Raw genomic sequence first — 57,671 nt, 5'->3', positions numbered from 1 at the left:
CCTCCTTGAAGAAATTTTCCAGTCCCGCAGGTACGACGGTGCAGAGCAGACGTGCCACCTTGTCCGTCTGGTTTTTGAATCCATGTACGATCCCTCCTTTCGGGATGGCTGCATAGGAACCGGCAGTGGCTGTATAGCGCCCGTCTTCGGTCCGGATTTCCACCTCTCCTTCCAGTACGTAAAAGGTCTCGTGAAAACCTGCATGTGCATGCGGTCCGGGCCCGCCACCCGGCGGTACCGTCATCTCAATGGTTGCATATTCTCCGTTTGTCTCGCTTCCCGAAACGATGATGCGGTAACTGCCTCCGGCCATGGAGAAGGTCTCGCCTCTGCCCGCTTCTACCAGCACTGCGCTTTGTTTCTGCTGTTCCATAACTTTCAATTTTTGTTGATTTAAACGTGGTGTTCACGAAAATGCATCACTTGGCCGGCGACCGCTCCCGCCACCATTTGTCAATGCTGATATTTACCAAAACTGCTTTCCAGAGAAAATCAGCCGGCAGCTCCTCGTATTTGGAGAAGAGTTCGTCATAGATATCCATCTAAAACGCAATTTGCTATATTTGCTGGTATGAGCAATACCGGAACCACATCCATGTCAAAGTCAGGCTTTTATCGTCTGATGCTTGCCATTTGCTCACTTTCATTCTTTCTTGTTCTTGGGACCGGCTCCGGGCGGGTCAGTTACCCTCAGCACGCGCAACGGACCGGGGTACGATGGTCGGCCAGGAGGCAGCGCGTACCCGGCTTGTTCCAATCCATTACCACCGCCCCTCAGCGAAAAATTTTCTCTGTTTTCAAGCATTTGCAATTTCTGATGCTCAATGCCATCAGCAACATGCTCGACCAAAATACGCTCGTCAGCATTTTCCAGTACCTGCGCTTTTTACCTGAAATTAATTACAACCTACCGCTACACTTTCCAGGCAGATTCCTGCCTGTAGACGAATCCAGGCCTTCATTTTCCTGATCATTTACAAAAATAATGGTATGCCCCGCCCCTGCCTGATAACTGATTCGGCTACGTCGGGCTATGCTTCTTTCTGCTGTCCCCTCCTACCAAACTGGTATGGGGCGGCACTTTTATTCATGTCTGATCAGAAAGAAAATGATGGTGATGCAATTTTTAAAATACATGGGAAAATGGCTCCGCCGCCTTGCTGTTTCCTATATGCTGGGCTTTGCCAGCGCCATGGATCATGATACCAGATCCATAGACGACAGTTTCATTAAAATTGAACAAAAAACGCCTGACGTAAAATAGTAAAGGACTTCGGTTGATCCCGAATTTTATAAAACAATATTGCAACGCAGCAGAAAGATCGTGTGTCCCGCTTTATGTCCTATTAAACATCATGATGATGAAAACGTCGTTACTCCGATTTCCGCCGGTCTTTTTGTTCCTCCTGCTCAGCTTATGGATGGCCGGCTGCGAGCGAAATGTGGATTGCCAGGCACCGCCCCCTTCTTTCGCCTTCCGGATTGTAAGCAGCGGCGACACCTATCCGGCACCTGCTGATACATCAGGCGCTGTCAGGATCTCCTACCAGGACGGTGGCAAGCAGAAGTATATCCACGATGTACGGGTCATGAACGGATCATTTGAGACGGCGGAAATGATCTGGCAGTCGAGGGCGCTCAATGACCCCGAATTCACCTTCGAGTTTGAAGATCAGCCTTTTACAAAAATCAGGTTACAAACATACATCAATCATGCCAGGTGCCAGGGATGGGCTACCATTTCCGCGGTTTATCAGAATGGCAGTACCATTGACCGGGGAAACGACTGGTTTTACTTACTTTCGGAAAAGTAGCAGGGCGCTGATCCCATTGAACTTACCATTTGAAATGCAGGAGCGACACACCCTGGCGCGGCAACTGCATGGCGATGGTTGCTTTTCCGCTTTTCGGCTCGATCCACTGAGGGGAGGTCAGAAGTGCAAGCTGACCAGCTTTTTCGAGCTGCCGGATCTGCGTTTCGGTAGGCTGCTTGGGTGAACCCATCGCTTTCCAGACCTCGTAGGAATTGCTGTTTTCCTGATCAATGCGGTAGTGGCAGAGCATTACTTTTTGCGCGGGTAAACCCTGCACGGTCACCTGCACCGCTGCATCCGGTGCGGGCACGTTGTCGTCGTGATAGTTCCATACCATCACGGCGGCAGCATGCGCGCTTTTGGATGCAATACCATTGATATCAGCCTCTTTGCGTACACTTTCATCCCTCACCCTCCGGAAGTCATAGGCCAGGTTCTGCTTCACCTCCACACGGTTTCCCTCCATCATGCCAAACATCCTGAAGACATTCAGCACCGGCTTATCAACCCCGTTTGTTGCCAGGTCGCGGAAGCCCCGGAACCATTCCTGGTCCTCAAACTCAAACGACCAGCTTACTGCGCCCAGCAGGTTGACACCTCGTGCCGCTGCCAGGTCGTATTTGCGGGCAAAAGATGCAGCGGTATAGCTGGAATACATGGTACCATTGCGGTAGGCATTCTGAGGACTGACATCTTCGGAGCAGGCGGCGCATCCTTCCGGGTCAGACTCCCCGATGATGATCGGCAGCTTTTTCAGTGCCGGGTAAGAGGCGACGATCTCGAACCCCTTGTCCAGATCACGGAGCTGGGTACCCATGTTCATCTGCACGTGCCCGTCTACCACTTTCGGCGCACCTTTCGCGTGATAGGTAATGAAATCGATGGGCGTACCGGTTTTGCCGGTCACGTAATTTTTGCCGGTGGTAATGTGGTCAAGGAACTTACGCATGAAAGCCTCCGACTTGTCCCAGGCAGGCCCGGTCACTTCCGGACCTCCGATCCTGGCGGAGGGCAATGCGCGTTTGACGGCGTCGGCCGTGTAATCGTACAATTTAATGTATTCGTCGACGGTGCCTTTCCAGTAACTGATATTGGGTTCATTCCAGAGCTCCCAGTACCAGCTTTCCACTTCCTTGCGTCCGTATTTGTCAACCGAATGCCGGACCCACTGGTACACGAGCTCGCCCCATTTCTGGTAGTCCTTCGGCGGGTAAGCCCAGCCGAGGTAAATGTCGTCGTAATTGTCGCCCGGCTTCCAGTGATGCCGGTACGGCTCGGGCTTTGTGGAAAGTGCCTGCGGCATAAAGCCGATTTGTGCGATAGGCTTCATGCCTCTTTCCAGGTAAGTATCAAAGATCTTATCGACAATCGTCCAGTCATAAACCGCCTTTCCCTGCGCATCTTCTGTATAGGCATTCGTTGAACCCCATTTGAGTGCAGCCTCACCGTCCCCCGTCACCAGCAGGCTGTGTGCCCGCACGTACACGGGAACTTTGCTCAGCCGGGAGATTTCCGTGAGCAGCTTTTTCCCGTCTTTCATGTACGTGTAATTCGGCTCGTCGTAACCAAAGAACGCCCATATAGGCTGCATGGGCCCTTTGACTTTTGCGAGATCCACTTCAATCTGAACCGCCTGCTGCGGAGCCTGGCTGAATGCAGGTGTAAAAAGTGCCGTGCAACATACTGCCCGGATGATTGCAAGCCTGGATTTTCTGAAAAGCATGAAGAAGTTTTTGAGCAAAGGAAATGTCGCGTTTACATGATTTAAAGCAGGCATTTCAAGATTCATACTAGCTATACACGGGTTTTACCAGGTTATGCAGTCAGGTAAAAACCGCCTGTAACCCTCTTCAAATTCGAGAGAATTTCCCGCGAAGAAACGCTTTTCAGCATAGGAGAACCCTTTTTCCGGCTCGACAATCATCAGCTACACCAGCACGGCCGGCTTCAACAATAAGAAGGTTCCTGCAATGGTCATTGATCTCAGGATTGGAGCGCTTTCTGAAACTCCGTGGGCGATGAGCCGGTCTTTTGTTTGAAAAACTTATTGAATGACTGCGGATGCTCAAATCCCAGCATGAAGGCAACTTCGGCGGTAGTGGAAAGATCCCCCGCCAGCATCTCTTTCGCCTGTCCGATCAGCCGCAGATGAATGTGCTCCCGGGTTGTTTTGCCTGTCAGCGATTTGAGCATATCCGACAAATAACGCCCGGATACGTTCAGATGGTCGGCTAGTTCCTGGGTGGTTGGCAGGCCTTTCACCAATGCCTGCCGGTTGCTGATACGCTCCGTCAGGTAGGTGTTCATCCGGTCGATCAGCTCATGATTTACCGGTTTCCGCGTAAGAAATTGGCGATGGTAAAAACGATTGCAATGATTGAGCAGGAGTTCAAGCTGCGATACAAGCACAGTGTCGCTAAATGCATCTATGCTCGTTTTGAGCTCCGTCCCGATCGCCTCGAAGATGCCCGCCACGATCTGCTTCTCGCCCGCCGACAGGTACAAGGCCTCGGACAAAGCATAGGAGAAAAAACCATAGCGATGAATGCCCGCAGCAAGTGGATGCCTGTACAGCAGGTCGGGGTGAAAAAACAGGGCATAACCCTCATGCTCAGCAACATCATCCGACAAGCCGACCAGCTGGTTTGGCCCTACAAATGCAAGTCCGCCGTCGCGGAAATCGTATGAGCCCGGCCCGTATTTCGCCTGTCCGTGAAAACGGGATTTGAATACAATTTTGTAAAAATGAAGCAGGTACTGGCTTCCCGCATCAGAAAGATCGGGTTTATCCTGATCATAATTCACCAGCGTAATCAATGGGTGAAGCGGTCCCGGCAAATGCAGCCGCTTCATCAATGTGGCTATATTTTCAAAAACTGTAGGCTGACCTGACATCTCTTTTTTTCAAGTTGTTACATTCCGGATTTTACCATGCGCGGTCAATCCTGAACAGCAGGACGAATGACGATATCACCTACGTCCACATTATCCGGCTGACTGATGGCATAGGCGACCGCCTCGGCGATGGCCGCAGCAGGAATTGCAATTTCCTGTGCCTTTTGCTCGATCGCATTCCTAATCGCGTCATTTTTGATGTTGCTGGCAAATGGCGTAGCTACAAATCCCGGCGAAATGCCCGTCACGCGCCAGCGGCCCTGCGACTCCTGCCGTAATGCCTCGGTGATCGTCCGCACTGCGTTTTTGGTCGCTGCATACACGCCCATGGTGGGCACAATGCTGATGCCAGCGGTAGAAATAATGTTAATGATGTGGCCCGATCCCTGTGCCTGGAAGACGGGCAGCGCGGCGGCAATGCCGTACAGCACACCCTTCAGGTTAACATCGATCATCTGCTCCCAGCCTTCCACGTCCAGCTCTTCCATGCGCTGAAGCTGGCTCACGCCTGCATTGTTGATCATCACATCCAGTCTGCCAAAGCGGCTCACTGCCAGTGCGGCAAGACTTGCCACATCTTCCTTTTTGGTCACATCGGCCTGCTGCCAGACCGCCTCTCCTCCTGCCGCCAGGATGCGTCCGCCCACTTCCCTGATCAGATCAAGCCTGCGGGCTCCCAGTACGACTTTGGCTCCCCGGCTGGCGAGTAGTTCGGCCATGGCTTCACCCATTCCGCTGCTGGCGCCGGTGATGACGACTACTTTTCCTTCAATCCCGTTTTTCATTGTTTTTCAGATTTTACGGGAGCAAAGTTCGGCTGCCGGATCGTGCTTTATGTAGCCGAAACTGCCGGATGTGTAGTCACCAGTAACCAGCCTATCTGAAATTCACCACCTGCTCAAATGCAGCTTTGGGCTTGTAATTTTCGTCGAACAGCAGCGGGTAATCCTTGCGGCCCGGCACCGGAAAGTTGTCCAGCCAGGTCGATTTATCGGACACATTCCAGAATGTTACGCTGGTAATAGTCTCTTTGTGTTTCCTGAAAACGTCAAAAAGCATCTTGTAATGCGCGGTTTGCTTCGCAGTCATTTCCGGGGTCAGCACGCCGTCGTCGGTCGATTTCCTGGCACGCCGCTCGTGTTCTTTAGGGTATACCGACACGTCGAGTTCCGTTATTTGCACTTCCAGACCGAGGCTGGCGAATTGTGTGATCGATTTTTCAAGATCCGCCTGCGTGGGTTCGTAAATCGACCAGTGACCCTGTAAACCTACGCCGTGTATAGGGACATTTTTTGCTTTCAGTTTTTTCAATAGCTGATAGATCTTCTCTCTTTTTGCAGCGCTCTCGGTATTGTAATCATTGTAAAACAATTTGGCATCCGGGTCGGCAGCGTGGGCGTATTCGAAGGCTTTTTCAATGTAATCTTCGCCAATGATCTCGTAAAATTTCGATTTCCGGTAAATGCTCTCGCTGGTATCCGGCACCGCCTCATTCACCACATCCCATACATACACCTTACCTTTGTACCGGCCCGCAACTGCATTGATATGCTCCTTCAAACGATCAAGCAGCACCTCGCGTGAAACCTGTTTTCCTTCCTGATTCGTAAAAAACCAGCCGGGCGCCTGGCTGTGCCAGCACAGGTTGTGGCCGCGCACTTTCAAGCCATTTTTTTGCGCAAATGCCACGATCGCATCTGCCTGCTCCCAGGCATAGCGATTTGGCTCAGGATGGATCGGCCCCATTTTCATCGCATTCTCCGGGGTAATACTGCTGAATTGCGTGGTAATCAGTTCCGCCTCCGGCCCGCTCAGGTTGCGAGGCGCTACTGCTACCCCGATAGGAAAGTAGTTTTTGTAGGCTTCTTTTAAGGTCTTTTGTGCAACGGCGTTGTTCGGATTCGAGAGCAAAAAAGCCAAACCCATTCCGCAAAGCAGGCTGCTGGTGATTGTTGATGTTTTCATAGTTTTTTGAAGATCTTAGTTATTCGTTGTTATCTGGTTTTTGTTTGTTGAGCAACATTTTTGTCATGCTGAGCGGCCGGGGCCGCCCGGCGGTCGCCGGTAAGTACTTTATGAGCTGTCGCCTCTGCCCTTCGACATGAAGTACTTTTGAGCTGCCGCACCTACCCTTCGACTGCGCTCAGGGTGACAAAGGAGGTGTTGTCAATTGATGAACCAAACTTCTGCTTTTTATTTGTTGGTCAACATCTTTGTCATGCTGAGCGCAGTCGAAGCCGGAGGTCGCCGGTAAGTACTTTATTGGATGCCGCGTCTGCCCTTCGACTCCGCTCAGGGTGACAAAGGAGGTGTTTATTTTGTTGGTCAACATTTTTGTCATGCTGAGCGGACGGGGCCGCCCGGCGGTCGAAGCACTTTTCGCCAGTAAGTACTTTATGAGCTACCGCGCCGGCCCTTCGACCGCCCGTTGACCCCGTCCGCTCAGGGTGACAAAAAAGGACGTTCACACCTACTTAAAAACCAACTGTGCGAACCCATGCAAGTCATGCCGCCAGACTGGCCAGGTATGTCCGCCGCGGTATTCGCTGTACTGATACTTCACTCCGAGTTCATCGTACTTAGAGAGCATGATCTTGCAATTTTTGTAAGCAATATCTTCCTCCCCACCCATGGAAATCCAGAAGTTTCTCAGGTTTTTGTTAATGGTTGCTGCATTCTCTTTGGCAAAATCATAATGTGGTTTTGACAGCGCATCATTATTCGCAAACCAGCCCGAGCTGAAAACACCCAGCGAAGAGAACATATCCGTGTTTTTGACACCTGCATATAGTGTTTGAATCCCTCCCATCGACAAGCCTGCCAGCGCGCGGTGCGCCGCGTCGGCTTGCACGTGGAAGTTGGTTTCCACAAAAGGTATCGCGCCCATTTTCAGCTCACTTTCAAATGCTTTTAGAAAACCGTCGCCCGCAGTGGCCATGCTTCCGGGCCCCATCGGACTGCCTGGGTTTCCGTCCATCATCGCGATGATCATCGGTTTTGCCTTTCCGTCGGCGATCAGGTTATCAAGGATCAGGTTTGTTTTTCCCTGCGTGGCCCAGCCGCGCTGGTCTTCGCCTCCGCCGTGCAGCAGGTAGAGTACGGGATATTTTTCAGTAGACTTGTCGTAGCCTGGCGGCGTGTACACATACATTTCACGCCACGCATTGCTAGCTTTTGAAAAGAATTTTTGAATGCGGATATCTCCATGCGGCACGTCGCGCATCGCATAGTAGCCGCCTCCGCGGAATGGAATTTCAATGCCGCTCGCCATTCTGCCCATACCATAAAAAGTCTCGCTCGCCGGATCAGCCAAAGCCACACCGTCGATCAGCAGGGAATAGTAATGGAAACCCTCACCAATGGAATCCGTAGTGACAGACCAGAAACCAGCGGTATCTTTCACCATTTCATATTTTTTACCCAGATCGACCTGCACTTTTTGCGCCTGCGGGGCTTTGGTGCGGAACACGACGCGGTTATCAGGCAAAATCTGCGGGTACTGCGTATTGCGGATGTTAGTAGCCGCCGGCGTGCCCAGAATGGTATATTTTGGTAAAGAAGCTACGTCAACAGGTTTGAACAAAAACTGCGAAAACATGTAAAGCCCGTTTTTCCAAACCTTGAAATCATGCACGCCCGGCTCCAGATAATACACGTGAGGCACATCGTGCTCAAACATGTAATCGTGCGTGCGCTTGCTGAATGTAATCAGGCGATCGTTATCGCCGCAGGAAATAAAGAGCAGTTTTAGTTTTTTCTTCGCCTCTTCGGGATTGGGCATCAGCTCCTCAGGTTTCTTGGTATTGGGTGCCGACGAAAACCCTCCTACCCAGGCGAACTTATCCAGGTTACCCAGCCCGAAGTTCAGCGACTGTCCGCTGCCCATCGACAAGCCGGCGATCGCACGGTGCTCGCGATCAGTCAGTACCGGATATTTTTTTTCGACAAATGGGATCAGATCATTCAGCAGATCTTTTTCGAATGTCGCAAAAGCTTCCACCTTATCCGGCGCCATAATGTTACCCACGGCCCGGTCGTCTTTCATGGCGCGGCCATTAGGCATTACCACAATCATCGGCTCGATTTTCTTTTCGGCCAGCAGATTATCCAGGATCAGCTGCGGGTTACCGCCTTTGAGCCACTCTTTTTCATCCCCGCCGATACCATGCAGCAGATACAGCACCGGGTATTTTTTCTTTTTATTAAAACCTGGCGGCGTGTACACCAGCGCTTTCCGCGCATTGCCGACGGTCTTAGACTGATAACTTACCGAATCCAGCTTCCCGGCAGGCACCTCTTTCCGCAGCACATCATAACCTTTCGACATTTCCATCTGCATATCCTGGGCAGAAGCTACGGAGTTGACCAGCAGGATAGTTAGAAGAACAATCATCCCGCAAAATCTACGGGCCACTGCCAGGCTGGATTTCGAAATACCAGGCCTTGCGCCGTTCTTTTCATTTTGGTAAATAAAATGTGTCATAAGTCAACGGGTTTAATGATCCTCTACATGGAAATAATCAAAATCTGCAAAACCTCCGGCCGTCCGTGTGGCGTAATTGAACAAAGCGAACCGGTACCCCATAAAATGCGGCAGGGTGTACGACATTTTCAGCGGCGAGCCGATGGATTTCCAGGTCGCGCCGTCAGTGCTGTAATAAAATTGGGCAATGTCTTTCTTATCGGTAAAGTCGCAGTGCACTTTGAAATAGGCCTTTTTACCTTGTAGCGGAATACTTTGTACTTCGACCGCCGCGCCAGATTCCGCATTTATCATCACCACACTGGCCGTACCCCGTCCCATTTTCACGCCCACCAATCCGTATTTTTTCTGCAAAAGTCCTAGCCCAGCAAAGTCGCCTTCTTTCATGTTGGCGATGTCCACCGCAACCGAACCCGATGATTGCGGACCGAATGTGCGCTGCGTCAGCGTATTGCGGGCCGATACGAAAGAGGTATCTACCCGGCCGGTTTTGAGCCGCAAATACCCGGCACGTTCGGTTACCGACCATAGTGCATTGTCGGGATTATGGTTCCATTGCCATACCAGCGGCAATGCGGCCGCGCCTTTTTTGCGGGTAAATTCATCCGAAGCCACAATCCCCGGCATCAAACCTTTACTTTTTGGCAGGTCGAGGTTTTCGGGCACCTTGCCATCAACGCCGAGCACCGGCCAGCCGTCCTCCCACTTCACCGGAACCAGATAAGGAATACGCCCCACCGATCCATAATCGCGGAACAGGTACGAAAACCATTTGCCCTCAGGCGTTTCGATCAGCCCGCCCTGCGCCACGCCCATATCTGCAAGCCCGACGCGTCCCTCGTAAGGTCCGGTAATTTTGTCGGCGCGGTGAATGATCACGGTGCGCATACCGCCACGGGGCCAGGTAATGTTGAAGAGATAATATTTACCATTCACCTTGAAAAGCTGCGAACCTTCCGCCGGAAGCCCAGGCCCCGAACTTGCCGGGAAACTCGCATTCTCAATGATCACCTGCTCGGCGCTACCCGGCTTCACACCAGAAACCGCATCACGGAGCTCCACAAGTTTGATTTTCCCTGCTCCGTAAATCAGGTACACCCGACCGTCATCGTCAAAAAACAGGGAATGATCATGGTAGGATGGCTTGAAAGAAATAGATTTCCAGGGGCCTTTTTCAATATTCCTGGTGGTGAAAATGTAGGTCTTGCCCGTCGTCTGAGCGAATGTGGTCACATAGTAAGTGCCTTTGTGATAGCGTAGACTGCTCGCCCAGGAACCCCGCCCGTACGTATTTTTACCATTGAACAGGTTAAGCTCATCCACATTCGCCAGCGTATCATAGGCATAGCTAACCAGCTCCCAGTTTACCAGATCTTTCGACTTCATGATCGGGACGCCGGGGTTCATGTGCATGGTGGTGCTGCTCATGTAGTAGGTATCCCCGACCGGGATCATGGCGGCGTCGGGGACGTCGGCGAAGATGATCGGATTCCGCGCGGTTTGGCCAGCTGACATAAGCGATGTCAGAGCGAACATAAAAACCAGTAAACCGGATCGGAAAAACTGCGGGTTCATTTCAAATCAGCCAAATCTTAACTTACTCCATCGCCCCAATCAGCTCCACAAATGTTCCGTCAGGATCCTGCACCAGCACGAAGTGGGAATCTTTCGTCAATGGCGTCGGCGTGCTTCCCAGGAAAGTGACATTTTGTTCTTTCAGTCTGTCGATAATGGGTTTCAGCGACTTTACCTGAATGGTGATGTATTGCGGACCGGTATCATCCTGAATGAACTTCGACTTGGGATGATTTACTTTTTTGCCAAAACTCATCAGCTTCCAATCAGTGCCTTCCGAACCGTTTTCGAGTTTGAGAATGTTGACTTCCACGGCTTCACCGCCAGTTAAACCGCCGCGTTTGCCAAATTCAGCATTGATGGTAAAGTTCCCGGTTTTGACCATGCCGATTCCTTTGACATAAAAGTTCAGAGAACGTTCCATGTCTTCCACCACGACGCCTACTCCGATAGACTTACTTTTAAAATTGGATTGTGCGTAACTAACGCTGCCGGTTAGCAGGGTGAAAAACAACAGGCAGACTGCGGATACTAACTTTTTCATAGGTTAATTAAATGGTAAAAAAATGGAATAAACTGTTATTAAACTCGCTGGATATTATTTGGAAACTTTTTCAAACATCGGATCATTTCCGCTGTATTTCAGATATTTAAAGGAAGCAGAACTGGTGGTTTTCTCGCCGGATGAAGTCGCGTACATGCCGAGCAGACAGCCTATAAAACCACCTGCTTCTTTTGTACTCAAAAACTTGGCATCGAGCTTATCTTTCAGCAACTGCCATGAATTTCCTTTTGAAAAATAAAAACTATAAGTACCTCCCTCCGCTTCAATGCGCAGTTTGACCGGCGAGGCAGCATCTGTGAGCGGCATTTGCGTCACCAACTCCATTTCTTTGTCTTTCGGATTGGATTTGTAAAGCTGTATCACCGGTTTGTTCTGATCCAATGATTTGCTGATCAGATAAAAATGGCCCTCGTCCTGGAAGATCGTCAGGCCAGCTTTTTCTTTTTCCGATTTGGGAGAAAAGTTGAGCTCGGTTTCGGTGGTGCAGTACAAATGCTGCTGGCGCTTGCCGATAAAAGAGGGGTTACCGAGTTCCATGATGGTTTCGGGTTTCAACTTTAATGTCAGGCCATTTTTTGCAGAAAGAGAAAAAGAACTGCTGTCGATCGTCCGCATGAAAAGCATCGCCGGGTCGAGGGATTTTTCGAAAGTAAGTGTATAACTGAAATTCCCTGCCTGCGGAAGTGCACCGGGCTGCTTTACCTCGGGGAATGAGGCTTTGTACTGGTACTGGATTTCTTTGGTGTCGGGATTAATGACCGGCCACTCGTCTTTCCACGTGACCGGCGCGATGAATGTTTCCCGGCCCGTATTGTAGTAGTCGCCCTCGTAAGGTCTTACCGCCAGAAAAATCGCGTACGTTTTGCCATCGGGTCCATCCACAAACTGCGCATGCCCGGCTGATGTTACCGGGTCTTTGCGATCCTCCGGCAATCCTCTTTGGGTTAAAATAGGGTTATTTTCGTAAGGAACATAAGGTCCCCAGACGGATTTACTTCGGAAAACCACTTCGGTATGGTTTACAGACGTACCTCCCTCCGCTGCATACAGATAGTACCAGCCAAACCGTTTCATAATATGCGGCGCCTCAATCCAGACCGGCTTTTTACTCAGATCCACCCCACCATTGACCAGCTGCTTCTCCTCCCCGATCACCTTCAATGTGACCGGATCCATTTCATAAATGCGGATCGTGCGGTGACCGGAATACAGCGGCTTATGATCCGGCGCGTCGCTGTTGTAAATGATATATGCTTTGTTATCCTCATCAAAAAACAGCGAAGGATCAATGCCGCGGACCTGCGGAATGCGTACCGGATCGCTCCAAGGACCTGCCGGGTTTTTAGCCGTAGCAACAAAATTCCCATCATGGTCAATGTCCGTGCAGGTGACGTAGAATGTCCCTTTATGGTAGCTGATTGCCGGCGCAAAAAGTCCACGGGTCAGTTTTTCACCCATGAAATCCATCTGCGACGGCCGGTCGATCACATTGCCGATCTGCTTCCAGTTTTTAAGGTCTTTGCTATGAAAAACGGGGATGCCGGGAAAATAGGAGAATGTGGAATTGACCAGGTAATAATCCTTTCCCACCTGCACTACGCTGGGGTCGGGGTAGAAGCCTGTCAGTATCGGATTGACCAAAGTAATTGACTGCGCCGACGCATTATTTGTCGCCACAAGGCACAAAAAGGCGAAAACAGTCCTGAGAAAAAGCCTGTGCATTTCAATATTGAATAACTGTTAAAAAAATTATTGGGCTGAAAACGAATACACTTTACCCGCCTGCGTCGGCAGGTCGTAGAGCATTGTTTCTTTTAATGTTGCCTTTTCCTGATTTGCTTTGGGTGAAATAACCGGCGTCGCGATCTGGTCGGTGGAATAGAATGCATTCGGATTTTCGCCGAAACCATCTTTCAATGTTCCGGTGGCCAGTTTCAATGCATTCGGCACGCGCAGCCGCAGGTTACCTCCTAGTTTCGAGCGGATTTCCACCTTGGTCAGCTTAGAGCCCCTCCACTGCATATTGACAATTTCAAAACCGCCGCGCGCCACAAGACCAGTAATGCTGCCCTCTTTCCAGACATCGGGCAAGGCAGGCAGCAAGTGAATCGCACCATCCGCACTTTGCATCAGCATTTCCGTAATGCCTGAGGTGCAGCCAAAGTTACCATCGATCTGAAAGGGCGGGTGCGCGTCAAACAGGTTGTTGTAAGTACCGCCGCCGCGATTGCTCGGGGGACTTAACTGGTCCTGAATCAATTTGTAAGCGTGATTTCCATCCTGCAGCCGCGCCCACCAGTTCACTTTCCAGCCCATACTCCAACCGGTCGAAACATCGCCGCGGTGGTTCAGGGTAGTCCTTGCTGCGGAGAAAAGTTCGGGATTCCGGTAGGCTGAAATCTGGGAAGCCGGGAACAATCCGTACAAATGCGACACGTGGCGGTGATCGTCTTTAGGATCATCCACATCGTCGAGCCACTCCTGCAACTGACCGTACTGGCCCACATGCATCGGCGGCAGCTGCTTGCGTTTTTGGCGCAATGTGTCGATGAATGCATCTTCCTTTTTCAAAATCTCTGCTGCCCGGATCGCCGAAGTAAACACGTCGAAGGCGATCTGATTATCCATGGTAGTACCCGCGTCGAGCGAAGACCCTTCGTGCGCGGCCGGAGCATTTTCGGGCGAGCTGCCCGGATTGGTTACCAGCCAGTGGTATTTGGGATGTTCAATCAGGTAGTCGGTATAAAAAGTGGCGGAGCCTTTGAGTATCGGATAAATTTTCGCCAGAAACGCTTTGTCGCCGGTGTACAGATAATGCTCCCACAAATGCTGGCTCGTCCAGCCGCCGCCCGCAATCCACATGCCCCAGAAAGCGCCGTCGATCGCGCCTGTAGCACGCCAAATATCCGTATTATGATGCGCCATCCAGCCGCGCGCGCCGTACATGACCTTCGCAGTTTCCCGCCCGGTTTCTGACAATTCACTCACCATTCTCAGAAAAGGCTCATGCAGTTCGGAAAGGTTTGTCTTCTCCGCCGGCCAGTAATTCATCTGCGCATTGATGTTGATCGTATACTTGCTATCCCAGGGCGGCCGCATTTTGTTGTTCCAGATTCCCTGCAGATTGGCAGGCTGCCCGCCCGGCTGTGAGCTGGAAATCAGCAGGTAGCGCCCATATTGGTAGTACAATGTCACCAGCGCCGGATCATTCGCAGTTTTAAAGTTTTTAAGCCGCTCGTCAATCGGCAAATTGGCCGCATCGGAAGTGCCCAGATCTAACTTCACCCGATTAAAGTACTTCTGAAAAGCCGCCACATGCGACTTCAAAATCGTATCAAAAGATTTAGAATACGCTTTGCTCAAATACCCGCTCGCCAGCTTATTTTCATCCCCACTCAATTCGTGGTAATTCGTGAAATTTGTGGCAACAGAAACATAAATAGTTGCCGCATTCGCATCCTTGACCATCAATGTACTATCCCCCGCAGATACACTCCCGCCCTCCGTCTTAATTTTAGTAATCGCCTTAAACCGGATTGCTCCTTTCACACCCTCATGGTCCGCACCCGTCGCTGCAAGCGTCAGTTCTTTCGCAGGTGTTACCTGAAATTTCGCCCCTGGATTCAATGTTGCGTAAGAAGCTGCGAAGGACAATTTGCCCGGCTTATCAGCCGTGAGCCGCACCGCAATTACCTGATCAGGAAGAGAAGAAATTACTTCCCGGGTAAATGTCACGCCATCCACCTGGTAGCTGGTTTTGGCGACCGCCCGCTCAATGTCCAGTTCGCGGTAATAGTTTTGAAAACTTTCGTGACCAGGAAATGTCAAATGCAGCTCGCCCACCGGCAAATACATTTGTCCGTGCGACTTCTTGGTGATAATCGCCTGGTTGGCAAGCTTCTCCGCCTCTTTTTGTTTTCCGTCAAAAATCAGTTTGCGAATTTCCGGCAAGGCGGCCAGCGCCGCCGGGTTATCGTTCCGGTTTGGGCTTCCCGACCAGAATGTACTCTCGTTCAGCTGGATCGTTTCGTCGGCGACATTTCCATACACCATGCCACCGAGTCTGCCGTTTCCGACCGGCAAAGCATTTTCCCAGGTTTTGCCGGAAGGGGTATTATACCAGAGTTTAAGTGATTGCTGATTTTGAGAAAAAACACAATGGGCCTGTACCAGCAAAAGCAAGCAAAAAAGATATACGGGTTTCATGAATGTTGATACGTAACTGATTAAATCCTGACACTTTTACCCGAAGCGGCAGACTTGTAAATCGCCTCCACCACCCGGATGTCGCGCAATCCTTCCTCACCCGGCGCAATCAGGTCGGTATTGTTCATGATCGCCATGCAGTCCTCGTCCATTTGCTTAGCCTGCTGACTTTTGATTGGAAAATTGATGATGGTACCGTCCGACATACTGCCTTTATTTCCATTGTAGCCCGACTGCGGTTCCAGTTTCAGCCAGCCTTTTTCATAATTGACTTGCAGGTAATTCATATTGATACCAAAGCTCGTCTGGCAGGCAGCCTTTGCGCCGCTTGGGAAATCGAGCATAAACATCATCGTCTCTTCCACTTCTTTATAAATCTCCGGACGCGTGGTAGAAGCCTGCGCGATCACACTGACCGGCTCCTCACCCGTGGCCAGCCTGGCGCCCTGCAATGCATACACACCCATATCGCCCATTACGCCGCCGCCCAATGCTTTTTTCTGCTTCCAGTGATCGGTGCGTGCATCGAAATAGCCGGCGGCACTGTTCACCATTTTCACTTTTCCGAATTTCTGGTCTTTGGCCACCTTCATATAAGCCTGAATATTCGGGTCGTGCTGGCAGCGGTAGCCGATCGCCAGCTTCACTTTATTGGCTTTGCAGGCGGCGATCATCGCTTCACAATCCGCCACCGAAGGCGCCATCGGTTTTTCACAAAACACATGTTTGCCCGCTTTGGCGGCACGTACCACAAACTCACGGTGCATGGAAGGCGGCAGTACCACGTACACAATATCGATATCCGGGTTGTCGGCGATCTTGTCGAAGTTCTGGTAGGTGTAAATGTTCTTTTCCGGGATGTTGTACTTGGTTTTCCAGGTTTCTGCTTTGGATGGCGTGCCCGTCACAATGCCTGCCAGATAGCATTTCTCCGTCATCTGCAGCGCGGGAGCCAGCAGGTCGGTACTGTAATAGCCCAGTCCTACCAGTGCAATACCCAGCTTTTCCTTCCTTGGTCCGGTTGCAGCCACCAGCGGGTGACCGGAGAATAATGTTGCTGCACCGGCTATTGTTAATGTTGACAAAAAGTCTCGTCTTTCCAGATTCATGTTTTCTGTTGATAATGGTAATATTGATAAAAAAGGCACTTTCCAGGCCTTTCAGACAGATCTGCTGAAAATAAGCTCAGGGCTCGATGGTCTGAATACTCCCGTCCTTTTCGCGCACAAGCTCACGAACTTTGATGTTGCGCAGGTGCGTCTTGCCCGAAAGCTCCACGTCGTGGTAGAAGATGTACCATTTGCCCTTAAACTCAATGATCGAATGGTGGGTAGTCCAGCCGGAAACAGGTTTCATGATGACACCTTTGTACGTAAACGGCCCATATGGCGAGTCACCCACTGCATAGGCCAGCAAGTGCGTATCGCCCGTAGAGTATGAGAAATAATATTTATCACCCAGACGGTGCATCCAGGCTCCTTCAAAAAAACGCCTGTCCGCGTCTTTGGCGAGCAATGGTGTTCCGTTTTCATCCAGAAGCTGCACATCCTTCGGGGCTTCGTCAAATGCCTGCATATTGTCCTTCATCCGGGCTACCTTCGCGCTCAGGGCCGGCTCGTTTTCATGTCCTTTTCCAAGATCCGTTTTCAGACTTGCATCGTATTTACCCGTATGCCAGCGCTGCAGCTGTCCGCCCCAGATACCACCAAAGTACATGTATGCTTTTCCGTCTTTATCCGTAAAAACCGCCGGATCAATGCTGTAACTGCCCGCGATCGGGTTTGCAGCGGGCTTGAAGGGACCTGTCGGAGACTTGCTTGTAGCGACTCCGATGCGGAACACATCTTTTTTATCCTTTACCGGAAAATAGAGGTAATAAGTACCATTCTTATAAGCGGCATCGGGCGCCCAGAGCTGGCGGCCTGCCCAGGGAATATCCTTTACATCCAGTGCTACGCCGTGGTCCTTCGCAGGTGCATTGATATCATCCATTGAAAAAACATGGTAGTCGCGCATGTTAAAATGCCCGCCCTCATCATCTTCCGCCACATTGGCTTCAATGTCGTGGGAAGGATAAATGTAGATTTTCCCATTGAAAACATGCGCTGACGGATCGGCCGTATAAATTTCCTTCACGAGTGGCTGCGGCTTGGATTGCGCAAAACCGTTTTGAAGGGAAGCACAGCAAAATGCCACTGCAAGGGGTAAGATACTTTTGTAGACCATAGGAGTTGTATGCGTTTATTTTAAAGATGCTTTCGTAACCTGTTCACCCTGATCGGCCCGGAGTTGATAGCAGTCAGCAGCCACTTCTCGTGCGCGTTTCTTTTGATTAAAAGACTTCTCCGTGCATCGCCGGGGATCATCAACCCGCTTTCTGCACAGCCCACAGACCTGAACTTTCCTTTTCCATTGCCCAGGAGCAGCAGTCCCGTAGAAGCGTCCTGTCTGCCCATATTTACTTCATTCGGATAAAAATTACCAGTCAGGATGGCATCCGGATGCCCGTCCTCATTCACATCATCCACCACAATCCCGAATACAGGTGCTTTCTGCGCCTCAACCGGGAGCTCGTGCATGGCGAACCTCCCGTTCCCGAGATTTTCGATGTAGGCGCTCGTCAGGCAGGTAACTTCAGCCGTGTAGGCGCCCCTGGTTTCCTCCCCGGTCAGCAGGTCCTCAAAGGTTACGCTGGCATAGTCGGCGTAATGCGGAAACCTGCGGCGGAACTGGATCACCTGCTGGTTCAGCGCGTCCCTGGGCACGGCCGGGTGGCGCTTGCCCTGTATAAAGTAGCCCATCAAAGGGTCAAAAATGCCATCATTGTTAAAGTCTTTGGCCACCATCCGCATGGGTTCTTTTTCCGATGCACGATAAAATGTATTCAGCCCTTCATTGCCGGCGATGAAATCCACATCGCCGTCGTGATCAAAATCACCCGCTGCAAGTGCATTCCACCAGCCCGTAAACCGGCCCAGATCATTCGCCTGGGTACGCAGTGATTTTCCCTTCTGATTTTCAAAAATCCGCACGGGCATCCACTCACCTGCAATTACCAGGTCATCAAACCCATCGCGATTGGTATCGGTCCAGAGGGCGGCGCAAACCATGCCGGCATGCAGCAGGTCGGGGCAAAAACGGGCGGTCACATCGGTGAAATGCCCGCGGCCATCGTTTTGCAGGAGGTAACTGCTTGCAGGCAGCGGATACTTACCCGGAATACTTCGCCCGCCGATAAAAACATCCTGGTCGCCATCCTTATCAAAATCATTGGTAACAATGCATGACCCGCTCACAGTCAGGTCGGGAAAGGCTCCGCGGGGTGCCGGATTGAAGTTGCCGGTTCCGTCATTCAGATACATTTGCACTTTATAACCTGACTTTTCCGAAGCCGGAAGCTCGATTCCTCCATTCACAATGATGAGATCCTGGTCGCGATCACCGTCCACATCCACGAATGCAGCAGCGCAGTTTTCATGCAGGGAATCTTTGGAAAAAACGCGTTTCTCAAATCCGCCATCGCTTTTCTGCATAAAAATAGCGGGCTTGCTTCCCTGGTAACTGCCCCCGGCAAATACGTCTTCGAGCCCATCCCCGTTTACATCCGCAGCCGCCATCGGAAAGCCGGTTCTCGACAGCATCTTGTGCATTGTAGCAGTTTGCTTGAAGTCGACAAAGTTGGATTCCCTGTGCTGAAAGTTGAATGGATGCTGATCCGTAATATCGGTAAAGTAAGTGCCCGCCGTGGTGACTTCAGTTTTACTGTTTGGAGCCCTGGCTTCTTTCTGGTTCAGGACAAGCATCTTTTGGCCGGCAGTGAGCTTGTATAATTTTTGCGATTTTCCACCCGGCCAGACTACTTCCAGACTATCTACCAGTTCCCTCGCCCCCAGGCCAAAGTGCAGCACCGGCTCTACCGAAGACTGAAAACCCCGCACGACACCCAGCTCTGCGTACTGTGGCTTGCTGTCGTTCCAGATGGTGACTTTGCTACCAATCCCGTCCAGGTTTCCTTTTTCACCTTTAAAATTGATATTTAAAAAACGGCAAGCCGGCCTTCCTGCACTCTTGTTTTCGTAGATAAAGGCTACTGCATCTATGTTATTGACGATCAGGTCCAGATCTCCGTCCCCATCAAGATCTGCATAGGCAGCTCCATTGGAATACGAAAGCTCGTCCAGCCCCCATTCTCTGGAAACATTGGCAAAATTAAGGTCGCCCCGGTTTTTGTAAGCGTAGTTGGCAATCTGGACTTCCGGTACTTTTCCGATCAGCTCCAATGCATTCTGCTGCTTGAAGTTGTTGGTACCAAACTCCCCGAAATCTTCCTTAAACTGGATAAAATCACGGTCTGTCACGTCGCGGCGGTAGCCGTTTGTGATAAATACATCCTTCTGTCCGTCATTGTCAAAATCGGCGATGAGCGGTGCCCAGCTCCAATCCGTTTTGGCGATTCCTGCCAGCAGGCCCACTTCGCTGAACATGGGCGTCCCGCTTTTTTCCTGGCCGGGAAATGCGCCCTGATTTACCTGAAGCATATTTCGCATGTACTGCAGCTGGTAGCCATACTGCTCCGAAATACTCATTTCTTTGCGGTCGTAATCCTGTCCGGCCAGCATTTTCTTTTGCCTGAAATTATCCTCGGGCAGCATATCCAGCTGGAAAATATCGGGATAAGTATCATTATTAAGGTCGGCAACATCCACGCCCATGCCGTAGAGGCTCGTGTGGGCAGTCGCCTCCCGGATCACGTTCCTGAATGCCGGGCTGTGACCTGCCAAGCCTTCATTGAGATAGAGTATATCGCTGCTGATGAAGTCATTGGAACAATAAATGTCCGGCAAACCGTCTTTGTTGAGGTCGCTCACGGCAAGTCCCAGGCCCAGTCCTTCGAAGCGGATGCCGGCGTCTTTAGAAATGTTTTGAAAAACCGGCACGCCATCCGGCCCGCTGCCTTCATTGCGGTAAAGCTTGCCGGTACTGGGGAAAGAGCCGTCATGGTACGTCCTGCGCAGGTAATTAGGATTCTGCACATCCGGAGCCGAATTAAGCAGAAATGCATCCAGGTCGCCGTCCAGGTCTGCGTCGAAAAAGGCAGTCTGAACCGTAAATGCAGGATCATTGAGTCCGTATTCTTTTGCCATCTCACGAAATGCCGGAATGCGATCCTTATTGTTACCCTGGTTAACAAACAGCAGGTTTTCGCCCGAAGGCATTTTGAGGTGCCGTGCTACGCTGACGTAAATATCCAGCAAGCCGTCCTGGTTGATGTCCACCATTGAAATGCCCGTGCACCAGCGGTTCGTCTGCACACCTGCCTGGGCCGTAATATCTTCAAACCCCCAGGCTCCCGATAATGTATCGATTTTGCTCAGGTACAACCGGCAGCTCACCTGGTTGCCTCCGAAGAAAATGTCCGGTTTGCCATCATTGTTCACATCCCCCACGCCTACCCCGCCTCCATTGTAGAAATTGGTAAAAGTGAAAGGATTCACCGAATCGTTCGGCGTTAATGTGTTCGAAAATGCAATGCTGGTTTCTCCGGAGTCATGCAGGACAAAAAGGGTCTCCTGCTTCTTGCCACAGCGGGCAAAAAGCAGGAGCGAAGCGATAACACACCCAAAGACACGCGTGATGTACATGTAAATCAATACTTCATGATTACTTACTTCCCTCCATCAATACCCCGGGTTCTGATCACCGGGTTCGATCTTGGCATTATTGTCTACCTCCTGCTGCGGAATCGGCAGCAGCTCTTGCTTGTTGGCCTGGAAGTAGGCGATCGGCTCCGCTTTGAGCTTGTTCAGTTTTCGCCAGCGCAGGATATCCCGGTTACGGATCTGCTCCCCGCTCAGCTCTACCCTTCTTTCGTGAACGATTGCCGCCATGACCTGGTCCTTGCTGGATACAGGAAACCTGGCAGTCGGATAGGCAGGCATGCTCACGCTCTTGCGGGCACGGACCATGTTGAGGTATTTGACAGCCTCGGTAATGTTCCCTGCTTCATTTTCAACTTCCGCCAGGGACAGTATCGTTTCTGCAAAGCGCATGATCCGCTGGTTGATCGCACCGGTCAGGAAGGATTCGTTCATCTTGTACATCAGCGAGTACTTCTGCCAGCTCACCTTCTTGGTCACACCGTCCACCACCGAAGCATTGCCATTTTGCTGTGCGTCGGTCAGTGTACTGGCTCCATTGTTGTATTTCTCGCCGGAAAAGTAGAAAGAGTCGTCATAGCGCGGATCCGTTTTCGCATCCCCTTTCGTGGTTTTTTCAAACTCCGATAAGAGGCTGTTGGAAGGAATCACATTGCGCCAGCCGATGGCCGAATATTCCTGGGTACGCACGGTTTCGGTACCGGCAGTAGCGCCATTGCCGTCACCGTCCCAGTTATACACGCCGCCTGACGGATAAAAGTTAACCTCGAAAATCGATTCTTTGTTAAACTCTGTTTCTTCCAGGAAGTTGTCATTATAGTTGTCCACGAGCCCGTACACCCTTGCATTGTAGACTTTCAGCAGCTCCGTTTTGGCACTGGCATAATCCCCTTTCTGCAGATAAGTCCTGGCAAGCAGCATTTGGGCAGCACCCTTGGTCGCCCGGCCCTGGTTACCTGCATCGTATGTGGCAGGCAGGTCGGCCTGGATCGCAGCGAGCTCGGAGATCACATAGGCGTACACTTCGTCCGGCGAGGATCTCGGCAAGCTGCCATCCACGGTCGTCACATAGTTTTTGTAAAGCGGCACCCCACCCCACAAGCTCACCAGTTCATAATAGGCATAAGCCCTCAGAAACCGGGCTTCACCCAGCAGCCGCTTCTTGTCGGCATCGGCCAGGTCGGTCACTTTATCCGAATTGTCCACCACCGCATTAGCCCGGTGAATGAGACGGTAGTAAGCCAGCCAGACCGTACCCAGCACCGAGTTGCCGGTATCGTGGGTACCGAGCAGCAACTGGTTGCGCGGCGTTTCCAGCTGTCCGCCGCCTGCGGCCACATCGTCGCTGCGGAGATCGTGCAGGAAAAACCATTCACGTGCGACCAGGTTGTTGGACTTCAGCATGGAATATACACTCGTCACCGCACTGCTCAGTTCGGACCCGTTCTTGTAGTATCCTTCTACGGTCACCCCGTTCGGATTGGTTTTATCGAGCGTATCATCGTTACAGCCAAACACAATCCCGAACAGCAGGGCATAAATGATAATCAGTTTCTTTTTCATGTCAGATGATGATTAATGTTTGAAGATCAGAAGCCTACGCTCAATCCTACCTGCAAAGTCCGCGGCTGTGGGTACATGCCATAATCGATGCCGTTGATCAGCTGGGTAGCCGTATCATTGGACGATCCGTTAACCCCGATTTCAGGATCAAGGCCCGAGTACTTGGTGAAAGTCAGCAGATTGGTTGCGGACACGTAAATGCGTGCACGCGTAATGGCCTCCCTGGTCAGCGTGCTCAATGCTTTGGACGGGATCGTGTAGCCGATACTCAGGTTTTTGACACGCATATAGGATCCGTTTTCGACAAAGCGGTCGCTGGACCGGCTGTTGTTGTTCGGATCACCACTGATGGCACGGGGCACGTCAGTGTTGGTGTTGGTAGGTGTCCAGGCATTCAGCACGTCTGTTCCTGCATTGAAAAGTCGCAGCATTCCCTGCTCAATCACCTTCGTACCATTGTAAATCTTATTTCCCTGTACTCCCTGCAGGTACACTGTAAAATCAAAATTCTTGTAACTGCCGCCGAGGTTGGCACCGTAGCTGAACTTTGGAATAAAGCTGCCAATGTACGTACGGTCCGATGCATCAATTTTTCCATCACCGTTCAGGTCTTTAAACCGGATGTCTCCCGGCGCAGCCTGGTCCTGGTATTTTGTTTTATCATCCCCATCGAGTGAATTCGCAGCATTGATCTCCGCCGCATTCTGGAAAATACCATCCACCTGCCAGCCATAAAACGATTGTATCGGGTGCCCTGTTTCGGTTTTTGTAATGTCAAAACCGCCGAAGTCAGAGTTGGCACCGGCAAAAAGCGTTGCGCTTGGTGTGGCCAGGCTCAGTACTTTATTCCTTGTGACGTCCAGGTTCACCGAGGCATTCCACTTGAAGTTACCGTCGTTTTTGTTGTAGCCCAGCTGGAATTCATAACCCCAGTTTTTCATGCTGCCGATGTTGGACAGCGGTGAAGAGGAGTAGCCGATCGAGTTGGGGATGGGTACCTGCAGCAGGAGCCCGTCGGTGTTGCGCTGGTAGGTTTCCGCGGTAAAGGTTACGCTGTTATTGAACAGGGCAAGATCAATCCCGAGATTGGTCATGGTAGTGCTTTCCCATTTCAGCTGTGTATTCGCCAGTGAGCTGAAGTACGAGCCCAGTACCTTGTTGCCCCCAAACACATAATTGCTGTTGTCGGCGGAAACGAGTGCCTGCCAGGCATAGCTGCCAATGCCGTTAAAGCCGGTTTGCCCGTAGCTAGCGCGCACTTTGAGCTCGGATATGGTCGGAATTGATTTCAGGAATTCCTCCTCGCTGATACGCCAGCCGAGAGACAGCGACGGAAACGTTCCCCACTTGTTGCCAGGCGCAAACCGCGACGAGCCGTCCCGGCGGATCGAGCCGCTCAAAAGGTACTTGCCTGCATATTCGTAGTTCAGACGTCCGACGTATGATATGAGCGTGCTTTCATCCAGGGAGCTGGAAGCGGAAGGGTTGGATACCCCCTGCAGCTCGTCAATATCATTATTGGGGCGATAGCCCGCACCATTCAGGGTATTGGTCCGGAACGTTTGCTTGTCGATGATCGCCGTCACGTTCAGCTGGTGCTTCCCGAATGACTTGTCGAAAGTCAGCTGATTGGTAATGACCGGTGAAAAGTAGCTGGTACGACTATCCCGGATCTCATACTGGATTCTCGATTTGAATCCGTCATTATAGATCGGAAACCGGTTGGTGGTAGTAGCCGAAACCACATCCGCACCAAAGCTGAACCGGTACTGCAGAAAGCTTGCGAGCTTTACCTCCGCGAATATCGAGCCAAGCATTTTCAGGCGCTGGTTACGGGTGACGTCCATCAATGCAATCCGCACCGGGTTGTCGGGATCACTGCCGTCTGCCGCGGTCGGCGAGCTGTACCCTCCTACTTTGGTCGGGTCGGTGACCGGCCAGTACGGAAGGTTGCGGATCATTTGCATTACAGCTGTACGGCCTCCGCCAAAACCCTGTTCCCCGCGCGAATTATCGTATGAAATCGTCAGTGTCTGGCCAATGGTCAGAAATTTGGCAACCTGGTGATCAGAGTTGAGACGCACATTCGCCCGCTTATACTCCGTGCCGATGAGGATCCCCTTCTGATTGAAAAAACCGGCTGAGGTAAAAAACCGCGACACATTGTTTCCACCGGAAACCGACAACTGGTGCTGCTGGATCGGTGCGCTCCGGAACATCACGTCTTGCCAGTTTGTGTTTGTTTGCGCAAAGGTCTGGTTGGAACCCTGGTAGGTAGGTTGGTCCAGGTCCGTCAACCGGCCTGGCAGTGCAATGCCTGCATTGCCCAGCAGTGCCGTGGCATACTGCACGTACTGGTCGGTATTCAGTACATCCAGCTTTTTCCAGGCCGACTGGGTACCATAATAAGTGTCCAGGTTCACATGCAGCTTGCCGTCTTTTGAGCCTTTTTTTGTAGTAATGATGATAACACCATTCGAAGCGCGAGAACCATAAATAGCCGCTGAGCTGGCATCTTTCAAAACTTCGAGGGATTCTATGTCTTTGGGATCGAGGTTGTTCAGATCGCCCGAAGGTATTCCATCAATCACATACAGCGGCCCGGATGCATAATTAATGGAACCGATCCCCCTTATACGTACGATGGGCGTTTGGCCGGGGCTGCCATTATTCACCACCCGCACGCCGGGTACCCGTCCCTGCAATGCCTGCTCGGCGCTGACGACCGGAAGTGCGGTGAGCTCCTTGGGCGACACAGACGAAACTGCGCCAGTCAGCGAGGATTTCTTTTGTGAACCATACCCAATAACCACCATCTCTTCCAAAGCCTGGTTTTCGGCCAGCAGCCTGATCTCAATCCTCGTTTTGGTCCCCACTTCTACTTCCTGCCGTGCATAACCAATAAAGCTGAATACCAGCACACTGTTTTCAGACGGCACCGTGAGGCTGAAATCTCCCTTCGTATCAGTGCTCGTGCCAATACTGCTTCCTTTTACGGTAACATTCACGCCCGGCAAGGCTTCCCCGTTTTCTGCGACGACCCTTCCGGCAACTGGCCGGTCGGCGGCAATCGCTGCTGACACTGGCTGAAAAGGTTGACTCAGCAGCATAATGACCAGCAAGCGCACACAATTTTCCGTTGAGCGGAAAAGTACTCGTAAACGACTCTCCATAAATAAAGCTGTTAAATGTTAAGCAGACACTTATTGAAAAACGTAAATTTCCTCCTGTTACAGAAGGTACGACGCAGACGGACTATAAAAGGATTGTCCAACTTATCAAAAGATCAATCCTATTGAGCGAAAGTAGGCAGATTTATAATATTTGTCAACCCTACACTTAAAAAGATATCATTTTTTTTTGAAAAAGTTTTTTCTGAAAATGTTCTGGTTTAATTATTTAACGGAAAAAGATAATCAATGGAATAGATTAAGGGTTATAGGGTATTTACCTATTTTCCGATCGCCGGCTGCGCTGCCTGAAAGGATCAACGAGGCATGATTATTTGTGAAGAGCTGAAAACCTGTTTAATGCGGCATTGTATCCCGTGATGGCAGTCAGAAAATGCCGCATCATTCCAAGGTTTTTACCATTTTTCATCAACCTCAGAACCACATAAATATTTCTGCTCATGGTTAATCGACACTTTTGGTTCTTCAATGAGGTTCCGGAGTTCCAGCTGAGAAACTACCGGCATGTACTGGAATTTACCAGGAACGGCACCCGCTTCGGTGTTTACGGAAATGAAAATAAATACTATTACTACCTGCACGATGGTCACTGCGACAGGCTGTTCACTTTCCGGGCGAAAGATGATTTACAAGCCATTCAGCGAGAGGATTTTGACAGCATTTTGATTGACTACTATCTTTGCTATCCCAAAAATCAGTCATCCTTCGCGGACTACCCCACGGATGCTGAGTTCCAACTGCTTCATACCAATTTTTAACCGGTATTGACCGCGCTAAGCTGCCCTGATTGCTGTACAGGGCTTATGCTGAAAAAGGCATACTGCAACAGCCAGTATGTAACCGTTTTTGGCTTTAAAGTTATTTTTCAGGGAGGAGCAAATTTGCTACCTTACTGCCTACGCAAAATGTTAACCCATTGATCACGATAGAAATTGCCGGTTTGACCCAGGCAAGAGCAAACCATGCAGCGTTTCTTCAAGCGCTGGAAGCACAAATACACAGTCCGGATTTTACGTTTTCTCCTGATTTTTCAACATCCAAATACGCCTGCGGACTGGGTCCCTGGCTGTATGCATATGCCCTGGCGACTTACCCTGATAAGCCGGAGCTGATCCGCCTGGAAGAGGTACATTCCAATATGTATGCTCTTGCGGGAGCTATTGTTCAGAGTCTTGCACGAAAAGACACGCCCGAAGCCAAGCGGCTTTTTGCAGAAATAACCGACCTGGACCAGCAATTTACCTGGACACTGGATATGCTGACTTTGGGTGAGCGTGATGATCTGCGAGCGGGTACCGGCGTACGGGATTGGAACAAACCCGACTTTTCTGATGGTAAAGTTGCTGCCGGCAATGAACTCCTGGACAGCATTGCTGCACTCGAAAAAGAAGTGGACTTTCGGGCATTGACAGAAAGCACGGACGTACTGATCATCTTCAGTGATTCCCTGGGGAGTCCGTTTTATGTCAACAATGCCTGGACCGCTGCGACGGGCAGGACGTTCACCGGGGTTATAGCCCACGGGTGGATGGATCTGATAAATCCCGCCGATCTATCCATGGTAGAAGAAGCTGTGGCTCAATCGCTGGCTGGTCTGCCGACATCACCCTGCGAAATCAGGATGCAGACAGGCCCGGCCGGCAAATGGTTTCAGCTGCACGTAGTTCCCTGGTCGCGCCGAGACGGAAATTCCGGAGGCTGCATTATCACGCTGACGGACATTGACCAACTCAAGCACAGCCAGTTCGAAAATCTGATGAAGACCGCGGTACTGGACCGATGCGAACTGATCATCGGGATCAGTATGGTGGAGCCGATGCCGGAACCCATGTATAACAATCCGTATACGCTCAGGAGACTGGGCTGGCAGACCGGCAAAGGCCGTACCTTAATTGACGCTATTTATCCTGACGACCGTGCGCGCGTAACAAAAATGATTCCTGAACTGATTGCCCAAAAAGGTGGTACAGCGGAAATCAGGCTGTATAATGAAATCACCGGTGAGCCTTTCTGGGTGGAGTGGAACGTGATGGTCATTGATGAACCCTACCCCGGCTTTCCATCCATCCTGGCCACGATCAGTCCGGATATTACGGACAGGAAACAGTACCAGCATTTGCTTGAACAACGCGAGCATACGTTGCTGGACGCGCTCGAAATTGCACAGCTGGGCACCTGGACGATGGATATTGCTTCTTTTCAAACCACATTTTCCCGCCGCCACCTGGATATGTTCGGCGTCACAGCCGAGAATATGACGCTCGAAGAGTCCATCAGCCACGTTGTTGACGGAGATAAGGTACAACTATCAAAAGCTTTTTTTGAAGCGCAGAAGGCGGGCAGCAGCGGAAAATTCGATGCCGAATACACCATTGTGAATGCCAGTACCGGCAAGGAACAGATCATCCATTCGCTTGGACAAACCTACTACGATGCCGATGGAAAGGCCCAAAGCATTGCGGGCATTGCGCAGGATATTACCATTTACCGGGACTTGCAACGGTCGCTGGAAGTTCAGGTACAGGACCGGACGCACCAGCTCGACGAAAGTAACCGGAAACTTGCGGCAGGCAGTGAGCGCATGCAGCAGGCAAATCTTCAGTTAAAAAGATCAAATGAAGATCTTCACCGCTTCGCCTACGTAGCTTCCCACGATCTGCAGGAACCGTTGAGAAAAATACAGCAGTTTGCCAGTCGACTGGAAATTGAAAATGAAAATGCATCGGCGAAGGCCCGGGATTACCTGAAAAGAATGACCACCGCCGCCGGGCGGATGTCGACCCTGATCAGCGACCTGCTGGCATTTTCGCGGGTGTCGAACAGTAACCAGCCCATGCAGCCGGTCGCATTGACCAAGCTGGTGGACCAGGTAGTTTCAGATCTCGAAATACAGGTTACCGAAACGGCGGCGGTTGTTGATGTTGGTGAGCTGCCCTCCATAAAGGGTGACGCATCACAGCTCAGGCAGCTCTTTCAGAACGTTATCAGCAATGCAATCAAATTTCACAAGGTTCAGGACGATGGTCTGGCGCTTTCTCCGAGGGTGATCATCAGCTCCATGCAGGTTACAGGTGAGGATGTTCCTGCAAATCTGAGGCTTGTCAACCCCGGCCGTGCTTACCACCGCATCAGCATTGCGGATAATGGAATCGGGTTTGATGAGATATACCTGGACCGGATTTTCCAGGTTTTCCAGCGGCTCCACGGCAGAAGCGAGTACCACGGTACGGGCATCGGGCTGGCCATTTGCGAACGGGTTGTTGCCAATCATCACGGACTCATCAGCGCCACCAGCCAAATCGGGCATGGATCGACCTTTCATGTATACTTCCCGGCTGAGGACATGGATGTGCACGAATAAAGCAGGCAGGTAAAACCTCCTTTCATTTGATGTCCATTTGCCGTAACTCCGGATCAGGCTCAGGCACATTGCCAGCTGGTTTCGGGCTCGTGCTGTACCGCATGGCAATTTTCGGCGCGTAATGTCAGCGTCACCGTGTCGCGAAGTCAGGCCGCCCGAATACCTCGGCAGCCGGGCGGGTTTCCACCCACCAGATGGTATCCTGAGCACGATCATAGTATCTGGCCAGCTTGCCTTTCATTAAAACCACGCTCCGGATCTCGTCTTTCTGCGGCATCAGGTTACTCCCTACCCCGGCTACCTGGCGGAATCCATCCAGCATATAGGCTGCATTCTTTAGTTTTGCCGGATCAAAATGGTCAACATTGATGATCTCCACATTGCCCTTCACCAGCGCGGGCGGAGGAGTATCTCTGTAAAGCGGAAAAGTAAGATAGGCAATTTTCGTGTTCAGGTCGGCGGAGTTCTGCCTGTGTTCGTGACCCACACCGAGCTGGTAGGGATAGCCGCGGAATGCCTCATTGACTTCCTGATAGCTCGCCTTTTTACCATTGAGATAAAACTGCAGCTTTCCGACATACCCCATCAGCTCCCGGTTCCGGTCGAAATACCCGTCGCGAAATCGGGTAATGACGTTCTTTGGAAATTTATAGCGGAGCTTAAATTCGGTACGAAGCTTGTTTTCTGCCAGAAGCGGCGGAAGCTCCGCGTACAGGTAGCTTTTAAGCGCTGCCGCGAGATCCTGACTGCGACTTTGTACCTGAAAATGTTGCAGGTTTGCCCAGTACAAGCTTCTTTTATTGGCAGGCGTATCTTTCTTCTGTGCAAAAACGACAGGGAACGCCATGTAGGCCTGATCCATTAACTGGTGACCTGCATCAAAGCTAAATTCCTTGTACAGAGTACCTTTATGACCGAAGGCATAGCTGTACAGGTCTTTGTCCAGGCTGTCTCTCTGTATAGATTTGAAGAAAAACCCGTCTTTATCGGTATAAATGGTACCGATGGTTTCAGCTACTCCGTCCGCGAAAATGATGTTGCCGGTGGAAGTTGGTGCGATTTTCTGCCGCTCCATGGTCAATGCCATATTGGTAATGGGCTTGCCGGTTAGGTTGTCCAGGATCAGTCCCGAAATGAGCACGGCATCCCCCGCATGCCAGCCCTGCCTGCTACCGGTTATCGGGTAGGATGCCTGCTGGCGGGGAGACGTGGGCAGCTCCGGCCTGAATGCCGCGAGCAACAAGGCGGTCAGCGGCAGCAGGAGCAGGAAACTTACCAGCGCCAAACGCGGGCTTCGTTTACGGTTCATCATGGCAATGCGTTTTTTAAGCGAAGGATAGCCAAACTGATTGGCAAGGCTCAGGTCGGCGCGCAGGGTGGTTTTGAGCAGCAGGTATTGGTAGGCTTTGGAGTCCGGATGGCTTTCGAGCACTTCCCGGTCAGCGATATATTCCAGGTTCTGCCGCATCCCATACGAAAGCAGCCATACAAGCGGGTTAAACCAGTTGATCATACAAAGCAGTTCCCCCCAGATGACATCAAAAGTATGGTGCTGGCGAACATGCACGAGCTCATGCAGCATGATGTCCGGCAGGTCATCGTCCCGGTGCAATGCAGGATTATAAAACACAGCTTTACCAAATGAAAACGGGCTGATGTCCTGATCCAGGTGATAAATGCGTACGCCATCGTGGTACGCCAGCTGTGCACGGCGCATGATGCGCGCCATGGATAAGATACGTACCATCAGCCTGACGAGCATAGCCGCCACTCCGACCCCCCACACGATCAGCAACCAGTCTACAGGGTGCTGCTCAGGCGCTACCCGGAGCTGCGCATGCGGCGTTTCGCTCATGGTCATAGCCGGTGTTACCGGATTGGGCAAAACGCGGCTTACGCTGGGAACCTGCTGCACAATCTCCTGCCCGGAGTAGCTGTCCAGGCGGTTGAGCATGGGACTGACATCAAAAAAAGGGATGAAAAAGCACAATGCAGAGGCAGCCAGCAGGTAAAAGCGGTTCCAGCTATAAAAGGTTAACCTTCTCAGTACAAGCACATACAGCAGGCTCACGACAACGAAGCCCAGCGAAACTTTAACAAGGTACTCGGTGAATGGCATCATGGCGGCAGGTGGTTGAAGGCGTTACTTTTTATCTTCGATCATACGGATGATCTCTTTCAGCTCGTCGGCAGAAATCTTGTTTTTCTCCACGAAAAAACTCACCAGATCCTTGTAGGAGTTTGCAAAATAGTCTTTCACTACATTGCCCATAAACTTCTGTTTATAAGCCTCTTCGGTTACCACAGGTGCGTAGAGGTAGGTATTCCCGATAAGCCTGCTTTGGAGGTAGCCTTTCTTTTCGAGGTTCTTGACGGTCGAGGCCACCGTGGTATAAGCAGGTACCGGCGGCTCCATGGCAGCCATGAATGTTTTTACATGCCCCTCGCCGGATTTCCATACCGCCAGCATGGCTTCTTCTTCTTGTGCAGTCAACTTTTCCATGATCTATTACGAATTTCACATAATACTACGAATCTTTCGTAGATAATGCAACAAGTACCTGATTTTATTTTAACTATCTGATTTTAACTGCAAATACCTTACTGAGAAAAGGAATGAAAAGTGAATGGGCAACACCCGCCTGAACTGATCAATGTTTTCTCTGACATATTCAGGGATGGAAAAATCAAAGCGCATGTCCGGGAAAAATTTTCAAGCTAAGATAATAAGCACACTTGCTTTTTTGTAAAGCTAACTTTACATTTGAGGAGACATTTAATAACATCTCAGATGCGAAAACAGGATTGGTTATTTCCGTATGCTTACAGAAAGGTGGGCTTTGTTCTTCTGGTAATTCTGTCGCTTTGCTTTGTCACTCTGCAGCTAAAACCTGTTCAGGCGTATATGGACGAGGGCCGATACCTGCATGCTTACGACGATGTACTTGTCAATATTTTCATCATCGGAACCATCGCAGGTCTCATCTTTGTCGCTTTTTCAAGGGAGAGGCAGGAAGACGAAATGATCCAGAAGCTCAGGCTGCAGGCCTTGCAGTGGAGCATCTATGTAAACTACTTCCTGCTCGCCGTCTGCTCGCTCCTGTTTTACTTTCTCGACTTTGTAAATGTGCTGATTGTAAATATGTTCACCATTCTCCTGGTTTTCATTATCGTTTTCAGGTGGACGGTCTACCGGATAGGAAAGGATCCGGTGGCATGAAAAACAGGCTTAAAGTGGCCCGGGCAGAGCATAATCTGTCCCAAGCTGAATTGGCGGAAAAAGTCGGGGTAAGCAGGCAAACGATCAATTCCATAGAGACCGGCCGGTATATTCCTTCCACGACGCTGGCTTTGAAGCTGGCACGTGCATTCGCGATGGCCACGGAAGATATTTTCCAGTTGGAGGATACGGATTAAGAGAATGCATCTTGTGAAAAGCTGTTGGCAAAGCTGCTAGGCTTCACCTTTCAAAGATTCCATGGTCCTGCTCCTGAAATACCTTTTGGAAATGATGACGGATATAATCACAATTCCGCATGCAAAACCGATGGTGGATGCATCGATGAATGTCATGGCCCACCCCGAAAAATAGGAGCCGATCACATCACAAAAATTAACCAGTGCCATATAGGTGGTAAACTGGGAGCCCTCTATTTTCTTCCGGCAAAGCAGCATCAGCACGGGCATGGCCGCTACACTGAACATAGGGTCTGCAAAATTGAAGAGCAGCAACCCCGTGATACTCACGGCTTTCAATACCCAAAACTGACTCAGTATGGAAAATACAAGCAGGAATATGGCGATCACCGCCATCACTTTGTGCTGTAACCTGGCAGCGCCTAATTTGTCCGCAAGATAGCCGCCTGAGAGGGTGACGATCAGCGTAGCCGCCACGCCCCATCCACCCTGCAAAACCGAAACCGACCGATCGTTCCAGTGCAGGTGATGTATGAGATGGTAGGAAAATGCGCGGACAAAGATGCTGATACAGCCATATACCAATGCAATCTGAAGAAAAATTCGGATGCTGCTTCTTTCAAAAATCGCTTTGTACAGCTCGGTAAATAACCATTTCAGATCAGGATTATCCGTGTTTTTTTCAACCCTCTTTTTTCTGATAGTATCCCGTGAAGGCAGGTATTGGTCGGATCTGTCCAGTTTGATCAGGAAAGTCAATGCGGTAAAAAAAAGGAGCAAGGCGGACTGGGTTGCAGCCGCATAGAAAAAGTTGTAGCTGTATAATATTGTTGACAACCCTGCCGAACCCGCAGCGATACCCAGCAGGTACCCTCCGCGCATGAATGCATTGACCCGGCCCCTCTCCTGCACAGGTACGATGGAAATGGCGATCGCATCCACACTGGCATCCTGAACACTTGCGAAGATGCTGTGCACAAAGAATAAAACAGACAGCAGCGATACCTGCCTGACCGGATCAGAAATCAGGAGAAGTCCGAGTGAAGCCAGGAATGCAACCACCTGCGTCAGCAGTACCCAGTGTTTACGGTGACCGATCACTGAAAACTGAAAGCGGTCGATCACCGGTCCCCAGACAAACTGAAGCACCCACGGAAGCCCGACAATGGCAACAAATGACCCGACCGAATAAGACGACAGTCCCTTGGCGGTCAGATGATTGGCAACAGCGGTGAGGGCAAATCCCGAAGGAATGCCCTGCATGATATACAAGTAAAAGAAGGTGAAGTAGCGCAGGGACCTGCTCTCCTTTAATACGGGAAGTACTATTAACGATCTGATGGAACGAGCCTGTTTTGATTACCCTGAATTCTCCGTCAGAAGTGGGGCCTGAGCACATTTCTACTCAGGCCTGCCGCACCTTTACCTGGGAACGTTTACCAAAAGCTGATGCACCCGGCGCCCCTGCAAATAACAGCCTTGCTGCGCATAGCAGCCGTACTGACTTAACAATTCCTTAACTTATGATTGCGTTTTCGCGAGCCGTGAAGCACTAGATTTGACCCGCACAATTTCTTACAGGCTGGCCCGCAAACCTGTTCCCCGGCTACCAACTGGACCTTAACTGCCTTTTACCATGAAACAAAAACTACAAACCGGATTATGGCTGCTGCTTGCAGGTGTTTTTATGCTCGGATGTAAAAAGCATGCGGGTACCGGCGGACCATCGGAAGAAGCGTCGGTTTACCAGGCGCTTTCAGCGAAGCGCATCGGCCTGCCCAATGGATGGTCGCTGACACCCGTAGGAAGCAGTCTTGAGCTGGACGACCTACCCCTGAACCTGGTGGTATCTCCCTCAAAAAAATACCTGGCTGTGACCAACAATGGGCAAAGTACCCAGAGCATTACTTTGATAGACGCTGCTACCGAAAAAATTCTTGATACGGCCCGCGTCGCTAAGTCGTACCTGGGACTGGCCTTCAGCCAGGATGAGCAGAGGCTGTATGCATCGGGCGGCAACGACAATAAGATTCTTGTATTCGAGATTGGAAACCGGCAGCTTGTCGCGGCTGAGCCCATTGTGCTGGGCAAACCCTGGCCGGTCAAAATATCACCCACAGGCATTGCGGTTGACGATGCACAGGGGCGGATTTACGTGGTGACCAAGGAAGACAGCTCGCTGTACATTTGTGATACCCGTACCAGAAAAACCATCAGCAAGCTCAACCTGGGCGCTGCGGCATACACATGCGTGCTGTCCGGCAATAAACAAGAACTGTACGTGTCGCTGTGGGGCGGCTCCCGGGTGGCGATTGTAAATACGGAAACACAGAAAATTGCGGCAGAGATTGCTACCGACAAAAACCCGAATGACCTGCTGCTTACCAGCGATAGTAAATTTCTGTACGTGGCCAATGGAAATGACAATACGGTGGCGGTGATCGACCTGTCCAAACGCCAGGTTTCCGAAACATTGACGACCTCCCTGTTCCCTGATGCGCCGGTAGGCACAACACCCAACGGTCTGGCACTCAGTGAGGACGAAAAGACGCTCTACATTGCGAATGCGGACAACAACTGCCTGGCAGTGTTTGACGTAGAAACTAAAGGGCGCAGCCGCTCGGCAGGATTTATCCCGACCGGCTGGTATCCGACGGCCGTAAAACTGGTGGGTTCCAGGATTTTTGTTACCAATGGAAAAGGTTTTTCGTCGAGGTCCAATCCGAAAGGACCTAACCCTAATTTGTCGAAAGTGCCGCAGCAGGTAGGCCCCAATCCACAGGCCTACACAGGCAGGGAACAATATATCGGCGGCTTGTTCAAAGGTACCTTATCCATGATCGATGTACCCTCGCCGGAGCGCCTTTCGGCTTACTCACGCCTGGTGTATGCCAATACGCCCTATTCTAAAAAGAAGGAGCTCCATGCAGAGGGTGAGGCCGGTAATCCCATTCCGATGAAGGTAGGAGACAAATCTCCGATCAAATACGTGTTTTACATCATCAAGGAAAACCGCACCTACGACCAGGTCCTCGGGGATATGAAGGAGGGAAACGGGGATGCGTCCCTCTGTTTGTTTCCTGAAAAGGTGACGCCCAACCAGCACGCGCTGGCGCGGGAGTTTGTCCTGCTTGATAATTTTTATGTCGATGCGGAGGTAAGTGCTGACGGTCATAACTGGTCTTCGGCTGCGTATGCCAATGATTATGTTGAGAAAAACTGGGTCACCAGCTACGGAGGCCGGGGCGGTACCTATGATTTTGAAGGACAAAAAGAAATTGCACACCCAAGGGACGGCTTTATCTGGGACCATGCGCAGCGTGCCGGTATTCCCTACAGGAGCTACGGCTGGTTTGCCGATGATGGCAAGCCCAATATCAAGGCATTGGAAGGCAAATATTGTCCGGCATTTGAGGGATACGATCTCAGTTATATGGACATTGACAGGGAAGCTGCCTGGGAGAAGGATTTTGACGAACTGTTGGCAGCCGGCAAGCTTCCGAAACTGAATACGGTACGATTCGGTAACGACCATACATCGGGTGCCAGCGTCGGCAAACCCACTCCCTTTGCAGCTGTGGCGGACAATGACCTTGCCGTGGGCCGCTTCGTGGAGCATCTTTCAAAGAGTAAGGTATGGAATGAATCCGTGGTGTTTATCCTGGAAGACGATGCCCAGAATGGACCGGATCATGTCGATGCACACCGGTCTATTGCATTTGTTGCCGGGGGTTTTGTTAAAAGGGGTTTTGTAGACCATACCATGTATTCGACTTCGGGCATGCTTCGTACCATGGAGCTGATCTTGGGCCTCAAACCCATGAGCCAGTACGATGCCGCAGCCACGCCCATGTGGAGATGTTTCAATCACAAACCCGATCCGGCTCCATTTATTTCCAGAAAAGCAGGCGTGGATCTTACGCAGAATGTGGCGATCAATGCAAATTCCCGGCGTTCAGACCAGTTTGACCTGACGGTCCCTGACGCAATTGATGACCTCATTTTCAGTGAAATTGTGTGGCAGACAGTGCGGGGTGAACAAAGCGTGATGCCCGCCCCCCGCCGTGGCGCTTTCGTAAAGCTTAAAAAAGGAGGCGATGATGATGACGACGACGACGATGAATAATGACTTTGGCGGCGCAAGTCGTTTCAATGTATATGAATGAAAAAATGGCCTTTTGAGCTTCCACTCGAAAGGCCATTTTTGTTTTATCCTCCCCTACGCTGCCTAGGCTACTGCAATTGCATCTGTGACCATAGCCGATTAAATCCGGATTATTTAACAATGTGCTTTAAACATGAAATAAACAGGCAGTCCCAAACTGCTTTACACTTTCATTTGCACTACGCATTCCGGATTGATTTACCGGCATTTAAATCGGGTATATCTACGCTGTTAAAATAAGAAACTACCTGTTAATTTTGACTTATTAATCAATGTAATTATTGACCTATAAATATCATTATATAGTTACTATTTTATAAATATGATTTTCCTAACTTAATAGGATTTACTTCCACAATAAGAGCTAATTAATCAGGTTTAACCATTACGTATTAACCATTAAAATTGGTATTGATGAAGGAATTATCATGCCTTTTTCTTGGCTGCTTTCCAGTGAAATTTTACTGCATTAATTAAAATAAATCTTGTATTTGATTAACTATTTTACATACTTCTAAAACCATTTACAAAATGACTGCAGACATCATTATTGACGAACAATCCGTGCAATTATCCGGCCGTGTAGCATTCACCGCCACCGACCAGGAACCCACAGTAAACGGCCCGATTGCCGGACTGGCTTTTCATGACCGGAGCAACCCCGAGAAACGCTATGTTTTATATGGAGACCAGGGAAAAATCAGGTTATGGCAGGACGGCGCCGGAGACCTGGCACTCATCGCGGCGCCCGGTACCCTCTCCGCCAAAACTGCCGATACCGAAACCGTTGTTACCAATAAGATCATCATTAATTCGCATCCTGGCGGCCAGAACGGCATATTATTCCGGTGGGAGGATAAGGTTCCTGTGCTGATCGGAAAAGGAGCTCAGCCGAGGATTGTTGAACGGGAAATGGATTTAGTAAAGACCATTGATGAACTGGAAGACAAACTCGCAAAACTGACAGAGCGGCTGCGCGCCGTAGAAAGCAAGGTTGGCATTGTTTCGCCAATTGTTATCGGACATTAAAAAACTCCGGTAACGTATATTAATTTCCGGTAGTCTAACAAGAACCTGTATTTACCGGCAGGCAGATGATTTTTCGTCACCTTCAGACGCACTTTTTATGTATTCATACAAGCAACAATTGGCTAAAATCGGGTATCATCCACAGGATGTAGTTCAATACAGCAAGTTCTTTCTGGCACCCCGGAGTTTCAAGATGCTAAACAGGTCTATGGACTTTCCGGGTAAAATATGGGAGGATATTCCAGGTGTGGAACTTGACAAAGACTGGACCGACGAAATCCAGGGATGTGCAGCTGCCAATAACCACTGGTACCTGGTTTCCAACAAGGCAGATAGTCCACGATTACTGGTTTTTAATGGGAAAAGTATTGTTAAAAGCTATAATCTTTCCTCCGTTCCGAAACCATCAATTCCGGGCTTTGAATTTTACCATTTTGGATCCATACTCATCAATGGGCAAAGCATTTATATTGACCATTGGGATGGAACTACGGGTGGACATATTATGGAATTTCGTGGCGACGGATTGTCCAATCTGAGTTTCGTAAGGTGGATCCCGCTTGGCCTGGTTCATGGAAGAGTGGGCATGCTGGCCATTGATTTTGAACAACAGGTGGTTGTGACTTCCGGAGGCGAAAAAGACATTTCCAAAGTGTATTTACATTCCCTCGAAACTGGCATGTACTTAGAAGGCAAGACGTTACTGCTGGACCCGCCGATCCAGGATGGCTGCTATGCACAAGGCGGATTCTGGTCTCCCAACAATCACCTTTACATTTCGTCGGGCCAGGGTGGAATTCTGGACCAGGCGAAGGGACACCAGTACATCTATTCGTATTCACCGCTCAATGGAAAGCTGCTGAACACCATACCCGTAACCACGCTGGAAGGAAGGCAGGAACTCGAAGGATGTTGCTATGCCGATGTGACAAGGGGCGGCAAAAGGGTTCAGATCCATGCCGTGCTGCTGGAAAACGAACCCGTCGCGAAGGACGACATTTACATCAAGTCCTTCACAGCGGACCAGCCGGAGTTTATCTAAACCATTCATTCTTAACATCCCACCAATATTGTCGCGCATTCTTATTCAATGCGAAAGTGACAGCAGCGCGCCAATAAGCCGGAGCAAGTCAGCGGCCAATACCGGTACAATTGATCATCATCATCTAAATGAATCAGCTATGGCAACTATTGCAGTGTCCAGTGTTCTGGACAAGCTGGGTATATCGTCCACGCGAAAGATGTTTGAAAAAACAGGCTCGCCGGAACAATCCCTGCGAAAACAATCCCAGATTGCAGCGATCAACATTCTTTACAACAATAATAAATCATTCCGCGGACCGCTCGGATTCCCAATCAGCGACGTGATTTTCGAGGGGCAAAAGGCCTACCGCGATTATGCCGGCGGACAGTTGTATTTTACTTCGGATACACCCCAGGGAAGCGAGGAGGTGACGGTTGCCCAGGTCCGGTTCGTCGGCTTCCACTGCAATGAAGAATCCGATGAATGGTCGGGCTCGGATGAGCCATATTTCATCCTGAGCGTTGCAGGTGCAAATGGTTCAAATACGATCAGAATGGGGCCTTACAGCAAAGTAAACGAAGGTGAACACCGGTTTGAAGCGGTAAATATCATTTCTGTGGGAGATATGGTGACCCCGCCCGTGGTACTGGGGATCGTGGCCATGGAGCAGGATCAGGGAAGTCCCGAAGAGGCCGAAGCGAAGGTCCGGAAGGTATTTGAAAGTATCGAGGAAAAATTCGATGCGGTAGCCGGCGAGCTTACCGGCACTGACACGGGAAGCCATGTTTTACCCGAATGGTCCCGGGATATCCTCCTGGGGTGGATTCCCGAGGGAGCCGCTGCCCTGTTCGGTATGGGTGATGACGAAATTGAGAAAACGGCGACGGTACTTTTTGATAACAAGGCCGACCTGAAAGAATGGAAGGCGCCCGCCATCATCGGAAAGCATGGCAACAATGAATATAACCTTGTTTTAAATGCAGGCCGGGAAAATGAGGGCGACTACCAATGCTTTTTCAAGGTCGATCTCTTCAAAGTGACGGTCGAGATTGTTCCGTTTGCAGCATCCTGATGCCGTATCAGAGCGAAAGGTCCTCGCGCTCGGGCGTGACGAGCAGCAAGAGGCTTTTCGGCAGGGAAGTATCCGGAATAGGCGCTTTTCTCCGCTTTTCTGACCGGTTTTTGATAACTTTTCTCACCAGTAACACAGCCGTTTTATTGACAACCCCGAGGGATATTCTCTGGCGTGCACTACCGGCATTTGCGACGTCAGCAGCCGGGTTTACCGAACCGGCGGCAGGTTCAACGCGTGTATTTTCCATGGATGAATGATCATTTGAATGTTAGGCAATGCTGGAATGATTGAGGTACCTGGTAACAAAATCGCATTCAGGAGCAATTTCTGTGCCTTATGGCTCTGCCGGAATGTTATGAATTCGTTAAGAAACAATTTCATCAATAAAGCTCGTCTACGGGTTATTCGCCGCCTGCACGCAGGGCTGGCGGATCGTTGCAAAATCAATCTATTATTTCCATAGGTTGATTGGAGAAAGTTCTTTTTGATGATGCCCTCAGGCACGGATCTTTACACGTGAGAGGCCAATCAACAAACAAACTGAACCATGTCAAACACCGTAGTAGGAATTTTCGAGTATGAGAGCGACGCGCAGAAAGCGCAGGCTTATTTGCTGGCAAATGGTTTTTCCGATGCAGATGTAGATGTGAAAACGGCATCATACCAGGCAGATGCTTCCGAAACTTTAACCAGCAACCGGGATGAAGACCTGGGCGATCGCGTGGGTAACTTCTTTAAAGATCTTTTCGACGGAGACGAGGATGAAACCAGAAGGTATACAGAAGCAGGCCGTCGCAGTACAATCGTTACCGTACATGCGGCTACTGTAACGGAGGCGCAGGCGGCAGCAGCGATCCTGGATCAATATGGAGCTGCCGATGTAAATGAAGGCGATGATACGTACTCGGCCAATCAGGCTTATACGACTCCGGTAACGGACACTTCGCTCGTTTCGGATGATGCTACTACTTCCCTGCCTGTGATTGAAGAAGAATTGCTGGTTGGAAAACGTGAGGTGGAAACAGGCGGCGTACGCCTGCGGAGCCGTATCGTGGAGCGGCCGGTTCAGGAAAGCATTCGCCTTCGTCAGGAACGCGTAACGATCAACCGCACACCTGTTGACCGCGTTGCATCCGAATCAGATTTCGATACTTTCAAGGAAGGAACAATCGAAGTGCGGGAGCATGCCGAAGTGCCTGTTGTAAGTAAAGAAGCACGTGTGATCCAGGAAGTAAGCCTGAGCAAAACTGTTGAGGAGCATGATGAGGTCATCAATGATACCGTCCGCCATACCGAAGTGGACGTTGAAGACCTTACCGATGAGGAAAAACTAAGACGTTCAGGTCTTGACCTGTAACATAATTATTAATTAAGAAGAGAGCCTCGGTTTGTACTGAGGCTCTTTTTTTTGTCAAAAAAGCCTATCAAATGGTTTACCTCACCAGTTAATCAGTCCATCCCCTGCTTTGTGCAGTTACTACAAATGTCACGGCTAACAATCTTTTCCCATGTCCAGTGCTGAACGCCCGGTTGTTCGTTTCTGAACAAGGTTTATCTAACCAAACACTGATAATCAGGCAAATAGATTCCGTACACGCATCCGGCATGCCATTTGATTTAACTTATAGTATCTAATATACTTCGCCCAAAAAGATGAAAAGAACGGTGCTCGGAGAGTTGGAGGAGCTTGTACTCCTTGTGGTAGCGGCCAGCACTGAGCAGGTTTATGGAGTACCTGTGATGCAACAACTGAAAGTCCATACCGGTCGCGACTTTTCGATCGGCGCTGTGCACACCACGTTGTACAGGCTGGAAGAAAAAGGATTTCTTTCCTCGTCCGTCGGCGGAGCAACCAGTGAGCGGGGCGGCAGGCGCAAACGCCTGTTTGCAATTACGGCGGCTGGCGCGCAGGCACTGGCAGAGATCAGGGGAATGCGAGAAGGACTATGGCAGGAAATTCCGGCAGAAAAATTGAAATTACTAGGCCTGTGAAAATGGAAAACCAAAACCCGGAAGGTTCTGACCCCAAAATCCACATACAGCCACCCCGTTGGGCTGACCGGCTGCTTGAATGGTTTATAGCGCCGCATTTACTGGAATTTATACAAGGCGATTTGCACGAAGCTTTTTATCATACCGCTGCATCGGCAGGCGTGCAGGCAGCCCGGCGTGAATACCTGTGGGAGGTAATGCATTGCCTGACCCCATTTTTTTACAAACGAAAACCTTTTACCACCTATCCCAGACCATCCATGACTGCTATGCTGCAATCCTACTTGACCACCGCCCGGCGTAATCTTGCCAAAAACAAATTGTATACAAGCATCAACGTATTCGGTCTGGCATTGGGCATGGCCTGTACGCTGCTGATTGGCATGTGGGTAGCAGACGAACTAAGCTACAACCGTTTTCTTGCGGGCGCAGCGGATGTTTATCTCGTCCGGATCAATGGAACCAACCGCAATACAGGAGAAATCGGCACAGCCGAGATCACACCCGCACCCTTGCAGGAGGCCATTTCCAAGGATGTGCCCGAGGTAGCAGCCGCAACCAAAATCAATCCGTGGATGGAGCTGCTGGTGAAAGTGGGTGAAAAAGGAGCCAAGGAAAAAGGGTACTATGCATCGGACGCTTTCTTCGACGTGTTTGACCTGCCTGCTTTACATGGCAACCCGCGGGCTGCGCTTTCCCAAACCAACCAGATTATCATCACCGGGAAAATGGCCGACAAGTACTTCCCGAACACGGAAGCGCTCGGCAAAACCATTCAGTTGAACAATGAGAAGTTCTACGTAGTGGGCGCGGTCCTGAAAGATCTGCCCGCCGCCTCTACACTCCGTTTTGACTGGATCGTCAACTGGAAGGAACAGGAGCAGCCCTGGCAGAAAACCTGGGGCAACAGCTCCTTCCTTACTTATGTACGCCTTCGCCCAAACACTTCCGCAGCCAGGGCCGAGGCCACCATGAAGGGCATTTTCCCACGTTATACTGATAAGGAAAACACCAGTGTTCCCATCCTTCAGCCAATTACGGACGTGTACCTTTATGCGGATTACAAAATGGGAAAGCCCGTGGGCGGCCGCATTGAATATGTACGCGTATTTTCACTGGTAGCAGGTTTTATACTATTGATTGCCTGCATCAACTTTATGAACCTGGCGACTGCCCGCTCGGCTACACGGGCCAAAGAGGTTGGCGTCAGAAAGGTAGTTGGCGCATTCCGCTCGGCACTGATCGGGCAATTTCTGTGCGAATCCATTCTTACCAGCATGCTGGCAGTGGTGCTGGCTGTGGGTACCGTCTGGATTACCTTGCCTGTCTTCAATGAATTGTTTGCTAAAAAACTGGCACTCGACCTGAGTGATCCGGCGCTCTGGGCAGCTACCCTGATCCTGACGCTGATTACCGGACTGCTGGCCGGGAGCTACCCTGCCCTCTTCCTGTCCTCATTGAAACCCATCAAAATCCTGAAAGGCAGGTTGCAATTTGGAAGCGGACCGGCACTTTTCCGCCGCACGCTGGTGACTTTTCAATTCTGTTTGTCCATTTTCCTGATCGTAGGGATGCTTACCGTGGGTAAACAAATGCAGTACCTGCGTACCAAGCATCTCGGGCTCGACCGCGACAATGTAGTGTATGTGCCGCTGGAAGGCAATGTCGCCAGCGGGCCAAAGATGGAAGCTTTCCGGCAGGAGATCATGCGGCAACCCGCAGTGGTGTCCGCCACCGTGACCGGCATGCTGCCTATCAATATTCAGGCGACTTCGGGAGACCTGTCCTGGCCGGGCAAAGATCCTAACCTGGAAACCACGGTGACAGCCATGACGGTCGGTCCCGACTTTATACGTACCATGAACATCCGGCTCGTGGACGGACGGGATTTCCGGGCGGGGAGCCTGGCTGATTCGTCGGCTTACCTGATCAATGAGGCCACAGCCCGGCTGATGGGCGTCAGCAATCCGGTGGGCAAGGAAATCAAATTCTGGAAAGGAAATGGCAGGGTGATCGGGGTTATGAAGGACTTCCACATGAGCTCGCTGCACCAGGCCATCACGCCCCTTGTCGTCACCTACATTCCCGAAAACTCGTCGTACCTGCTCATCAAAACGCGTCAAGGTAAAACAGAAGAGGCCTTGGCCGCGCTCAAAAAAGTGACCCGGGACTTCAATCCGGATTATCCGTTCACCTACCATTTCCTGGATGAAGAATACGAAAGCTTGTACCGGAGCGAGCAGCAGGTGAATACGCTCGTCAACTACTTTGGCATCCTCGCAATCCTGATTTCGTGCCTGGGCTTGTTCGGACTTGCGGCATTCACCGCCGAGCAGCGCACGAAGGAGATCGGGGTACGCAAAGTACTTGGCGCCAGCGCATCCAACATTGTCGGGCTTTTGTCTTCCGACTTCATGAAACTTGTGGTGATTGCACTCGTACTGGCTTCGCCGCTTGCATGGTGGGCGCTGAGCACCTGGCTGGACACTTTTGCGTATCGTACGGGATTGAGCTGGTGGATATTTGCAGTATCGGGCGTGGTCGCAACCTCCATTGCGCTGCTGACCGTGAGCTTCCAGGCAATCAAAGCTGCGTGGGTAAACCCCGTCACCAGCTTACGCTCTGAGTAAATAATGGATTGCTGTAAAGTTGATTTAAAACCGAACTCAGGGACTGGTAATGATTTTAACCGCTGTTACTTAACCGGCGATTCAAGATCGCTCAGCGTATCCGGAATGCCGTCACCAATGCTTTCGCGTATGATCCTGCCATTTTCGCCGGGCACCGCGCTGTGTCTGTAACCAGAACTGCAGGCTGTCGGCATCACTGGCAGCCCGCACCCGGTTTTCTCCGTCAGCAGCGTTTTTCAGGTCGGATTGATACGGCAGCTGAACCTGCGCCTGATACCGTATCCAGTCAGCCTGGGATTCTGATCTGACAATGTCAGATTTAGCAGGATCATTTCCATCCAATATCACCGTGGAACCCGTGCTAGTTGAAGCTTGCGCGAAATTCGAGGGGAGAGAAGTTGGTTTTTGATTTAAACAATTTACTAAATGACTGCGGATGCTCAAAACCCAGCTGGTAAGCAATCTCCCCCACAGTCAGGTCACTGAACGTCAGTATTTCTTTGGCTTTTTCAATGAGCTTGTTATGGATATGCTGCTGGGTATTCTGGCCGGTCAGCGCGCGTAACATATCACCCAGGTAGCGGGGTGAAACATGGAGCTCATCGGAAAGATACTGCACGCTGGGCAATCCTTTCAGCAAAGCCGTTTCATCATTGAAGTAGTTGTGCAACAGCAGGTCCAGCTTTTCGAGCAATGCATTATGGATGGGCTTGCGGGTGATAAACTGGCGCTTGTAAAACCGCTGACTGTAATTCAGCATTAATTCCAGCTGTGAGATCAGCACATCCTGGCTCAGGTCATCGATGGCAGTTTCGAGCTCGTCACCGATATTCCTGGCGATGCCCGTGATCACTGATTTTTCCTTGTCGGACAAATGCAGCGATTCGGCGACTGTGTACGAGAAAAACCCGTATTGCTTCATTTTGGAATCCAGCGGATAATTTCTCAGAAAATCGGGATGAACCAGAAGTGTAAAACCCCGGGTCGATTCACCCGTTTGCACGCCGGTCAGCGGCTGTCCCGGAGATGTAAAGAACAATCCACCCTCCTGAAAATCATAGGTAGTTTGTCCATACCGCATCCTGCAACCCGCCGATTCGTTGTAGGTGATATTGTAAAAATCCATGGCGAAGGTTTCGGCGAGCATTTCAGCCGTGATCTGCACCTTGCTGTAATCCAGCAGGCTGATCAGCGGATGCAGCGGCTGTGGCAGGCCAAATGCGCGCTGCATTTCGGCGATGGAGTGGTAAACGCGTGGTTTGAGGTGTTCTCCTTTCATAGGATCTGATAAGTTATTGCCGGCGAAAATTGTTCCCATCCGCGCCGGCAATGCACTTGTTTAAACAGCAGCCAGCATTTGTTTAATTCCCTCCCTGAAAGCCTCGTCGCCTACGGCAAGGCGCTGTGCATACAGCTGCTTCGCATCCTCACCGCATACGTAGCGCAGGGTATTTGTACCGTCCGTGGCGGCTCCGTAAACCACCTCGGCGATTTCCGCGGATGTAGTATGCACCTGCTCGGGGGCAATCACTGCCATAAATTTGCTGGTCAGATCTTCGTATGCCGGGTGCGTGGCGAATGTGGATTTGGAGCTGATTTCCGTGGCGACAAGCCCCGGCTCAATGGTTTTGATTCCGATTCCCAAAGCATTCAGCTCATACGACAAGCTTTCGGCCCATCCTTCGATTGCGAATTTGCTGGCATCGTACATGGAACTCACCGGAAAGCCCATGAGCCCCGCCGACGAACCGGTGGTAATAAAAAGGCCGGCCTTCCGCTCACGGAAATAGGGAATAAAAGCCTGCGTCACCCGCACTACACCAAAGAAGTTTGTGTCCATTTGCTGTACCAGCTGCTCGTCACTGATAGCCTCCAATGCACCCAGCAAAGCATAGCCTGCATTGTTGAACACCACATCAATATCACCCAGGGCCAGCGCCTGCCGGGTTGTTTCGCGGATTTGCGCCGGATTGGTAACATCAAGCGGCAACACCGTCACATTTTCGAGCAGGTTGAGTGCGGTTTCATTTTCGGGTTTGCGCATGGTGGCAATCACACGCCAGCCCCTGGCTGCAAATAGTTCGGCCGTGGCCCTACCGATTCCGGTGGATGCACCGGTAATAAAAATCGTCTTTTTCATTTGTCTCATGTATTATTTTCACAGGACAAATTTCAGCTGTACCTGGCTTTGGCTTGTAGCGGATGTGGAAAATATTGTAGCCAAAATGGTTGGCGACCGCCCGGCTTAGCAAAGGTTTTTATCAGTTTTACCCGGCTGGAAAGTCAACAGGCATTTCCGGCAAACATGTAAACTTTTGTAAAAGAAAAAATGAAAAAGCAGATCACCCTAGATGGAAACCGGATTGAAGATATATCATCATTCTACGATGAAATCAATCGTGTTTTTATGCATTCAGAAACGTGGAAGATCGGTCAGAGCCTGGATGCGTTCCATGACCTGCTTTATGGTGGCTACGGTGAACTGGTAAATTCGGAACCGATGGAGCTGCATTGGACTAATCTGGATAAAAGCAGGCAGGTACTCGGACATGCGGCAACCAGGGCGTACTATATGGAAAAGCTTGCACCGGGCTCACCCTACAACAAAGCGCTATTTTATGAAAAACTGGCCGCCCTTGAAGCCGGGCAAGGTGAAACGTATTTTGACCTGGTACTGTCCATAATTGCCGAACATCCGAACATTGCATTGAGAGCCGGCTAGCAAAGCTGCATGCTGCATCGTGGCACGAGCCGCGCTGATTTTACATTACACCAGCCTCTGCCTGATAGCCAGACTGACCGCTTCGGTGGCGCTGTTTACGTACAGCTTGTCGTAAATGTTCCGGATGTGATTGTTGACGGTATTGTAAGATATGCTGCACGCTGCCGCAATGAGTTTATAGCTGTAACCTTTAACCAGTAATCCCAGGATCTCCTTTTCGCGCTCCGTCAGATGGTAGTCTTTTTCCATCGGCGTTTCACCTGAAAAGTGCCGCAGCACCTTCGCAGCGACGCTGCCGGTCATGGGGGCGCCTCCTTCCAGCACTTCCCTCAGACTTTCCAGGAAGCGCTCCGGACTTGTTTTTTTCAGCAGGTAACCGTTTGCTCCCGCCCTCAGACTCCCGAAAATTCGCTCATCTTCTTCAAAGTTCGTCTGGATCAGCACGGGCAATGCATTGAAATGCTTCCTGATAAGGCGGGTGGCTTCAATGCCGTCTATTCCGGGCATGTCGATATCCATGAGCACCAGATCGGGCCTGGAACCGATGATGTCGGCTACCAGGTTGGCGGCATTGTGAAACGTCCCTGTACAAGTGAACTCACCGGAAAGGTTCAGCAGCATGGCCACGCTGCTGAGCCTTTCCTGGTTGTCGTCGAAAATGATGATCCTTGAACTCATTGTACAAGATTAATAACTAATCAGTTGGTATCAGATAGCAAATATTTGCCATGCAAACGCAGCTAGAAAGCCAGTGTAACCACTGTACCCTCCATCTTCCGGGACCGGATCGTGAGCTTGCCGCGCATCTGGGCGGCGCGGTGCTGCATGTTCGTGAGGCCATTTCCCTGTCCTGCATTGGCCGGGTCAAACCCTTTGCCGTCGTCGCTGATCACCATCACAACATGGCCGTGTTCGCAGTTGATTTTCACGTGTAAACTTTTGCATTCGGCATACTTGGCGGCATTGTTTACGGCTTCTTTAAAGATCAGGTAAAAATTTTTGCGGGTTTGCATATCCAGCTTTATCTTCTCGATCTGATTAAAAGTCTCAAATTGAAACTCAATGCCCCTGGACTCCGCAAGTCCGCTCCCGAAATGGAACATTCGCGCGAAAACATCCTGGATCTCATCATTGTCCGCCTTCACACTCCATACAATATCGCTGAGTCCCTCCTGCACCTGCTGGGCATTTTCTTTTATTTTCTGGACCACCTGCTGGTGCTCAACCTTGTCGATCTGCATGAGCAGCGCCTGGCTGTAAAACGTAATACTGCTAAGCGTACTCCCGATTTCATCATGCATGTCGGCGCTGATGCCGTTCCTTATCCGCTGGATCTGCAATATCTGTCCGAGCCGGTACCGGTAAAAGAAGTAGATCAGTAGACCGATCGCCAGTGTGCTCAGCAGGAAAAACCATGGGGACCGGTACCAGGGTGCAATTACTTTCACGGGAGCCCGCCACTCCTGTACGCCCCAGTCGGCACCCGCTACCGAAACCTGCACCCGCAACTGATAAGTACCGGGCGGCAGGCTGCTCAGCACAAGCCTGTTTCCATTTTCGAAAATATGCCAGTTGTCGTCGTCCCACCCGTCCAGCCGGTAGCGGAACCGGTTGAGGGTCGTATTATGGTAATCAGGGCTCATGAATGAAAATGCAAAAAGGCGGTCGCCGGGGTTAAAAACGATCTCCTTTCCCGGCTGATAGTTCGTGACCGTATCCGGCTTGTTCTGCCCTGCATTGAATTTGGAATAAGCGATGAGCTGCAATCCGCGGTTGTGCTGCGCCTTGGCATGCAGCTGTGCCGGATCAAAAGCGACGATGCCATTCAGGCCACCAAAATAAAGCGTTCCGTCTTTTGCTTTCAGGTAGGATCCATGGTTGAACTCTTCATGCGGCAAGCCGTCCGAAACGCCATAGTTGTAAAACTTTTCGGTATCGGTATTGAAGCAGGATAAGCCTTTGTTGGTACTCAGCCAGAGGTTCCCGCGCTCGTCGGGCAGGGATGCATAAATGTTGTTGTCCGGCAAACCATCCTCTATTGTAAAAAGGCGCGATTTTCGTGCCGCTGTATCAATGCGGATCAGCCCCTGAGCCGATGCGGCCCACAGCGCATGGTTAAACCAAACGCTATGAAAAATCTGCAATGCCGGCAGCCTGATCTTGTCCGTGGAGTCCTGCCCGTAGTGTTCTGCAATGGTTGCATCCTGGTTCAGGATGTACAAACCGTTTGTCGTGCTGACCAGCGTGCGGTGGTGGGTCCAGGGTGTAAAATGGTTCACACGCTGGTTTTTGATATACCTTCCCGGTTTGTCATTAAACAACACCGGCTTCATGTTCCGGAGATCGATCATCGCCATCCCGCCCCAGGTTCCCATCCAGAACGTGTGCTCGTTCAGTTTGTAAAAAGATGTAAACCCACGACCGCTGACAAACGGAAATTCGACCGGATAGTATTCTTCCGTCTCAGGTTCGATCCTGATAAACTGCGTACCGTCCGTGACGGCATACACCTGATCTTTGGCAAAAAGCACCTTGTACGGGATCACGTGCTCGCCGGGGATCGTCCTCGGCCGATGCAGCACCATGTGCCTGTGCCTGACCTTTACAGGATCAATCTGGTGAAACATATAGGTCATGCTGTCGGCGTGGTAGCCATAGGAACACACCCATATCATGCCAGTACTGTCTTCCGTAATGCCCCGGATACTGCTGCCGATGTCGCCCGGCTTTTCCAGGGGCACGCTCAGGTATTTCCGGAATACTTCCTTCGTCAGGGTTATTTTAAAAAGGCCATCAATGCAGGAAATCCAGAAGCTGTCATCCGTGCTCAGGAAAGCTGCAAAGAAAAAAATACTTGCGCCTGATTTCTGCTGCAACCGGGCCGTCAAGGAGGTGAATTCACCCGTTTTCTGATTCAAAAAACCCACTTCCTTGCTTGCCTTGTACCATGTATATCCATTTGTTTCCGGGAAAATCAGGTCGGGAACAAGGGGCACGTCGCCATCCAGCAGGGGGCCAAACGATTGCTGAACAAGGAAATATTTGCGCATGCGGCGTTTTTCGCCCTCCTGCTGGATGTAGTAGATCGTCAGCTCGTCGGTACCGGCTTGTACCACCCCAGCTACCTTCCATTTGCTGGCAGGCTGATCACCACCCAGCAAGCTGATCCGGCGAACAAAATTCGCCTTCGCGCTGATCAGATCCAGGGTGTTGCCCTCCGTGTAGGCATATACCTTTTTCCGGCTGTCTGAAAACAGCTTGGTGACCACATTCTTTAAAGCATTGCCGGTACCCGCAGGCGGAATGTACAGCCCGACCGGAACAGCATCTTTATTAACCTTCACCAGCCTGCCTGCCGCCAGCGCCACCCACGCATGCTGATCCTTGTCAAAGAATATATCCAGGTTTTGCTTGCCCAGCCCTTTGATGTACCGGGATGGATCAACGGTTTTGCAAGTAAAACTGACCGGATCAATGATGCTGATGCCATTATTGTGCGCCACCCAGATGTTGCCGCTTCCATCGGTGCGTACCTGGTTGATCAGTGTGCTGCTGCCGATGGAGCGCGTGAGCAGCCCGGTGAAATTCTGAAACTTGTAACCGTCGTACCGCCAGAGATCCTGACCTGTGCCCACCCACATAAAACCACGTCCGTCCTGAGAAAGGCTGCGGGTATTCCTGCTCGGCAGCCCCTGCTCGGGTCCCAGCAGCTGGATGTTAATCTGTGTTTCCGGTGCCTGAGCAAGGCAGTGATTGGTGACAAATTGTATGGCAAAAAGAAGCCACACCGTTTGCGGGATTTTTACGGGCAACCTGAAAACTTTCCACAGGGCGAATTTCCAATTCATGCAGGGTCGGGCGGCGTTGGTAGCGGAGTTGAGTGTATATGCGGGAAGAGGGTGCTAAAATCAAGCTCGGATCATGTTTGCTGCGGGCTTTTTTTACTGGTGGTAAACCCGGCAAGCGTGTCTTATAGCAATAATTTGCTATTGTACTCCGCACCTACATTTTCTTCTTTTGTCAGGCTTAATACTCAGCACGATTAAAAGCCGGGTACTGCCAGCGGTTACTTCCGAAAATCAGCCGCTTGCTGAATATTATGGTTTTACTCCATGTTTTAACGCTCCTGTTCCATGTCGAAACTTACCTCCGAATGCCTGCGGACTCCCCTCCATCTCTGCCGGCAGCGGCGCCGGCAGAACGACCTCCGCAACCATTCCTGAGCGCCAGCGTACAGTGATCTGACAACCGGCTGAGAGCCTGTTTCCGGCCTTCGTTTTTTTTACAAAAACAAAGGAGACTGTATTTAAAACAGGACAAGCATAACCCACGAGACAAACAACTCAACCCTTATTCAAACACCGTAACATCCAAAAATGAAAAAGCTATTTTTACTGCTCAACGTTGTCATTTTCTCCCTCTTCATTCAGGCGTGCACCGACCACCTTGAACCTGTTTCCGAACCGCGTTCTTTTTCATCCGAACCCTTTGTGACCGGGCTCAAATACCCGATTGGTATGGCCATGGACGACGTGGGAAACCTTTGGGTGACGGAGGCAGGTTCAGGTAGCGGCACGGACGGCAGTGTAGCCATGATCACGCCATCGGGCCATAAAACCACATTTGTGACCGGTCTGCAGTCGCTCATGCGTGAGGGTTCCATTGAAGGGATCAGTCACCTGGTTTATAAAAATGGGAAACTATACTTCCTCCACGGCTCAAACGGCATGCTTTATACCGCCGACGTAGCTGGCTTCAAACCGGGCGATGCTGCGGTTAACCTTTCCGACATCCCGTCCCAGGACCTGGGAACTTTCGTGAGAAGTCTGGCCCTAACCGATCCGCTTAACTCCAACACGTACCATCTCACCTTTGGTCCGGACGAGCATATGTACGTTGTGGACGCCGGAAGTAATGCGATTATCAAGCGAGACAAAGGAACCGGGGCGCTGACCTTATTTGCGCACTTCCCCAATGTCGCGCAGAATGTGGAAGCCGTGCCTACCGGCATTGCCTATGACGGAAACAGGTTTCTGGTCAGCACATTGACGGGCTTTCCATTTCAGGAAGGCAATGCAAAGATTTTTCAGGTTGAGAAGAACGGAACCGTCAGTGAATACAAGACGGGTTTTACCACGCTCACGGGCATCACACTCTCAGCGAACAACAAGCCCATTGTGATCCAGCATGGTGTGTTCGGGCCGCAGGGATTTGGGGCAAAGACGGGCAGGGTGCTGGATGAAAATGGAAAAACGCTGCTGGGTGACATTTCACGGCCGACTGACATCATCCGTGCCAATGAAAAAACCTACTTTTTACTCAGTTACGCGGACGGTACGATCACCAAGTTAAGCTACTAACAGGAACTATAACAATCAGGAAACACCATGAAAGCGCTCAAAATCATCGGTAAAATACTTGCTGTTCTGGTTGTGGTGATTGCCGCAGGGATCACCTATGTAACAACCGCACTGCCCAATACGGGCGCTGCACCCGATCTTAAAATCGACCGGACTGCGGCACGTATTGAGCGCGGAGAATACCTCGCAAACCATGTTACGGTATGTATGGATTGTCACAGCACCCGCGACTGGTCACAATATGCGGGACCGGTTTCCGGAGCACTCGGTGGCGGAGGTGAGGAGTTTACGCAGGAAATGGGCTTTCCGGGCAAGTTCTATGCACCGAACATCACCCCCTATGCGCTGGCAGGCTGGACGGACGGCGAAATCTTCCGCGCGGTTACAACAGGGGTCAACAAAAGTGGAAAAGCATTGTTTCCGGTCATGGGCTACCACCGGTTCGGGCAGCTCGACAAGGAAGACATTTATTCGGTGATTGCGTACATCCGCACATTGCCGCCCGTGCAGACGAATGTTCCAAAGTCTGAGCCGGACTTCCCGGTCAGCATCCTGATCAATGCGATGCCGCAGGAAGCCTCCTTCACAAACCGGCCTCCGGAAACAGACCAGGTGGCTTATGGAAAATATCTGATCACCGCGACGGGGTGCGTAGATTGTCACAGTAAAACGGACAAAGGCAGCGTGATCCCCGGGACAGAATTTGGCGGGGGAATGGAGTTCAGAAGTCCGAATGGCGTGCTGTGCTCGGCGAACATCACCATGCATAAAAAAACGGGGATCGGTAACTGGACGCAGGAAGCGTTTGTGGCGCATTTCAAAGCCTATACAGACAGCAGCTATGTTTCATCCAAAGTTGCACCCGGCGAACAAAACACACCGATGCCATGGACCATGTACTCAGGCATGAAGGAACAGGACCTGGCAGCGATCTTCGCTTATCTGAATACCGTGAAACCGATTGATCACGAGGTGGTAAAGTTTGATTAAACGCGGCTATGGTTTACCCTTACGTTGGTGAAATCAAAATGTTCGCCGGGAAATTCGCTCCGGATGGCTGGGCTCTCTGCGACGGCAGGCTGCTGCCGATTGCCGAAAACCACTTTCTTTTTCAGGTGCTGGGCAACAGCTACGGAGGCGACGGAATCCTGACATTCGGACTTCCGGACCTGAGAAAGTGCCTGCCCATTCATCAGGACGAGGGTCCGGGGGATGGTGCCAGGACATTCAGCGAAAGTGAACCCTACTTGTACGTCAATTACATCATTTCCCTTTACGGCATATTCTCACCCCGCGATTGAACCCGCGCTTCATGCCGGCCTACGAAAACTTATCCTGTCATGGAAGAACCCTTTTTAGCAGAGGTCCGGTTTGTTCCTGCCCGCGTTGCCCCGGAAGGCTGGGCCTGGTGTGACGGGCGCGAAATGCTCATCAGTGAGTATCCTGCACTGTTTGAACTGCTGGGCACAACCTATGGTGGGGACGGACAGTATACCTTCGCGCTGCCCAACCTGTCGGGCCGCAAGCCTGTGCAGCTGGCATCCCATGTGGCATGTATCACAGTATCCGGTCAGCATTCGGGGCCATTTGGTTTATCTGATCACATCCAGTCCCAGGACCAGACACAGTCCTACCACAGGACGAGGTTTTGCATTGCACTGAGAGGTGTGTTGCCGATGTACTCCGGCAAGCCATGCTGATGGTATTGTCTAATTTTACTATTTCGGTAAGTTGACAATGCAAGCATGCAAACCTAAAACTGAATCTGGCTCCCGACGATGATCACTACGAAAGCCAGCTACTCTGCACAAAGCATTTTACCTGAAAAACTTAGGCACGCTCCATCCGTAGCGCACTGCAAGCAGCCTTATCACAATGATCACGACCGACGCGCTGATAAAAGCCGTAATGCGCTCCGCTCCCAGCCTGTCCATCAAGAGGTAAAAACAGGCACCCGCAAAGCAGGCAGTAGCATATACTTCCTTGCGGTAAATGATCGGGATTTCGTTGGTCATCATATCGCGGATCACACCGCCCATTGTGGCTGAAAACACACCCATGATCACGGCAATTTCGGGCCTTACACCCAGCTGCAATGCCTTTTCGGTACCTACAATGGTAAACAATGCGATTCCGAAAGTGTCGAACAAAAACAGGGTTTTCCGCAGCCGCAGCAGAAACCGGTAGAAGATGAATGTCGTGATGATACCCGCAATGATCGCGTAAATGATATTGATGTCAGAGATCCAGACGAGCGGATAGCTGCCGAGCAACACGTCGCGCAGCGTTCCCCCGCCGATCGAAGATATGAATGCGGTGAAACTGGCGCTGAACCAGTCGGAATGCTTTTGGTCATTGACGGCCAATGCACCGGAAATTGCAAATGCAAAGGTCCCGATTATTTCGAGGATATATTGAATGCTCATTTGATGCGTACTAAACAGCGCCGGGGACTATGCGCATGGTATGATCAGGTTTACAGTAATACTGCACGTTAAAAAATACCCGCCGCATCCCGGCAGATACAACTTGTGTTTGCAAAAAAATCATTGCTCAGCTTCGTAACAGCTGCTTTATACCGTCCTTTTTACTTCTGGATACAGGAACTTCCGACCCGTCCGTAAGTAACAAAAAATCGCCGGATTCCCGCTTCCAGCTTTTGATCGATGCCTTATTTACCAAATGGGATTGATGACAACGAACAAATCCGTAAGGTTTCAATAAATCATCATAAAAGAAGATCGGCTTGCAAATAAGTATACTTTCCCCGCTTTCCAGATAAAATGTGGTGTAATTATTAGCGGATTCGCACCGGATGATCTCACCTGGTTTTACAAAGTGCGTCTCTTTCAAAGTGGGCAATGCGATGCGGCGGCTGTGCGGTTTATCATCCTTCCAATAATGCACGAGGTTCGCAAGCCGGCGGTTTTCGACTTTCAGGGAGTACTGGCGGTACGCCCGCTGGACGGCAGCCTGCAGTTCTTCAATGCAAACGGGTTTCAGCAGGTAGTCAACCGCAGAAAGGCGCATGGCCTGGATCGCATACTGATCATAGGCTGTGACAAAAATTACCTCAAAATCAATGGTAGGAAGGCTGCGCAGCCAGTCGAAGCCGCTTTGTCCCGGCATTTGTATATCCAGAAACACCAGGTCGGGTTTGTGGATATGCAACAAATTGCTGGCTGACCGCGCATCTTCGGCAGCACCACAGATGCCCACCTGCGGGCAGTAGGTTTCAACCAGGATCCGGAGGTTTTCAAGGTTCGACCGTTCGTCATCTATCAACAAAGCTTTCATCAAACCAGTGATTAAAAGTGAGCGAAACTAGCGCACCAGCCGGAAGTGCATTGCCGATATGCAGGGAAATGAGCCGGTCGAGGATGCAATTGGTTCAGCAGCCTGATCCGGTCTCTGGTCAGCTTTAAACCTAATCCGCCTGCCGGGTTTTCCTGAAACATCCCTTTTCCGTTATCAGTCAGGATCACGATCATTGCAAATCCTGACCGGATTATGGACAGTTCAATCATTCCTTTGTCCCTGAGCGCAGCCACGCCATGCTTTACCGCATTCTCCACCAAAGGTTGAAGCAGCAATGCCGGAATTTCCGTGTCATAGATATCGACATCAGGTGCCACCCTGACCTGGTAATGAAAACCGAAGCGCAGCTTCTCTAATTTGAGATAAGTGTCCAGAGTCCGGATCTCCTCGCAGAGCGCCACTTCGTCTTTCTGGCTGTGAACCAGTGAATCGCGGGTCAATTGCGCGAAGTCGGTCAGGTAGGTATTTGCTCCCCGGATATCCTCCTTATTGATCAGCCCCTGAATAGAACTGAGTGCATTGAATACAAAATGTGGATTTAGCTGAGCATAGATGGACTTTAATTCAAGCGATAAACGGGATCTATTCATTTCGCCCTGCTCGATTTTACGTCGCTGCCAGGCAGCCAACACTAGCAAACCCGCCAGGATGATTGCCAGAAAACCGGTGAGCACCCGGAAATATACCGTCTCATACCACAGCGGTGTGATATGGAAGGAATATTCGGTAACATGCTGCGGCTGGGCAGTGTACCGGATGCTGATGACGTAGTCTCCGGGACGGAAGTTTTTCAGCCAGATGAAGGAATTATCATAGTCATTGTCCCGCCAGTTGGTATACAGCTGTCCATTCCGGCTTAGCTTATACTGGATCTGCTTTCTGTTAAATTCACCATCCTGCATTGCAAAAACCAGGTTGGTATTGCTGGAAGGCATGGTAAATCCTGTGCGGAAATTACTGGCGGCTTGTTTGTCAGGCATCCAGGGCGCTTGTAAGTGCTGAAGAAATGCATCGAGTGTTTCGGAAGTGTAAATACTAATGATTTCGGGCCTTATTACCTCCCGGGCCACCAGTGCGGTTGCAATGATCCTGTCACTTTTTACATGTTTGACATCCATAATCAGCATAGTACCCAGCGCGGTGCAGTATCCTCCCAGGTAGGCCATTTGCGGCAGGCCGGATTGCCGCATCTGGGTTGGGCTGGTAAAAGAATGAATTGTTTTCCAAGGAACCAGCACTTTGTTGCCGGGATACGTTGTAACCCTGAACTGGTATGCATTCGCGTTCCCCGCATTCACGCCCGGCAGGAAAAACTGTACGCTTGCAGTATCAAACACAGTACGGGCGATGATTTCCTCAGGTCGCTGTCGCCGGAATTGCCGATCGTTCAGGAGTTCCCTAAAATGCCTGCTTTGATCATGTACTTTCCAGAAAGAATTATTTTCTTTTTTAACAGCAACAAGTAAACCTAGCGCTGATGTCCCGCCAGGATTTTTAAGAAAACTGTGGGAATATGCATCCCACTTAATTTGGGCATGAACGGAAGAAAAGCCGGTTAAGGCCGCCATGGATAATAAGATCCAGTTTCTCATATTGCCAGGTTTTACAGCAACAAAAGAACTGATTTAA

Annotated in this window: 47 protein-coding genes (1 of these 47 running past the window's edge); 19 read left to right on the top strand and 28 right to left on the bottom strand. The window is 50.7% G+C overall.

Annotation, left to right across the window (positions count from 1 at the left end; genetic code table 11):
• Positions 1-373: the 5' portion of a cupin domain-containing protein gene (locus HWI92_RS04635; protein WP_204661025.1), read on the bottom strand. The gene continues 119 nt to the left of window position 1, outside the view; the window shows 373 of its 492 coding nt (coding positions 1-373); its start codon is at positions 371-373; the stop codon falls past the left edge of the window.
• Between the two features lie 46 nt (positions 374-419).
• The gene (locus HWI92_RS25435) at positions 420-542 is read right to left on the bottom strand and encodes a hypothetical protein (protein ID WP_262897695.1); all 123 of its coding nucleotides are present in this window, start codon (positions 540-542) and stop codon (positions 420-422) included.
• A gap of 29 nt (positions 543-571) precedes the next feature.
• Here HWI92_RS25435 and HWI92_RS04630 point away from each other — a divergent pair, with 29 nt between their 5' ends.
• The 3 genes from HWI92_RS04630 to HWI92_RS04625 all read left to right on the top strand — a co-directional run bounded on the left by HWI92_RS04630 (position 572) and on the right by HWI92_RS04625 (position 1,814).
• Positions 572-970, top strand: coding sequence for a hypothetical protein (locus HWI92_RS04630; RefSeq protein WP_204661023.1), 399 nt, complete (start codon positions 572-574; stop codon positions 968-970).
• A 165-nt stretch (positions 971-1,135) separates the two neighbouring features.
• On the top strand, positions 1,136-1,264 hold the full coding sequence (locus tag HWI92_RS25430) for a hypothetical protein (RefSeq protein WP_262897694.1): 129 nt from the start codon (positions 1,136-1,138) through the stop codon (positions 1,262-1,264).
• A 91-nt stretch (positions 1,265-1,355) separates the two neighbouring features.
• Entirely contained in the window at positions 1,356-1,814 is a 459-nt protein-coding gene (locus HWI92_RS04625; RefSeq protein WP_204661021.1) for a hypothetical protein, read from the top strand.
• A 22-nt stretch (positions 1,815-1,836) separates the two neighbouring features.
• On the opposite strand, the gene HWI92_RS04620 is transcribed toward HWI92_RS04625, so the two are convergent.
• From HWI92_RS04620 to HWI92_RS04555, 14 genes are all read right to left on the bottom strand, one after another.
• Positions 1,837-3,537, bottom strand: a complete 1,701-nt coding sequence (locus tag HWI92_RS04620) for a GH39 family glycosyl hydrolase (protein ID WP_204661019.1) — start codon at positions 3,535-3,537, stop codon at positions 1,837-1,839.
• A 260-nt stretch (positions 3,538-3,797) separates the two neighbouring features.
• The gene (locus HWI92_RS04615; protein ID WP_229248903.1) at positions 3,798-4,709 is read right to left on the bottom strand and encodes a helix-turn-helix domain-containing protein; all 912 of its coding nucleotides are present in this window, start codon (positions 4,707-4,709) and stop codon (positions 3,798-3,800) included.
• A gap of 44 nt (positions 4,710-4,753) precedes the next feature.
• A complete protein-coding gene (locus HWI92_RS04610) occupies positions 4,754-5,494 on the bottom strand; it encodes an SDR family oxidoreductase (protein WP_204661017.1) in 741 nt (246 codons plus the stop codon).
• Positions 5,495-5,585: 91 nt separating this feature from the next.
• Positions 5,586-6,635 (bottom strand): endo-1,4-beta-xylanase, encoded by a 1,050-nt coding sequence (locus HWI92_RS04605; RefSeq protein WP_229249347.1) that lies wholly within the window; start codon positions 6,633-6,635, stop codon positions 5,586-5,588.
• A 544-nt stretch (positions 6,636-7,179) separates the two neighbouring features.
• A complete protein-coding gene (locus HWI92_RS04600; protein WP_374757891.1) occupies positions 7,180-9,048 on the bottom strand; it encodes an alpha/beta hydrolase-fold protein in 1,869 nt (622 codons plus the stop codon).
• Between the two features lie 156 nt (positions 9,049-9,204).
• Complete coding sequence (locus tag HWI92_RS04595; protein WP_229248900.1) at positions 9,205-10,707, bottom strand: glycoside hydrolase family 43 protein; 1,503 nt, start codon at positions 10,705-10,707, stop codon at positions 9,205-9,207.
• Positions 10,708-10,789: 82 nt separating this feature from the next.
• Positions 10,790-11,311, bottom strand: coding sequence for a VOC family protein (locus tag HWI92_RS04590; RefSeq protein WP_204661012.1), 522 nt, complete (start codon positions 11,309-11,311; stop codon positions 10,790-10,792).
• Positions 11,312-11,365: 54 nt separating this feature from the next.
• On the bottom strand, positions 11,366-13,054 hold the full coding sequence (locus tag HWI92_RS04585; RefSeq protein ID WP_204661010.1) for a glycoside hydrolase family 43 protein: 1,689 nt from the start codon (positions 13,052-13,054) through the stop codon (positions 11,366-11,368).
• A 27-nt stretch (positions 13,055-13,081) separates the two neighbouring features.
• Positions 13,082-15,538 carry a glycoside hydrolase family 95 protein gene (locus tag HWI92_RS04580; RefSeq protein ID WP_204661008.1) on the bottom strand — a complete coding sequence of 819 codons (2,457 nt, stop codon included), beginning with the start codon at positions 15,536-15,538 and terminating at the stop codon, positions 13,082-13,084.
• A 20-nt stretch (positions 15,539-15,558) separates the two neighbouring features.
• Positions 15,559-16,647 (bottom strand): Gfo/Idh/MocA family protein, encoded by a 1,089-nt coding sequence (locus tag HWI92_RS04575; protein ID WP_204661006.1) that lies wholly within the window; start codon positions 16,645-16,647, stop codon positions 15,559-15,561.
• A 76-nt stretch (positions 16,648-16,723) separates the two neighbouring features.
• Positions 16,724-17,764, bottom strand: a complete 1,041-nt coding sequence (locus HWI92_RS04570) for a glycoside hydrolase family 43 protein (protein WP_204661004.1) — start codon at positions 17,762-17,764, stop codon at positions 16,724-16,726.
• Positions 17,765-17,784: 20 nt separating this feature from the next.
• Positions 17,785-21,180, bottom strand: a complete 3,396-nt coding sequence (locus HWI92_RS04565; protein WP_204661002.1) for a VCBS repeat-containing protein — start codon at positions 21,178-21,180, stop codon at positions 17,785-17,787.
• Between the two features lie 36 nt (positions 21,181-21,216).
• A complete protein-coding gene (locus HWI92_RS04560) occupies positions 21,217-22,758 on the bottom strand; it encodes a RagB/SusD family nutrient uptake outer membrane protein (protein ID WP_204661000.1) in 1,542 nt (513 codons plus the stop codon).
• A gap of 26 nt (positions 22,759-22,784) precedes the next feature.
• Positions 22,785-25,841 carry a SusC/RagA family TonB-linked outer membrane protein gene (locus HWI92_RS04555; RefSeq protein WP_229248891.1) on the bottom strand — a complete coding sequence of 1,019 codons (3,057 nt, stop codon included), beginning with the start codon at positions 25,839-25,841 and terminating at the stop codon, positions 22,785-22,787.
• 548 nt (positions 25,842-26,389) lie between these two features.
• Between HWI92_RS04555 and HWI92_RS04550 the strand changes: the two genes are divergently transcribed.
• Together HWI92_RS04550 and HWI92_RS04545 are read left to right on the top strand one after the other, a co-directional pair.
• A complete protein-coding gene (locus HWI92_RS04550; RefSeq protein WP_204660997.1) occupies positions 26,390-26,707 on the top strand; it encodes a hypothetical protein in 318 nt (105 codons plus the stop codon).
• A gap of 158 nt (positions 26,708-26,865) precedes the next feature.
• On the top strand, positions 26,866-29,310 hold the full coding sequence (locus HWI92_RS04545) for a PAS domain-containing sensor histidine kinase (protein ID WP_204660995.1): 2,445 nt from the start codon (positions 26,866-26,868) through the stop codon (positions 29,308-29,310).
• Positions 29,311-29,440: 130 nt separating this feature from the next.
• Here HWI92_RS04545 and HWI92_RS04540 read toward each other — a convergent pair whose 3' ends face one another.
• Together HWI92_RS04540 and HWI92_RS04535 are read right to left on the bottom strand one after the other, a co-directional pair.
• Positions 29,441-31,432 carry a M56 family metallopeptidase gene (locus HWI92_RS04540; protein ID WP_204660993.1) on the bottom strand — a complete coding sequence of 664 codons (1,992 nt, stop codon included), beginning with the start codon at positions 31,430-31,432 and terminating at the stop codon, positions 29,441-29,443.
• A 21-nt stretch (positions 31,433-31,453) separates the two neighbouring features.
• Positions 31,454-31,813 (bottom strand): BlaI/MecI/CopY family transcriptional regulator, encoded by a 360-nt coding sequence (locus tag HWI92_RS04535; protein WP_204660991.1) that lies wholly within the window; start codon positions 31,811-31,813, stop codon positions 31,454-31,456.
• 402 nt (positions 31,814-32,215) lie between these two features.
• Between HWI92_RS04535 and HWI92_RS04530 the strand changes: the two genes are divergently transcribed.
• Together HWI92_RS04530 and HWI92_RS04525 are read left to right on the top strand one after the other, a co-directional pair.
• Complete coding sequence (locus HWI92_RS04530; RefSeq protein ID WP_229248890.1) at positions 32,216-32,530, top strand: hypothetical protein; 315 nt, start codon at positions 32,216-32,218, stop codon at positions 32,528-32,530.
• On the top strand, positions 32,527-32,727 hold the full coding sequence (locus HWI92_RS04525; protein WP_204660987.1) for a helix-turn-helix transcriptional regulator: 201 nt from the start codon (positions 32,527-32,529) through the stop codon (positions 32,725-32,727). The genes HWI92_RS04530 and HWI92_RS04525 overlap by 4 nt, the downstream gene beginning before the upstream one ends.
• 36 nt (positions 32,728-32,763) lie before the next feature.
• Here HWI92_RS04525 and HWI92_RS04520 read toward each other — a convergent pair whose 3' ends face one another.
• Positions 32,764-34,023, bottom strand: coding sequence for an MFS transporter (locus HWI92_RS04520; protein WP_204664262.1), 1,260 nt, complete (start codon positions 34,021-34,023; stop codon positions 32,764-32,766).
• 340 nt (positions 34,024-34,363) lie between these two features.
• On the opposite strand from HWI92_RS04520, the gene HWI92_RS04515 reads away from it, so the two are divergent.
• From HWI92_RS04515 to HWI92_RS04500, 4 genes are all read left to right on the top strand, one after another.
• The gene (locus HWI92_RS04515) at positions 34,364-36,853 is read left to right on the top strand and encodes a bifunctional YncE family protein/alkaline phosphatase family protein (RefSeq protein ID WP_204660985.1); all 2,490 of its coding nucleotides are present in this window, start codon (positions 34,364-34,366) and stop codon (positions 36,851-36,853) included.
• A gap of 570 nt (positions 36,854-37,423) precedes the next feature.
• Entirely contained in the window at positions 37,424-37,921 is a 498-nt protein-coding gene (locus tag HWI92_RS04510) for a hypothetical protein (RefSeq protein ID WP_204660983.1), read from the top strand.
• 97 nt (positions 37,922-38,018) lie between these two features.
• Positions 38,019-38,963 (top strand): hypothetical protein, encoded by a 945-nt coding sequence (locus HWI92_RS04505; protein ID WP_204660981.1) that lies wholly within the window; start codon positions 38,019-38,021, stop codon positions 38,961-38,963.
• A 139-nt stretch (positions 38,964-39,102) separates the two neighbouring features.
• On the top strand, positions 39,103-40,017 hold the full coding sequence (locus HWI92_RS04500; RefSeq protein ID WP_204660979.1) for a hypothetical protein: 915 nt from the start codon (positions 39,103-39,105) through the stop codon (positions 40,015-40,017).
• Positions 40,018-40,024: 7 nt separating this feature from the next.
• On the opposite strand, the gene HWI92_RS04495 is transcribed toward HWI92_RS04500, so the two are convergent.
• Positions 40,025-40,267, bottom strand: coding sequence for a hypothetical protein (locus HWI92_RS04495; protein WP_204660977.1), 243 nt, complete (start codon positions 40,265-40,267; stop codon positions 40,025-40,027).
• Between the two features lie 300 nt (positions 40,268-40,567).
• Here HWI92_RS04495 and HWI92_RS04490 point away from each other — a divergent pair, with 300 nt between their 5' ends.
• From HWI92_RS04490 to HWI92_RS04480, 3 genes are all read left to right on the top strand, one after another.
• Entirely contained in the window at positions 40,568-41,377 is an 810-nt protein-coding gene (locus HWI92_RS04490; protein ID WP_204660975.1) for a YsnF/AvaK domain-containing protein, read from the top strand.
• A 296-nt stretch (positions 41,378-41,673) separates the two neighbouring features.
• Entirely contained in the window at positions 41,674-42,012 is a 339-nt protein-coding gene (locus HWI92_RS04485; RefSeq protein WP_204660973.1) for a PadR family transcriptional regulator, read from the top strand.
• Positions 42,013-42,014: 2 nt separating this feature from the next.
• Positions 42,015-44,642 carry an ABC transporter permease gene (locus tag HWI92_RS04480; RefSeq protein WP_229248879.1) on the top strand — a complete coding sequence of 876 codons (2,628 nt, stop codon included), beginning with the start codon at positions 42,015-42,017 and terminating at the stop codon, positions 44,640-44,642.
• 111 nt (positions 44,643-44,753) lie between these two features.
• On the opposite strand, the gene HWI92_RS04475 is transcribed toward HWI92_RS04480, so the two are convergent.
• Genes HWI92_RS04475 through HWI92_RS04465 form a run of 3 tightly spaced genes read right to left on the bottom strand, consistent with a single transcriptional unit; the run spans position 44,754 to position 46,782 of the window.
• The gene (locus tag HWI92_RS04475) at positions 44,754-44,990 is read right to left on the bottom strand and encodes a hypothetical protein (RefSeq protein WP_204660972.1); all 237 of its coding nucleotides are present in this window, start codon (positions 44,988-44,990) and stop codon (positions 44,754-44,756) included.
• A 13-nt stretch (positions 44,991-45,003) separates the two neighbouring features.
• Complete coding sequence (locus HWI92_RS04470) at positions 45,004-45,921, bottom strand: helix-turn-helix domain-containing protein (protein ID WP_204660971.1); 918 nt, start codon at positions 45,919-45,921, stop codon at positions 45,004-45,006.
• 60 nt (positions 45,922-45,981) lie between these two features.
• Positions 45,982-46,782 carry an SDR family oxidoreductase gene (locus HWI92_RS04465; protein ID WP_204660970.1) on the bottom strand — a complete coding sequence of 267 codons (801 nt, stop codon included), beginning with the start codon at positions 46,780-46,782 and terminating at the stop codon, positions 45,982-45,984.
• Positions 46,783-46,971: 189 nt separating this feature from the next.
• Between HWI92_RS04465 and HWI92_RS04460 the strand changes: the two genes are divergently transcribed.
• Entirely contained in the window at positions 46,972-47,364 is a 393-nt protein-coding gene (locus HWI92_RS04460) for a barstar family protein (protein ID WP_204660969.1), read from the top strand.
• A 45-nt stretch (positions 47,365-47,409) separates the two neighbouring features.
• Here HWI92_RS04460 and HWI92_RS04455 read toward each other — a convergent pair whose 3' ends face one another.
• On the bottom strand, positions 47,410-48,042 hold the full coding sequence (locus HWI92_RS04455; RefSeq protein WP_204660968.1) for a response regulator transcription factor: 633 nt from the start codon (positions 48,040-48,042) through the stop codon (positions 47,410-47,412).
• A gap of 62 nt (positions 48,043-48,104) precedes the next feature.
• On the bottom strand, positions 48,105-51,212 hold the full coding sequence (locus HWI92_RS04450; RefSeq protein ID WP_204660967.1) for a ligand-binding sensor domain-containing protein: 3,108 nt from the start codon (positions 51,210-51,212) through the stop codon (positions 48,105-48,107).
• A 528-nt stretch (positions 51,213-51,740) separates the two neighbouring features.
• Between HWI92_RS04450 and HWI92_RS04445 the strand changes: the two genes are divergently transcribed.
• Genes HWI92_RS04445 through HWI92_RS04430 form a run of 4 tightly spaced genes read left to right on the top strand, consistent with a single transcriptional unit; the run spans position 51,741 to position 54,424 of the window.
• On the top strand, positions 51,741-52,724 hold the full coding sequence (locus tag HWI92_RS04445) for a ScyD/ScyE family protein (RefSeq protein WP_204660966.1): 984 nt from the start codon (positions 51,741-51,743) through the stop codon (positions 52,722-52,724).
• 27 nt (positions 52,725-52,751) lie between these two features.
• On the top strand, positions 52,752-53,714 hold the full coding sequence (locus HWI92_RS04440) for a c-type cytochrome (protein ID WP_204660965.1): 963 nt from the start codon (positions 52,752-52,754) through the stop codon (positions 53,712-53,714).
• 8 nt (positions 53,715-53,722) lie between these two features.
• The gene (locus HWI92_RS04435; protein ID WP_204660964.1) at positions 53,723-54,025 is read left to right on the top strand and encodes a phage tail protein; all 303 of its coding nucleotides are present in this window, start codon (positions 53,723-53,725) and stop codon (positions 54,023-54,025) included.
• A 39-nt stretch (positions 54,026-54,064) separates the two neighbouring features.
• Positions 54,065-54,424, top strand: coding sequence for a phage tail protein (locus tag HWI92_RS04430; protein ID WP_204660963.1), 360 nt, complete (start codon positions 54,065-54,067; stop codon positions 54,422-54,424).
• Positions 54,425-54,541: 117 nt separating this feature from the next.
• Here HWI92_RS04430 and HWI92_RS04425 read toward each other — a convergent pair whose 3' ends face one another.
• From HWI92_RS04425 to HWI92_RS04415, 3 genes are all read right to left on the bottom strand, one after another.
• Positions 54,542-55,150 carry a trimeric intracellular cation channel family protein gene (locus tag HWI92_RS04425; protein WP_204660962.1) on the bottom strand — a complete coding sequence of 203 codons (609 nt, stop codon included), beginning with the start codon at positions 55,148-55,150 and terminating at the stop codon, positions 54,542-54,544.
• Positions 55,151-55,277: 127 nt separating this feature from the next.
• Positions 55,278-56,021: a LytR/AlgR family response regulator transcription factor gene (locus tag HWI92_RS04420; protein WP_204660961.1), complete on the bottom strand. Its 744-nt coding sequence runs from the start codon at positions 56,019-56,021 to the stop codon at positions 55,278-55,280.
• 11 nt (positions 56,022-56,032) lie between these two features.
• Positions 56,033-57,379, bottom strand: coding sequence for a sensor histidine kinase (locus tag HWI92_RS04415; protein WP_204660960.1), 1,347 nt, complete (start codon positions 57,377-57,379; stop codon positions 56,033-56,035).
• Positions 57,380-57,671 lie beyond the last annotated feature (292 nt).

The organism is Dyadobacter sandarakinus (assembly GCF_016894445.1).
Classification (GTDB): domain Bacteria; phylum Bacteroidota; class Bacteroidia; order Cytophagales; family Spirosomataceae; genus Dyadobacter; species Dyadobacter sandarakinus.
The sequence above is the reverse complement of the archived record's forward strand: the minus strand, read 5'-3'. Positions and strand labels throughout refer to the sequence as shown.

Coding starts and splice junctions, on each gene's coding strand:
- HWI92_RS25435 (WP_262897695.1), bottom strand. CDS start 542: ATGGATATCTATGACGAACTCTTCTCCAAATACGAGGAGCTGCCGGCT.
- HWI92_RS04630 (WP_204661023.1), top strand. CDS start 572: ATGAGCAATACCGGAACCACATCCATGTCAAAGTCAGGCTTTTATCGT.
- HWI92_RS25430 (WP_262897694.1), top strand. CDS start 1,136: ATGGGAAAATGGCTCCGCCGCCTTGCTGTTTCCTATATGCTGGGCTTT.
- HWI92_RS04625 (WP_204661021.1), top strand. CDS start 1,356: ATGATGATGAAAACGTCGTTACTCCGATTTCCGCCGGTCTTTTTGTTC.
- HWI92_RS04620 (WP_204661019.1), bottom strand. CDS start 3,537: ATGCTTTTCAGAAAATCCAGGCTTGCAATCATCCGGGCAGTATGTTGC.
- HWI92_RS04615 (WP_229248903.1), bottom strand. CDS start 4,709: ATGTCAGGTCAGCCTACAGTTTTTGAAAATATAGCCACATTGATGAAG.
- HWI92_RS04610 (WP_204661017.1), bottom strand. CDS start 5,494: ATGAAAAACGGGATTGAAGGAAAAGTAGTCGTCATCACCGGCGCCAGC.
- HWI92_RS04605 (WP_229249347.1), bottom strand. CDS start 6,635: ATGGGTTTGGCTTTTTTGCTCTCGAATCCGAACAACGCCGTTGCACAA.
- HWI92_RS04600 (WP_374757891.1), bottom strand. CDS start 9,048: ATGCAGATGGAAATGTCGAAAGGTTATGATGTGCTGCGGAAAGAGGTG.
- HWI92_RS04595 (WP_229248900.1), bottom strand. CDS start 10,707: ATGTCAGCTGGCCAAACCGCGCGGAATCCGATCATCTTCGCCGACGTC.
- HWI92_RS04590 (WP_204661012.1), bottom strand. CDS start 11,311: ATGAAAAAGTTAGTATCCGCAGTCTGCCTGTTGTTTTTCACCCTGCTA.
- HWI92_RS04585 (WP_204661010.1), bottom strand. CDS start 13,054: ATGCACAGGCTTTTTCTCAGGACTGTTTTCGCCTTTTTGTGCCTTGTG.
- HWI92_RS04580 (WP_204661008.1), bottom strand. CDS start 15,538: ATGAAACCCGTATATCTTTTTTGCTTGCTTTTGCTGGTACAGGCCCAT.
- HWI92_RS04575 (WP_204661006.1), bottom strand. CDS start 16,647: ATGAATCTGGAAAGACGAGACTTTTTGTCAACATTAACAATAGCCGGT.
- HWI92_RS04570 (WP_204661004.1), bottom strand. CDS start 17,764: ATGGTCTACAAAAGTATCTTACCCCTTGCAGTGGCATTTTGCTGTGCT.
- HWI92_RS04565 (WP_204661002.1), bottom strand. CDS start 21,180: ATGTACATCACGCGTGTCTTTGGGTGTGTTATCGCTTCGCTCCTGCTT.
- HWI92_RS04560 (WP_204661000.1), bottom strand. CDS start 22,758: ATGAAAAAGAAACTGATTATCATTTATGCCCTGCTGTTCGGGATTGTG.
- HWI92_RS04550 (WP_204660997.1), top strand. CDS start 26,390: ATGGTTAATCGACACTTTTGGTTCTTCAATGAGGTTCCGGAGTTCCAG.
- HWI92_RS04540 (WP_204660993.1), bottom strand. CDS start 31,432: ATGATGCCATTCACCGAGTACCTTGTTAAAGTTTCGCTGGGCTTCGTT.
- HWI92_RS04535 (WP_204660991.1), bottom strand. CDS start 31,813: ATGGAAAAGTTGACTGCACAAGAAGAAGAAGCCATGCTGGCGGTATGG.
- HWI92_RS04530 (WP_229248890.1), top strand. CDS start 32,216: ATGGACGAGGGCCGATACCTGCATGCTTACGACGATGTACTTGTCAAT.
- HWI92_RS04525 (WP_204660987.1), top strand. CDS start 32,527: ATGAAAAACAGGCTTAAAGTGGCCCGGGCAGAGCATAATCTGTCCCAA.
- HWI92_RS04515 (WP_204660985.1), top strand. CDS start 34,364: ATGAAACAAAAACTACAAACCGGATTATGGCTGCTGCTTGCAGGTGTT.
- HWI92_RS04510 (WP_204660983.1), top strand. CDS start 37,424: ATGACTGCAGACATCATTATTGACGAACAATCCGTGCAATTATCCGGC.
- HWI92_RS04505 (WP_204660981.1), top strand. CDS start 38,019: ATGTATTCATACAAGCAACAATTGGCTAAAATCGGGTATCATCCACAG.
- HWI92_RS04500 (WP_204660979.1), top strand. CDS start 39,103: ATGGCAACTATTGCAGTGTCCAGTGTTCTGGACAAGCTGGGTATATCG.
- HWI92_RS04495 (WP_204660977.1), bottom strand. CDS start 40,267: ATGGAAAATACACGCGTTGAACCTGCCGCCGGTTCGGTAAACCCGGCT.
- HWI92_RS04490 (WP_204660975.1), top strand. CDS start 40,568: ATGTCAAACACCGTAGTAGGAATTTTCGAGTATGAGAGCGACGCGCAG.
- HWI92_RS04485 (WP_204660973.1), top strand. CDS start 41,674: ATGAAAAGAACGGTGCTCGGAGAGTTGGAGGAGCTTGTACTCCTTGTG.
- HWI92_RS04480 (WP_229248879.1), top strand. CDS start 42,015: ATGGAAAACCAAAACCCGGAAGGTTCTGACCCCAAAATCCACATACAG.
- HWI92_RS04470 (WP_204660971.1), bottom strand. CDS start 45,921: ATGAAAGGAGAACACCTCAAACCACGCGTTTACCACTCCATCGCCGAA.
- HWI92_RS04465 (WP_204660970.1), bottom strand. CDS start 46,782: ATGAAAAAGACGATTTTTATTACCGGTGCATCCACCGGAATCGGTAGG.
- HWI92_RS04460 (WP_204660969.1), top strand. CDS start 46,972: ATGAAAAAGCAGATCACCCTAGATGGAAACCGGATTGAAGATATATCA.
- HWI92_RS04455 (WP_204660968.1), bottom strand. CDS start 48,042: ATGAGTTCAAGGATCATCATTTTCGACGACAACCAGGAAAGGCTCAGC.
- HWI92_RS04450 (WP_204660967.1), bottom strand. CDS start 51,212: ATGAATTGGAAATTCGCCCTGTGGAAAGTTTTCAGGTTGCCCGTAAAA.
- HWI92_RS04445 (WP_204660966.1), top strand. CDS start 51,741: ATGAAAAAGCTATTTTTACTGCTCAACGTTGTCATTTTCTCCCTCTTC.
- HWI92_RS04440 (WP_204660965.1), top strand. CDS start 52,752: ATGAAAGCGCTCAAAATCATCGGTAAAATACTTGCTGTTCTGGTTGTG.
- HWI92_RS04435 (WP_204660964.1), top strand. CDS start 53,723: ATGGTTTACCCTTACGTTGGTGAAATCAAAATGTTCGCCGGGAAATTC.
- HWI92_RS04430 (WP_204660963.1), top strand. CDS start 54,065: ATGGAAGAACCCTTTTTAGCAGAGGTCCGGTTTGTTCCTGCCCGCGTT.
- HWI92_RS04425 (WP_204660962.1), bottom strand. CDS start 55,150: ATGAGCATTCAATATATCCTCGAAATAATCGGGACCTTTGCATTTGCA.
- HWI92_RS04420 (WP_204660961.1), bottom strand. CDS start 56,021: ATGAAAGCTTTGTTGATAGATGACGAACGGTCGAACCTTGAAAACCTC.